Source organism: Xenorhabdus doucetiae, assembly GCF_000968195.1.
Classification (GTDB): Bacteria; Pseudomonadota; Gammaproteobacteria; order Enterobacterales; family Enterobacteriaceae; genus Xenorhabdus; species Xenorhabdus doucetiae.
In genome coordinates this window covers 2,998,077-3,054,284 of record NZ_FO704550.1, presented here as the reverse complement: position 1 = coordinate 3,054,284, position 56,208 = coordinate 2,998,077, and the positions used below count along the sequence as shown (strand labels likewise).

Here is a 56,208-nt window from a genome sequence, read left to right as displayed (position 1 = left end):
ACAAGGCGCGGTGCACAGTGTGGACGAAACCGGGGCAGCAATTGGGAACAGGGCATGATCCACGGCCAGTTAAACCGCAACCAGCTTAAGGAAATGCAGGACGCCTTAAGCCGTTTTGACCTGCCGCCGCAAAAACGGCAACGCTTGTTATGGCGCATGGCGAAATATGGACTGATTGATTCTGCGAAACGTCATATACGCAATCAACAATCACCGGACGGCGAAAGCTGGCCTGCCAGAAAAAGCCCGCGCCGCCAGAAGATGCTCAGGAATATGCCGAAACTTTTGCATATTCGGGAAATGCCGGAAATTGACGCTGTGCGCATTTATCTGCAAGGCGGGCATTACCGGAACGGCAAGCAGCCAGTGCCAGCGGGGGTTGTAGGCTATGCCCAGCAAAATGGGATGCGTTTTCAAATTACCCGGCAACAGGTGAAAAAAAACGTTGACCGTGAGCGGATGGCGACGATCAAGCAGGCAAAGAAACTGCGCACCGTAGGTTATAAAGTTAAAAAAGGTAAACGTTGGCGCAAACCTGCGATCAAGGAAATTACCGCCAATATGAAATTCATTCAGGCCGGAACCCTGATCCGCGTATTGGGCGGTGAAGAAACTAAAAGCAAATGGGAAATTACCATTCCTTCCCGTGCGTTCTTAGGCATGAACGAAGAAGAATTCAGCAAAGCGCTGGCGCGCCAGTTGCAAGGCATTGGATACGGCGCTTAGCGCCTGATAAGGGATTAGATTATGTGGCCACATGTTCAGGTTAACCAGGTTAACCAACTGCAAGGCGAAACCAAGGAAATAGAACGGGTCTTGCTGTTCTTAGGGGCAGGCAAGACCAACGTGGGCAAGACCATTGCCGTCAATACCCAGACCGACTTTGACGCCGTGCTGGGCACGGCACAAACCGCGCTGAAACGTCATGTACTGGCGGCAATGGCCAACGCCGGGCAAAACTGGTCGGGTTATGTGCATATCCTGCCCGAAGCGGCGGACGGGCTGGCTTTTGTCGAGGCGGTGACGGCGGCGCAACCCGTCGCCAGTGTTGAGGGCTATGTGCTGACCCTCGGTGCCAGTAAAGACATTATCAAGGCTGCCCAGACCCTGCGCGCCAATACGATTGCTAAATTTGGCCGTTGGCAGTGGGCAATTCTGGCCGTGGATGCGCCGCAGTCCAAGGAGGCGTGGGCGGATTACGTCACCCGCTTGGCCGAACTGCAAAAGGGCGAGGCCGTGGCATCAGTGCAACTGGTGCCGTGTCTGTGGGGCAATGAGGCGGGCGTACTGGCCGGGCGGTTGTGTAATCGTGCCGTCACCGTGGCCGACAGCCCGGCGCGGGTGCAGACAGGTGCCCTGATGGATTTGGGCAGGGCTGATTTTCCGCTGGATGGCACAGGCAAAACCATTGATTTAGCGACCCTGCAAGCACTGGAAAAACTGCGTTTCAGTGTACCGATGTGGTACCCCGATTATGACGGCATGTACTGGTCGGATGGCCGCACGCTGGATGTGGAAGGGGGCGACTACCAGAGCATCGAAAATTTGCGCATTGTCGATAAGGTCGCGCGGCGTGTGCGTTTGCAGGCGATTGCCAAAATTGCCGATCGCAGCCTGAACAGCACACCGGGCAGCATCGCCACGCATCAGGCTTACTTTGCCCGTACCTTGCGTGAGATGTCGCGCAGTAGCGAGATTAACGGCGTGACCTTTCCGGGCGAAGTGAAATCGCCGAAAGACGGCGACGTCGTGATCACATGGCGCAATAAAAACACGGTGGAAATTTATATCACGATCCGCACTTACGAATGCCCGAAAGGCATATCAGTCAGTCTGTTGCTGGACAGCCAACTGGAGAAAACCGCATGAGCCAGCGTATTTCAGGGCAGTCGATTGATTTTAATATGGACGGGGATCTGGTTCATGCCGAAAAGGTCAACCTGTCCATTACCGACAACACCGCCGCCGCGCAAACGCAGGGCGTGCCGGATGGTTATATCGCCGGGGATGTGGCCGCTGAGGGGGAAATTGAACTCAGTACCAAATACTTGGAGATTGTGACCGCCAAGGCGCGGGCGGCGGGATCATGGCGGGGCATTCAGCCCGTCGATTTGATGTGGTACGCCAAGGCAGGCAAGGAAGAGATCAAAGTGGAAGCCTACGGCTGCAAGCTGATCCTCAGTGACATTCTGGACGTTGACCCGAAAGGCGGCAGTGTCATGACCCATAAAGTCAAGTTTGTCGTCACATCACCCGACTTTGTGCGCATTAATGGCATCCCTTATCTGGAAGCGGAACTGACGCAAAGCCTGATAGGGTAAGGATGGGGTTCATGGAAGAACATGAAAAAACGTTTGTTACGCTGGTGCTATTGGGGGCACTGATTGCGTTGGGCAAAATGCTGACCGGCAACGAGCCGATCACCTTACGGCTGTTTATCGGCCGCATTATCTTGGGGTCGGCGGTGTCGGTGATGGCCGGGGCGTTGCTGATTTGGTGGCCGGGCATTAGCCCGGTAGCCGTGACAGGCATAGGCAGCGCCTTGGGGATTGCCGGATACCAGTTAATTGAAGTGTGGTTACGCAAGCGCGGCAGCGCGTTGCTGACAGGGAAGTTAAAAAAATGACGTTAAGTGAAAAACAACAGTTATTTGCGGTACTGGTTGCCCAATTGATCGAATGGGCAGACGAACGCGGCTATCGGGTAACATTGGGTGAAGCCTACCGTACCCCGGAACAGGCGGCGCTGAATGCCAAGAAAGGCACGGGCATTGCCAACAGTTTGCATACCCAGCGCTTGGCGCTTGACCTGAATCTGTTTATCCAGGGCAAGTACCAGACCCACAGTGACGCTTACCTTCCCCTGGGCGAATATTGGGAATCCCTTGGCGGCACATGGGGCGGGCGTTTCTCACGTCCCGATGGCAATCATTTCTCGCTGGCACATAACGGGGTGAAATGATGTTCAAGGCACTGCCGCTCTCTTTTTTGGTTGTGGCGCTGGCGTTCGGGGCGGGCTGGCAGGTCAATGATTATTACCGTGACAGCATCGAACTGGAAATCACACGGGCAGCGGCGGAAACGGGCGAACAAATCCGCCACGCCTTGCAAGCGGTTTCCAGTGCGTCCGCCCGCCAACTGGAAGAAAAACTAGAGGGGATCACCCATGCCGCCCCGCGAGAAATTCGTACTGAAGTGGTTAAGCCTGTTTTTACTGCTGTGTGCGTTAGCCCTGAGTTTGTCCGGCTGTACAACCAAACCGCCGACCAGATTGAGCGCACCTTATCAGGAAAACCTGCTGACACGGTGTCCGGCCAAATTACCGAAACTGGCCGGAACAACCGGAAATAATTTGGTTTATATCATCATGGAGTATTCCACCTTATATGGAACGTGTGCCGCCCGGCATAATCAATTAGTGGATGAAATTAATAAAAGAAAGGAAATTACAAAATGAAAGAAAATAAAATCATTACCTTAATTATCGGCGAAAAAGAAATAAACTTTGAACCGAATATTATTGCCTATAACAGCATGATTAATGATATGACGATGGATAATAAGATTGTTCCCATTGTCGCTTATTTACGTCGCATTGTGCAGCCTGCCTCAAAAGCGGCGCTGGATGAACTCCTGCAAATCCCCGGCGCAGCCATGCAGATTGTCGAGCGCGTGAATTCGGAATATGCGCCTAAATTGGAAATCGAAATAAAAAACTAAATGCGCGGGTCAGGGCGATTGATAATAGCTTATTCGAACAGGCATTAATATTACGCCGCCACTATTTACCGAATGAGCCGGATAATACCGAAAGTTTAGCCCGTGCTATTTGGCTGGATAACCGTTATTGGGAATATACGCGCGTGTCAACCGCCAATGGCATTGCGCTGGCATTTAAGGGTGAAGCATGAGTAACGAATTAGATTTTACCTTAAGTCTGATTGATAAAATCACCAAACCCCTTGCCAGTGTCAAAGCGTCGGTCGCGGGGTTTGCCGAGGCCTCACAGGATGCTTTCGGCAAGCTGGCCATCGGCGGGGCGGGGTTGGCCGCTTCGTTCTGGTCAATCAAGGGCTTTCTTGATCCGGCCATTGAAATGGAAGAAGCACTGCAAACCGCCTCCTTGCAGGGAATTGACAGCAATGTAATGGATAAGGTGGCGAAAGATGCCATGACCTTTAGTTCCCGCTATGGCAAATCGTCGATAGAGTTTGTGCAATCGGCGTCAGCCATCAGCAAGGCCATTGGCAGCCTGTCACAAAATGACCTGCCGCAGATGACCCATATCGTGAACACCACGGCCGCCGCCCTGAAAAGCAGTGCCGAGGATGCCAGCACGTATATGGGGCAGATGTTTGCCCAGTTCTCCAGCCATGCAAAAGACGTCGGGCACCTGCAATTTGCCGAAGAGTTGGCAGGCAAGGCGGTGTTGATGTCGAAAACCTTCGGCACTTCCATGACCGATATTGCCGATTTGATGGAGGGTGCCCGCGCAGCCGGGACAAACTTTGGTATCGGTATTGATGAACAGTTGGCGGTCTTGGGGGAATTGCAACGCTCGCTGGGTTCAGAATCCAGCGGGGCGTATGAGTCCTTTATCACCACGGCGGAAGCTGGCGGGAAGAAACTGGGGTTAAGTTTCGTTAATGCGTCGGGCAAATTGCTGTCCATGCCGGAAATGCTGGAGAAGCTACAGGCCAAATACGGCAAGAGCATTGAAGGGAACCTGAAAGCACAGGCAGAGATTGATGAAGCCTTTGGGGATTCCGCCGTGGTCATTAAACAGCTTTACGGCAATGTTGATGTGCTGCGCAAAAACATGACGGCACTCGGTGCCAATGACGGCATGAAGCGCACCCGCGAGATGGCCGAACGGATGGCGAACCCGTGGGAACGGCTGGAAGCGATTTGGCAGAATATCCGCATTGCCATTGGTTCAACCCTGCTGCCGGTGATTAAGCCGTTGGTCAATCAGATGGCGGATGCCAGTCAGACACTGGTGCGCTGGCTAAAACTGTTTCCTAATATCGCGCGTTGGGTCGGTTATATCTCGCTCGGTATCCTGAGCTTTGCCGCCGCAGGGGCGCTAGCCAATATCGTCATGGGGGTGTCCCGCTTTATCTGGCTGGGTTTAATTCCCTTGTGGAACACGGGGGCGTTTATGTTTTCCCTGTTGACGGGAAAAATGAACGTCATGTCAACAACCAGTACAAAATTAGCCAGCCTGTTAACGCGCCTGCGCGCCAGTCTGGTTATGACCCAGATAGCCTCTTGGGCAACGGCGGCCGGGTTTACGGCCATGGCATGGCCTGTGTTGGCGATCATTGCGGTGATTGCGGCGTTGGTGATTGCGGTCATTAAATTCTGGCAACCGATTAAGGCCTTTATTAAAGGGTTTATGCAGGGGTTCAGCGAGGCGGGCAGTTCGCTTGCCCCGTTGTCACCGGCTTTTGATGCCATAGGCGCGGCCATGGGGTTTGTCTGGGAGGGGGTTAAAAGCCTGTTCGGCTGGTTCGCCAAGTTACTGTCGCCGATCCAATACACTGATGAAGAGTTACAGGGAGTGACTGAGGCGGGCAGTTCGTTTGGCCGCATTGTGGCGGGTGCCATTGGCCTGATGATGATGCCGTTTAATCTGGTGATTCAGGTGATTGGCACGCTGATACAGGCGTTTCAACGTGCCGGGCAGTTGATTAGGCAGGGCTGGGATGCGCTGTGGAACTGGGTTGGCAGCTTTTCACTGGTGGATACTTTGTCCGGCATGGCGGACAGTGTCGGTGATCTGTTCAGTGGCTTATGGGACAGCATTAAAGCCTCATTCGGGGAAGCCTATAACTGGATTATCGAGAAGTTAAATTATATTCCGGGCATCAACATTGAAACCAAGGCCATTGAGGGCGCAGTTTCAACCCCTAAATCGGTTGTCCAGCCCTCCGTGGATAATCAGCAGGTGGCGGCGTCCATCATTACAGGCGGGCAACTGAAAGGCATCAACAAGGGCGGGCTGAGTCAGAACCTGAACAGTCATAAACAGACGTCAATTGATAACAGCCGCCGGATTGAAAACGTGACCGTCAAGGTCAACGGCAGCATCACACCGGAACAATTAACGGAATGGGAGCAGGTGGCTTATGGATGAGCCGAAATACATTGATTTATTGATAACCAAGGGCAACTTTACCCTGAACTCCGGGAATGAGCCGCGTTTTTGCCACAATCGCTTTTCTGTCGGTCAGGATTGTGTGCACGCCATTATGGAAAGTGGCCTTGCAACCGAACTGGTCGCAGAGCGCAGCCCGACCCTGCGCGCGGATATTCGCACCCAGATAGAAATTTTGGTTGAAGATGACGAAAGGATTATTCCGGGCACGGTCATCATTAACGAAGAGACGCCAACCCAGTTATGGATCACGGCGGAAACTTATGATTTTGGCCGCCTGAATGTGAGTGTGGGGCATGGAAACTAAACCGTCGATTGATTACGAAAAGGTACTGCGTGACAGCGGGATGCCGACCACGGAAGCCGATATCAGCGCCGCCTTTACCAAGGTTGTGGATGACGCCGGGTTAGTCACCAATACCTCGCGCATGTCCCCGTTCTGGCGGCTGGTCAACACCCTCGTGACGCGCCCGGTGTTGTGGCTGAAAGAGGCGTTAATCAACGTCACCCTGAAAAATATGTATCTGGCGACGGCATCGGGATCATGGCTGGATATGTTTGCATGGGGCGTCAACCTGAAACGCAAGCAGGCAACCGCCGCGCAGGGGGTGATCCGTTTCTACAAGGCGGCGGGAGCCTCGGCGGTGATGGTGCCTGCCGGAACGGTTGTCCAGACTGAGCGCATTAATGGCGAAATCTACCGGGTCAGCACCACGGAAAGCGTGGTGATAGCCGAAGGTGTCACCAGTGCCTTGCTGCCTGTGGCCGCAGAATTGGCAGGCGGTGCCTTTAACTTGGCATCCGGCTATTTCCGGCTCCTGCCTGTGGCAGTGTCCGGCATTGAGCGGGTACAAAATGAAGAAGGCTGGCTGTTAACGCCCGGCGCGGATGCCGAGTCCGATGATGATTTGCGTGACCGTTGCCGCAACCAATATAACCTGGTGGGAAACTACCACACCGATGCCGTTTATCGAGGCATGATAGCCAGCCGCGTGGGCTTGAGTATTGACCGCATCTTCTTTTTGCATGATGCGCCCCGTGGGGCAGGCACGGCCAATGCTTACCTGTTGCTGGATTCGGGCGTCATTAGCCAGCCGTTTATCAATGCGGTGAATGATTACATCAGCAATCAGGGGCATCACGGGCACGGGGATGATATGCAGTGCCTGCCGATGCCGGAAACCCATCATGTACTGACAGTAACGCTGTTTGTAGTGAATCTGGCGAACTACAGTCAGGAACAGATAGACACATTAAAAACCGATGCCGGCAACCTGATCCGCTGCGCCTTTCGGGAAAATACCGACTATCCGGTGAAGAAAACGTGGCCGTACTCGCGTTTTTCCTTTTCCAACTTGGGACGGGAGATCCATCGCGAGTTCAGCGAGGTGGAATCACTGACCTTTTCATTGGGTGACATTCTCAGTGAACTGAGTGTGCCGCGCCTGCAATCGCTCACGGTGGAGGTGAAAAATGGCTGAGTTCCGGGAACGTCTCGCCCGGCTGGCGTTGCCCTCATGGATGAACAAGGGCGAACCCGCCAAGTTATTGCAGGCGGCGCGGGTATTCTGGTTGGGCGTGTATGACTGGTTAAAGTGGCCGTTAGCCCAACTGGACGCCGAAACCTGTTCAGAGGCGCTGTTGTCGGTGCTGGCGTACCAGCGGGATATCCAGCGCTTTAACGGTGAACCGCTGCCGTTGTTTCGCAAGCGGGTGAAATACGCCTTTATCAATGCCAAAGACGCGGGCAGCGTGGCAGGTTTCATTGCCATCTTTGATCGGCTGGGCGTGGGCTATGTCGAATTGCTGGAGCGCCAGCCGGGCATTGACTGGGATGTGATTATCCTGCGCCTCAGCGACGGCCAGATAGCCGCCAATCCCGATTTGCTGATGAATATCATCCGCCAGTATGGCCGCACCTGCCGCCGCTACCGTTTTGAGGTGATCGCCAAAAATCAATTGCTGATGCGGGCAGGCAGCGTGGGGGCAGACTATTGCTGTTATGCCGCTGCCATGCCGACCCAGCCGTTATTGTTAAGAGTCGGCCATATCGCGGGCGTTGCCGTCTGTGACCATGCCAGCCTCAAGGAAAATACCGCACCGAATGTCACTTACGGTGCTTCATTATAAGGAAATAGAACATGTCCTCAGTGATTACCTTGGACTTTGAAAAATGGAAAGCGCAACAAGTCGCTGCCGGAAACGCAGTAATACTGGACGAGTTTATTTTTGCTAATGTGCCGGGTTTAGATCCGTCTCAGGATATTAGCCGCAGTGAGCAACTGCCTGCCGCGCAATATATCGTACACCGTCAGGCGGTGAATAAAACCGGGGCTTGCCAGTGAGAACGCCGTGGCTTACAGCGTCACATTGGGCACCGAAGTGGGTAACTTTGATTTTAACTGGATTGGCTTGCTGAATAAGGCGTCGGGCGTGATTGGCATGATCACCCATGCGCCAGCCCAGAAGAAAATCAAGACCGCCAACGGCTTGCAGGGCAACGTCTTAACCCGTCCTTTCTTGCTGGGGTTTGACGGCGCGGCCAAAGAGACGGCCATCACCACGACAGCCGAAACATGGCAGATTGATTTTACCGCGCGTTTGTCCGGTATGGATGAAATGCAGCGCCTGATCAATACCGACAGCTACGGCGAGGCGGCTTTTTTCGGCGATGGCTTTGCGGTGATCCGCAACGGTGATCAGTACACGGTGAAAAAAGGGTTGGCCTATGTCGGCGGGCTGCGCGGGGTATTGGAACATGACCAAACGTTAAACACGGTGCGCAATACCCGTGTGTATGCCGATTTTAGCTATCAGGGCAATCTGGTGAGCCAGTGGAAGACGGTTGTTAAAATTACCGTTGCGAATGACCTGAAAAATTATGTGGATGCGGCGGGGTATCCGCATTATGTGTTTGCGATTGCGAGTATTGATGGTAACGGGAATGTGATTGATTTGCGTCCTAAAGGCGCATTGAGTGATCGTGCTATTGCAGACCTCAATACCCGAAAAATTAACGGAAAATCGCTATCATCTGACGTCAATTTGAATGCGAATGATATAAATGCTGTTTCTGTGTTCGGAGGGGTGATCATTTCAGATAACAAAATAATCGAATTGAGAAACGCGACGCCGAACGCTGCAAACTATATTTATGGAACTGACGCCCGCGGAAATGCACGCTATCTGCTAGGTTGTGGTTCAGGAAAAAACACTGTGTCGTTAACTAATAACCAGACGCAAACTGATCTGGAGATCGGTGATAAACGCGCGTTTATCGACGGCGAGGAAATTGCAACGGTAAAAATAGTTAACGACAACGCTAACGGGCGAGTGCCAGTTACTCGGAAAATAAACGGAAAATCAATGCGATATGATGTTTTTTTGAATGCTGGCGATGTGAATGCGGTATCTGCATTTGGGGGTACAATTATTTCAGACAATAAAGTTATTGAATTGAGAAATGCGACGCCCGGTGCTGCAAACTACATTTATGGAACTGATGCCAGCGGAGACGCTCGTTATCTGTTGGGCTGCGGTGCCGAATCCAATCATGTGTCATTAACTAATGTGAAAACGAGTACACATTTAGAAGTGGGAAACGGGTCAGTATCGTTAAATGGGAAATTATTGGCTACCGTTGAAACCATCCCAACAGATATATTGGTTAAATCAACTACTGGACACTGGAAAAACGTTGACACAGGTATGATCTTACAGTGGGGGACAATCAATATGACGTATCCGGGGACGTATCCGATACAGTTCCCCGCAATGTTTCCAACGGAATGTGTCAATGTGCAGATGACAATATCAGATTCTGCCAATAATCCCAGTATAAACAATGTGCAGGCACGCGACCGCACCACAACGGGGTTTACTGCCATTACGGCGGAAAATGGTATCCAATGCAACTGGTTCGCAGTGGGGTATTAACATGAATTATATCTATAGTGCAAAAACTAACGCATTCTACCCGGTTGATTGGAAATCAGATTACATTAACGCAGGGTCATGGCCGGATGATGGGATAGTGGTTAATCAGGCTGTTTTCAACGAATTTGCAGGCAATGAGCCACCCATAGGGAAACTGCGCATTGCTGGTTATGGCGGATTACCTGCATGGGGAGATATTCCCCCGCCGACACGGAGGGAATTGCAGAGCCAGGCAGAACAGGAAAAAAGGCAATTGTTGCGCGTTGCTAATGAAAAAATTGGTATTTGTCAGGATGCAGTTGACTTGAATATCGCTACAGTTTCGGAAAAAGTTGTTTTAAACGAATGGCGACGCTATAGGGTATTACTCAACCGAGTGGATTGCTCGACCGCCCCTGATATCGATTGGCCGGAGCAACCCGAATAATGCACTGGCAACGTAAAACCCTGCAATTGTCCCCGGCGCTGTCGGGGCTGTCTGCCAGCATCGTGCCCGTACACCCGTTTATTTACGGTGTCGGGCAGCAGGCCGACAGTGGCAGCTACTTAAGCCCGGCCAACGCCATTCATTACCTGTCAAATAAGCTGACAGGCGCAGGTCACCTGAATGCCCTTGTGTTAATGGTCTGTGCCAAGACCCACGCTGAATTTATGCAGCACTTAACGCAATTTTCATCCGTGTTGCCGTTGCCGGTCTTTTCCCAAGTCACGCGCATGGCAAAAACCGCCGAACGCCTGAGCATCAGCAAAATGCAATTGCCGGGCAAACAGGGCGGCGGGTTGCCACTGCCACAACCATTGTCAACCGCAAGTAGCCGCTTGGCCGCCAATGCCCAACTGATTGAACAGGCCAAAGCACAGGCCAGCGCGGGCAGCAGCCTTGCCGGATTAAAAGCACAGTTAAGCGGATTTACCACGGCCAGACAAAACGCCTTGCAGCAAGTCAGTGATGCCCTGAGTGGCGCAATGGGCAACACCGCCCCCGTTTGGGCATTTAGCGGAACAGGCCACGGTGCGCTGTTGGCCGAGAAGCTGCGCAAGGAAATACCGGAACCGGACGCCGTGTATACACTGGCAACCCTGTTTGCCGGAGACAACATCAGCGCATTAGAAAGGATGCTATCGCATGAGCCAAATTATCACCCTCGCCCTTGACGGCGAGGCCATCCCCTTAAAAAGCCTGACCGTCACCCCTTCGGTGATGTTTCAGGATCAAGACCAAAGCGGGCAGTCATCCAGCACCGCTGTAGCGGAACAGGGCATTAAGCCGAAAGAACTGCGCATCACGGGGATTATTCCCTTTACCGAACAGAAAACCTTGTCGCGCCTGTTTGCGCTGGCCGAAGCCAAGGAAAACGGCAACCTGAAACGCTACCGGGTTGCCAACCTGACTGCGCAGGCCATTAATTTTCGCATCGGGACATTTACGGGCACGATTGACGCCAGCAAGGTAGACGGCAAGCAGGCATGGCAGGTGACCTTTACCTTAAGGGAACATTTATCGGTGTCGGAGAAACGCGATGCCCGTGCGGCGGGCAATATTCCGGCCAAAAAGCAGGCCGGGCAGGGCGGCAGTGCCGCCAAGGAAGAGCCGGAACAGTTAAGCTGGTTTGAACGAAAAGTGCTGAAACCAATCAATGACAAAATAGGCGCAGCCCATGAAACCGATTAACCGGCTTTATCTCTCCGGGGATGAAGTGCATCTGGTTGACGCCAATCTGATGCTGGAACTGTCAGCCTGTGGCCGGGGCTTTATCACGGCCGAGACAACCACGGATTACACCGGAAAACTTGTCCGGCTGGATGTGGGATACACCGATTTGGTGCTGCGCTGGTTTACGGGCTATGTGGAACGGTCGCAACCTGCCCAGAACGGCTATCAACGCCTGTTTGTACGTGAACTGGCCGGGGTGTTTGATCGTCCTTGGCCGTGCTCGTTTCAGCATCCGACCCTGCGCCAGATTGTGGACTACTTGCAGGAACACAGCGGGCTGACCTTTATCTTGCCGCAGGCACCCTATGCCGATAAACCGATCCCGCACTACACCCATAACGGCACGGGCTATCAGTTGCTGGCGAACTTGGGGCAGGTCTTCGCCATTGAAGATTATATCTGGCAACAACTGCCAGATGGTTCGGTGTATCTGGGCAGTTGGGCGCATTCGCTGTTTGCCGGGAAGCCCGTCGATATTCCCAATGAATTCAGCAAGAGCCAGTCCGCAGGCAATGCCATGACCCTCCCGATGATCCAATCGCTGCGCCCTGGTGTCGTGGTCAATCAGCAACGGCTGACCAAGGTCAACCTGAACAATGAAAACATGACCCTCACATGGCAGCCCAAAGGCCAACCGGAGAGTAAAACGCCCGCCCAGCGCCAGATTGATGCGGCTTACCCCGAATTATCGGCCGGGCTGCATTTGCCGAAATTCGCCCGTATTGAGGCGCACACCGAAAACACGGCCAGCGGCGATATTTCCGATCCCTTCCGGCCGCGCTATGCGGTTGATGTGCAATTGCTGGATGATAACGGTCAGGATGCTGCCGCCCCGGTTTATCAGGCTGTCCCGCTGCCGTTGCCAATGGCGGGCGGCGAATCGGGCATGTTCCAGTATCCGCCTATCGGCACAATGGTAGAAATTGCTTTTGAGGGCGGCCGCCCGGACAAGCCCTTTATCCGCCAGACCCTGAGCCAGGGCAACACCCTGCCCGATATCAAGCCGGGTGAACAGTTGCAGCAGCAGCGGGCGGAAGTGTCGCAAAGAGTGACGCAGGAGGGCAGTTGGATACGGCAAACTGACCAGACCATTAACGAGTCCTCCATGCACCGCATTGTCAAGGCCGACACGGAAACCCGCACCCTCGTGGCACGGGAAACCACGCTACAGGCCACGGACAAGACCACGGTGTTGGGCACATCGACCTTACTGGCGGGTGCAGTTCAGCAGATTGCAGACGGTGATTACTGCATGGCGACCTCGTCCAATCTGGTCACCAGTGTGGGAAAGGTCGCGGATATTGAAGTCGGCCAAAAGCTGATAGAAAAAATCGGCCTGATCCGCCAGAGCATCGCCGGAGCCAAGCAAGAGATTGTCGCGCCGGTGGTCTGGGTAGGCAGCCAGCAACTTAACGTGATGACCCTGATGTTAGATACGCTGGATGTGGTGAAAGAACTGGCCGAACTGACCGCCGCCCATACCCATCACAACACCGGCACCCCGGAGAACGCCAGCGCAATACGCAACACGGCGCATAAATCCGATGGGCTGAAACAGAAGTATTCGCCTGTGATTGGGTGAATATCGTCCCTTTGTATGAGATTTTTTACGCCATAGCATAGGTTGATATTTTATGCAGAGGGATTAGACTGATGATGTTAGTTGAGGAGTAGCGCGCTCTGACCGAGGCTACCAACCTTAGTCAGTACGAAACAAATAGCCCTTCTTAAGGGAAATACAAAAAAAGCCAACCTTATCCGTTGGTTTTTTTGTTTTATCTACTACAGAAATATTCGCCTGTGATTGGGTGAATAGCGCCCATTTGTATGAGAACATTGACGCTATACCATAGGTTGATATTTTATGCTATAGGTATTAGACTGAGAGTGTTAGTAGGTGACTGTCGCGCTAAAACCGAGGCAACCAACCTTGTCAATAGCGTAAAGTACCCCACCCAATTCAAGGGTAAAAAACGAAAAAGCCAACCTCACCAGTTGGTTTTTTTGTTTTTGCTGATCCATTGTTTTAATTGATTGAATCATCTGAAAATAGACCTATAATCTACGCTTGTTAGTTGGATAAGCGCAATGACCATTAACTAAAGTGTTTTATATTGAAAAGGATTTCAATACTTCGTAAGTCTTACGAGGTGTACAAAGCCCTGGCTGAATACCAGATGGTGCTGATTCGGTGCCTCGGTCAGAGCGCGACAGTCACCTACTAACAATGATGATAGCCAATCGGACAGGCAGCCTAAAGGCAATGGTTGGTTAAGTCGTGCTCCCTAGCTGGAGCAAACGGATGAAGAGGTTTATCGATACCGCTATCATCGTTCTCAAGGCGTTAGTTGCGCTTTTAGAATTGATCCGTACCTTTCTGAAATAGATAACGGAAACGTAGATAAGGCCACCGGGTTAACCGCCCGGTGGCCTTTAACATTTACGGCTCGCAGCTCTCTTCATCTCTATTCAATTTATTCTCTCTCACTAAACGCAACCAGACACACACAGCGCCATTATCAATTAAGTTGACTCCGTCCCGTGGTTAATTTGGATCGCGTCCCTGCGTCGCGCTCAGGCTGCACAATCCCCACGAAATAAAAGTAAACCCGACGTAAAACGGACTACACCGCACCCGCCTGCACGTTTTGGATCAAGAAATTATTTCAGTTTTAAAATCCTACAAGACGAACCGCCAGACCGCGCCAGCACTGGCGGTGTGGGAAACATTGCAAAATGAAACGGGTGAAAAGGTTTTCAGGAAATTACAGTTTTTGGATCTAGAACGGATCACGGGGAAAATATCAGTGCATTGATATTAAAGGGATAAATCTATTTTACGTGAGAATTAGGATCACGGGGAAAGGTTAAGGAGAATTTCGAAAGGCGGTAATGGTGCGGGTTGGTGGTCGTTGAGAAACTGAAATCAATCAACATTATTCCCCTGACCAAAAAAAATTTCTTGTGTGATTCTGATACGTGAAAAATAGCCCACCAAAAAACTGATATGGATGATGTTCTAAAATCTCTGTCGCCATTTTGCCGCCACTATCAAAGGAAAAGGGCTGCGTTTTCACGCAACCCCTTGATTTATTTGGTGGAGCTGGCGGGAGTTGAACCCGCGTCCGAAATTCCTACATCCTCGGTACTACATGCTTAGTCTGGTCTTTACATTCGCTTGCCAGCTGCGGACAGACACGCCACTAACAAACTAGCCTGATTGGATTTAACGCTTCAACCCCAGGCAAGGCATCCACGCGATCTCTTTTGGGTTTGACCTCTCTTGATCCCCGTCCTAAGAGCGGAGGCTAGGGAGAGAGGGCTCTGAGCAGGTTATTAAGCTGCCAGTGCGTAGTTTTCGTCGTTTGCGACTATTGTTTTGCGGCTTTTTACGAGGCCAACCGCCCCTCGGCATGCACCTTGGGTTTCGCGAATACCGTCGAATCCAGAATCAGCCCCAAGTGTGTTAACGGCAAGTATATCAGAATATTGGGAGATAATGCCAGTGATTAACGCCCAGAATTCTTCATAATTCGCGCTTTGTCTAATTTCCATTCACGTTCTTTAATATCTGAACGTTTATCGTGCGCCTTTTTACCTTTCGCAACGCCAATTTTGACTTTGCTCCAAGCATTTTTCCAATACATGGAAAGTGCGACGATGGTGTAGCCTTCTCGATTGACTCGACCATACAGTGAATCAAGTTCACGTTTGTTAAGTAATAGTTTGCGTGACCGCGTCGGATCACAAACTACATGGGAAGAAGCAACATTCAAGGGCGTAATTGTGGCACCAAAAAGATAAGCATCACCATCTTTGAGTAAAACATAACTCTCACTGATGTTAGCCTTGCCAGCGCGCAGTGATTTGACTTCCCAACCTTGTAGGGATAAGCCTGCTTCGAATTCTTCTTCAATGAAGTATTCGTGGCGGGCTCGCTTATTCATGGCAATTGTTGCCGAACCGGGTTTGTGTGCTTTTTTCTTTGTCATAATGCGTTGTATTATACTGTATGCGTTAGTGAAAGAAATCTCTTCTGCATGATATTTAGCGATAAGTGCACATTTATTATGCTAAATGTCAGCGGGTTTTTATTTAACCACATTTAAGTGATATTATTCAGCGCTGTTATGTTTTACAGGAAATGATATGCCACAGATTAGTCGCTCTGCGCTAGTGCCTTACAGCGTGGAACAAATGTATAAATTGGTCAACGATGTGACGTCCTATCCGGATTTTTTGCCTGGATGTGTGGGAAGTCGTGTAATAAGCAGTAGTAATAATGAAATGACGGCTTCCGTTGATGTCGCTAAGGCAGGGATCAGTAAGACGTTTGTAACACGCAATACGTTATTTGATAATAAGCGCATCAATATGCAGCTTGTTGATGGGCCTTTCCGCAAGTTGATGGGGGGGTGGCATTTTACTCCGTTAAGTGAGGATGCCTGTAAAGTTGAGCTGCATCTCGATTTTGAATTTACCAACAAGTTGATTGAATTGGCTTTTGGCAAAGTGTTTAAAGAGTTGGCTGGTAATATGGTTCAGGCGTTTACCCAACGTGCGCGTGAGGTTTACAATGTCTGAGATTAATATTGAAGTCGTTTATGCTCTGCCGGAACGGCAATATCTGCGTAATGTGAAAGTGCCGCAAGGCGCAACTGTTGAACAGGCGATTGTGGCATCTGGCCTTTTGACATTACGTCATGATATCGATTTGACCCAAAATAAAGTGGGCATTTATAGCCGCCCTGCCAAATTGACTGATACGCTGGAAGAGGGAGATCGTGTAGAGATTTATCGCCCTCTGATTGCTGATCCAAAAGAAATGCGCCGTAAGCGCGCGGAGCGCGCTAAAAATAATGCGCAATGATGCCTATTTATTCGCCAGGTTATCGACTGGCGAATAAATAAAACACACCTCACTGATTCTCTGGCAGTGACTTTTCATTCTTGATATCAGTTAGCTCACCTTTGTCATCAAAGGTCAGTGTCAGGGTTTCTTGCGTTGTTTTCCCATGACCGGGTTGTTGGCGGAAAACGTAATACCAGGTTTGGCTGCCAAATGGATCGGTCAGCATTGGTGTTCCCAAAGTGTAAGAAACTTGCTGCTGGGTCATTCCTTTATGGATTTTTGCTACCGCAGCCGGCGTAAGGTAGTTCCCTTGATTAATATCAGGACGATAAACAATTCGCTCAAACATGGAGCAACCCGCAGTCAGCATAACAAGTGATACAGTAGCGGCAGTCAACAATTTACAGCGCATAGTAATTACATTCCTTGAGGAGTCAGGCCGTCGATAATAATAAACATTGGAGAGATTGAAAACCTCTACGCATTTACCTATGACTGCAATTATACAAAAAAGTTGGATTAATTTATGCCGCCAACAGCTCTTTTGCGTTGGCCAGTGTATTTTTAGTTACCTCACTGCCCGCCAGAAGCCGCGCCAGCTCTTGGAGTCGTGCTTTTTTATCCAATAGTTGCATCTGGGTTTCTGTTTCTTCGCCATCGGTTTGCTTGCTAACATAAAAATGCTGATGTCCACATCCTGCAACTTGAGGTAAATGGGTAACACACATCACTTGGGTTGATTCCCCCAATTCACGTAGCAGACGACCAACAATTGCTGCTGTTGGGCCGCTGATACCCACATCCACTTCATCGAAAATGAGCGCAGGGGTTTCCATTTTCTTCGCTGTAATGACTTGGATCGCCAGTGCAATGCGGGAAAGTTCACCACCTGATGCGACTTTTGCCAGTGGCTGGTGAGGTTGGCCGGGGTTGGTTGTAACATTGAATTCGACTTTACTGGCTCCATCAATATTTAAATGCTCCGGTTCAAAGGTGACATCAATGGTAAAGCGGCCATGAGGCATAGAAAGTTGGTGCATACTGTTTGTGATCAGTTGGCTCAGTTCTGCGGCATATTTCTGACGAATATGGTGTAATTTTTCTGCCACTGCCAGGGCTTGCTGGTAGTGGAGGCTGACCAATTCACTCAGGTGGGCACAATCATTTTCCTGTTGGGATAACTGATATTGCTCTTCCAATAACTGTTGATGTAATGCAGGTAACTCTTCTGGTGAAACATGATGTTTACGAGCCATGTTGATTTGTTGGGAGATTTTCTGTTCCAGTTCGAATAAACGATTAGGGTCCAGTTCCAACTGGTCGCTGTAATGACGTAATTCATCACTGACTTCATTGATTTGGATAGCCGCTTCTTCCAACATGTTAAGCAGGCTACTGAGTTTGTGATCCATGCTGGCAAGCTCGGTCAGTTCACTTCGCGCATAGTTGAGGAGGCGGGTAATGTTCTGCTCATCGTTATCACTTAGAAGCTGAAGAATGTTTTGGCTGACGGACAGAAATTGCCCGCAGTTTGCCAGCCGTTTGTATTCGCTATCTTGCTCCTGATAATCACCGGATTGTGGTGACAGTTCATTCAGTTCTTTCAGGTGATATTCCAGTAATTGCTGGCGTGAACGACGCTCAAGGGCTTGTTGTTGGAATTGGGAGAGCGCCTGACAGCTTTGGCGCCATTGTTGGTAAGCCTGTTTCATTTCATATTGAAGTTCAAAATCGCCCGTGTAAATATCCAGTAAGCGCCTTTGATGACGATTCTCTAATAACAATTGATGAGCATGTTGCCCGTGGATTTGGATCAAATGTGAACCTAATTCACGTAATTGGGAAAGGGGTACAGCAGTACCATTGATAAAACCGCGAGAGCGCCCGTCAGCGGTGATGGTGCGACGCAGCAGGCACTCATTATCATCATCAAAACTGCCATCAAGCTGGTGCTCTACCAGCCATTTGCGGGCAGAAGGCGCATCAGCCAGTGAAAAGCGGGCACAAAGGTCGGTACGTGGAGCACTTGGGCGAACCATATTGGCTTCGCCACGATTGCCAAGACATAAACCCAGTGCATCAATCGCTATGGATTTACCGGCTCCGGTTTCACCCGTTATTGCCGTCATTCCTGAGCGAAAATCAATTTCAAGTTCGCGAACGATAGCAAAATTACTGATGGTCAGTTGAGTCAGCATCGTGCTCCTCCTTCCTTTTACTGTATATAAAAATATGTTCCTACACCGTAAGAACACATTCCTGTGCATAAAAACATGTCTGTGCTTTCGTACAGTATAAACTGGTTTTTTATACAGTAAAGTAGGGAAACTTGTTTTTAGAACATTTTTTTTGACCAACCCAGTTTTGTGCTCAATGTATTGAAGTAGTTGTAATCTTTTGGATGAATTAAGTGCAGATTATAGTCACTGCGTTTGATAATCACTTCTTCACCATCTTGGATTGGCAAGACGATCTGGCTGTCACAACTGACTTCGTAGTCACTGCTATTTTGGGCAAATTTCAGTCGAATGCTGCTTTCACTGCTGATAACGAGAGGGCGTGCCGAGAGGGTATGTGGAAACATTGGCACTAGCACGATGGCATTCAAGTTTGGGGTTAATATAGGCCCTCCCGCAGACAGTGAATAGGCCGTAGAGCCAGTCGGTGTGGCGATGATCAAACCGTCTGAACGTTGGGAAAAAGCGAAACGTTCATCAATATAAACTTCAAATTCAATCATATGGGCAACTTTGCCTGGATGTAATACGACTTCATTGAGCGCCGTGCTGCGTCGGGATTTATGTCCCGCTTTTGTTACTTGTGCTTCGAGCAGAAAGCGTTTTTCGTCCCGAAATTTGCCAGCCAAAACTTCGGATAGTTGCTGTAAAGCATTATCGGGGTCCAAATCCGTCAAGAAGCCTAGATTTCCGCGGTTGATGCCAATGACTTTGATGTCATAACGCGATAATACTCTGGCTGCTCCAAGCATATTGCCATCACCACCGACAACAATCACAAGATCAGCGATTTTGCCGATTTCTGTTAGTCCTCCAGTCTGGGCATTTTTTAAGTTAATGTCTTTCGCGACCTGCCTATCCACAATGACGCAATAACCTTTAGATACCAGCCAATGGTACAGCATTTCATGGGTAGCCAACGCTTCAGGGTGACGTGGCCGACCGACAATACCGATGCATTTGAATTCATTATTCATTGCTGTTATTTCCTTCAGCATATGGTTTTGCCCTCACAATATAATGTGCTCCCTTGAATCCCGCGTTTTGATCCCCATAATAAGCGAGAATGGCGAAGATAATACAAATACGCGGAGATATTCATGAGTAGTAAAGACCAAAAAGTACCTGATGAGCAAGTCGCAGAAAATACAGAAAATGTATTAGAGCAACAAATAAGTGCGGAACAGACAGAGGCACCAGAGACTGAAAACGTTGTTGATCCGCGTGTTGCTGAGTTGGAAGAACAACTGAAACAGGCTCAGATTAACGAACGTGATGCGATGTTACGTGCGCGTGCTGAAGTGGAAAACATTCGCCGCCGTACTGAATTGGATGTCGAAAAGGCACACAAATTTGCATTGGAAAAATTTGCCAATGAACTTCTGCCCGTTATCGACAATCTGGAACGTGCATTAGAGGCGGCTGATCGTACCAATGAAGCACTGTTGCCAATGGTTGAAGGTATTGAACTGACTCTGAAAGCGTTTATTGATGCAGTAGGTAAGTTTGGTGTTGAAGTGGTCGGTGACACCGATGTCCCTTTCAATCCAGAAGTGCATCAGGCGATGACCATGATGGAATCTGATCAGCATGAACCAAATCAAGTTATGTTGGTGATGCAAAAAGGCTATACCTTGAATGGCCGCTTATTGCGTCCTGCCATGGTTGCTGTTTCTAAATAACGTCACGCTATCCCGTGTGCAATGCCGCCATTTAAAAGGCGGCATTTTTGTCGGTAGAAATCGGTTATTGGGACAATTGAGGATTCCAATCTATTGGCGACAATCCTTGGATTTCCAGCAATCTGTTGGCCTGTGAAAAATGTTTACAGCCTAAAAAACCACGGTGGGCAGATAAAGGTGAAGGATGCGGCGCTTTTAATACATGATGGCGTTGAGTATCAATAAAACGGCCTTTTTTCTGGGCATGAGATCCCCAAAGCAGGAAAATAACCCCGCTGCGATGTTCATTGATGGCTGCAATCACTTTGTCAGTAAATGTTTCCCACCCCAAATTCGCATGGGAATGTGCGTTGCCACGTTCAACGGTCAGCACGGTATTGAGTAATAATACCCCCTGTTTTGCCCAACTGAGCAAACAACCGTGATTGGGGCGGGCAAATCCAGCAATATCCGATTCCAGTTCCTTGTACATATTAACGAGAGAAGGTGGAGCAGGAATACCCGGCTGTACAGAGAAAGCCAGACCGTGGGCTTGATTTGGCCCGTGGTAAGGGTCTTGCCCCAAAATCACCACTTTTACATCGGGCAATTCGGTATAGCGAAATGCGTTGAAGACATCTTGCTGAGGCGGATAAATGGTTTTTCCAGCCTGACGTTCATTGGCGACATAAGCCAATGTATCAACAAAATAAGGCTGTTTCTTTTCATTGCCGATGACATCGTGCCATGTAAGAGGTGCGGACATAGCCAATCCCTTTCTAGATGATTATCAAATGACTTAAGCTTACCGATTCCCTTGGGATAGGGAAACCCTTAGTTGATTTCAATCAAAGAACCTTTTTATCCGTACTGGTATACAAGAAATCAGGAATAATAACCAAGCTGATAATGTTGGAGGTATAAATGATTACTGGGATTCAAATTACCCAATCTGACAACGCTGCATTGATGAATTCTTTTTGGCTGTTGGATGATGAAAAAAATGAAGCGCGTTGTCTCTGTGCCAAAGCAGATTACGATGAAGGCCAGATTGTTGTCAAAGAGGAGTTGGGACAATTTGAATATCGCGAAATTCCGTTGGAATTTAAACCGACTGTGCGTGTAGAGGGCGGGCAACATCTGAATGTTAATGTCTTGCGGCGTGAAACGTTGGAAGATGCGGTAAAACACCCCGAAAAATACCCTCAGTTGACTATTCGCGTATCGGGTTATGCTGTACGCTTTAATTCACTGACGCCGGAACAGCAGCGTGATGTTATTGCGCGTACTTTTACAGAAAGCCTGTAATTTTTGTACCAAGAAAAGAGCTTAAAGGGAGAGTCAATACTCCCTTTTTTATAGGCATAAATCAGAAAAAACAATTCCATATTTTATTTATGGAAATTAATTTTGTTAATTAAAAATTAAATTTGTTTTAACATTGTTAAATATTCTGCCGATAGAGAGTTTGGGTTTTTTAAACCACATCAAACCTGAATAATCTGTAGGAGAATCTTATGACTTTATCCGTTAATACCGATTTTTTTAGCAACTTAGGGATCTATTCATTACAGGGAAATTCTCTGCAACCCCAATCTCAATCTCCAGCGCAGTCACCGCCAGACAAAAAAGTTGATCACAGTTCTTCCTCAGGCATTTCGCTTTCAGAAAACACTCAACAGGCTAATGCACTCTATCAATCGTTAATGAGTAATTTAAATGCCAGCGCGATGGCCGCTCCCGGATTGACAGCCAATGATATTGCCGGAAAACAATCCCAACTCACCGATTATTCCCTGACGTTGGTTACCCGTGATGTTTATCGACAACATAGTTTAGGGATTGGTGATTATGTGCGTTTGTCTAATGAGGAGTTATCAAAAGCAGGCATAGATCCGGGCACGCTGAATGATTATTCAAGCGGGTTTCAAGCCGGTGTATACCATAACAACGGGCTATATATTGTCTCTTTCACCGGATCGAATGAATTAAAGGATTTTATGGTTAGTGTTCGTCAGGGGCTGGGTTTTAATGAGAAGCAGTATAATCAAGCCGTGGAATTGGCGCATAAGGCATTAGAAACATTTGGTGAAAATGTCGTTTTCACCGGACATTCACTGGGGGGCGGATTAGCCACAGTGGCGGCATTGGCAACAGGGAAGCCAGCCGTTATTTATAATTCGGTGAGTGTTTCTGACGCAACATTGAAACACATGGGAATATCACCTGAAGTCGCTCGTGAATTGGCTGACAGTGGCTTGATACGCCATTATGCCGTCCAACATGATTGGTTGGGTAACTTGCAAAAAACATTGCAATTTCATCAACCGATGGGGCACACAATAGAGCTTAAGTATGAATATGAATTGGACAGTATATGGGATGTTATTATGCCTGATCGGTATGGCCTTCATGTCTTTAAAGCCCATTTTTTGGAAGCTGTCGTCGAATCTATGGCGCAGCATAAGCCTTGGTTGAATACCCAGCAAAGTGAACCGTCTTATGCTGTGTAATATTTAGCATTCAGACGGGGAGAACCGTCTGGCAGAACATGGGCGAAGCCATTGCATGACTTCGCCCATGTTCTAAATCCGCTTACGTTTTACGAATAATCGCTGCCAGAATTAATCGTTGCTGGATTCCGTTAATTCTGGTTTAGGATTGCCTGAAGGAGCACGGCGTTTACCGATATTTTTACTGTCGCGATGACGCACTTTCACGCGGCTTTTCTTCACATCTTCTGTTTTCTTCTTCTCTTTGCGTTTTGCCAGCACTTTTTTGGATGGCTTATAGCTCTTTTTCTCACTGGGTGCTTTGGTTTGTGGGCGAAGTTCATCAACAACCCGGATTTTCAACGGCTCGTTGAGATAACGGCTGATTTTACCCAAAAGAAGGTGATCGTGCGCTTCAATCAGCGCAATGGCGGTTCCCTTACGGCCTGCGCGGGCAGTACGGCCAATCCGGTGCAGGTAAACATCCGCAGTACGCGGTAAATCAAAGTTAAAGACGTGGCTGACGTTTTCGATATCCAGGCCACGGGAAGCAACATCAGTGGCGACCAGGACGTTAACTTTGCCATCATTCAAGCGCTTCACGGCATCTGTGCGCTTGGCTTGCACCATTTCACCCTCAAGGAAAGAAGCCTGAATGCCCGCCTGACTCAACTCATCGACAAGTTCACGCACACGCTCTCGTTTACGCACGAATACAATGGACTTCGTGACATCAGATTGCTGGAGAAGGTGGCACAGCAAGGCGGTTTTATGCGCCAACGAATCAGCACGATAATAAAATTGCTGAATTTTTTTGCGCTCGCGGCGAGAAGGTTCCGCATCTATCTCAACCGGATCAGTTAACAGGCGCTCGGCAAAATCACGGATGGATTCCCCTTCCAGCGTTGCGGAGAATAACAACGTTTGTTTGCGCCAGCGCGTTTCACCGGCAATCGTTTCGACATCATTGGCAAATCCCATATCCAGCATGCGATCAGCTTCATCAAGGATCAGCGTTTCTACTGCACGGCAGTCGAAATTTTCTTCTTTGATGTATTGCAGCAGACGCCCGGTCGTTGCGACAACAATATCCTGATTCCCACTGAATACTTCCGCGTGATTCATATAGGCAACACCCCCCGTTATGGTGGCAATGTCCAAATGGGTATGGGCCGCAAATTCTTTCGCTTGTTCTGCAACCTGCATGGCCAGTTCACGGGTTGGGGTCAAAATCAGGATACGTGGAGGCCCCGATTTTTTGCGAGGAAAATCCAGTAAATGCTGTAGTGCCGGAAGCAGGTAAGCGGCGGTTTTACCTGTACCTGTCGGCGCAGATCCTAATACATCGCGTCCGTCCATCGCCGCAGGAATGGCTGCTTCCTGAATGGCGGTCGGGCGTTCGTAGCCTTTTTCGTTCAGTGCTTCAAGCAGGGATTCATCAAGTTCGAATTCGGAAAAGTTTGTCGCAGTCATCATATACCTCTATTTGGGGCCGCCGATTATAAACAGGTTAAGCGCATTCTTCATCCTATAAAAGCATCCAATGAGTCGGTTGCTTTTATCCGCCGGCCATAAGATTTATGCTATGACAAATTCTAATTTCAGCAGATATGGGTCATGGCATCGATACAAAAAACCGCTTTTCGCCGCGGTGGTTTTACATTTAAACAGTTTTTTGTCGGACACGATAAATGTGCGATGAAAGTCGGGACGGATGGTGTGCTGTTAGGCGCCTGGGCGCCAGTATATAACAGGAAAAGATGTCTGGATATTGGCTGTGGTAGTGGTTTGATTGCGTTGATGATAGCTCAACGTACCAAAGCCAATACCCTTATTGATGCCGTGGAACTGGATGTTCTTGCTGCAATGCAGGCGGTTGATAATGTGCAGCAATCACCGTGGCCTTCCCGTATTACGGTATATCAGCAGGATATTTATGATTTCGTGCAGCAAAATGAGCAACAAAATAAGTTGCAGCGAATCAGCGCCCAATACGATTTGATTGTTAGCAATCCTCCCTATTTTGAGCCGGCTATTGCATGCCGAAACGAAGCACGCAATCAGGCTCGTTATACGGCGTCACTGACGCATCAGGGGCTCTTGGCGTGCGTACAGAAATTGATGGCGCCGACAGGGTTATTTTGTCTGGTACTGCCTTATGGCATTGGGGAACAATTTGAAAAAATGGCGTCAGATTTGGGATGGTTTACCCATTTTCGCGTCAATGTACGTGATCGGCCAGACAAGCCGTTACATCGCCTATTGCTGGGATTATCACTGCAAGAACAGGACATTCAAGTGAGTGAATTAACCCTTCGTTCCTCGGATGGCACTTATTCAAAGCAATTTCGTCAGTTAGTAACAGATTTTTATCTTTATTATTGATAATGTTAGCACTATTAAGATGATAAATTATATTTTCCGATATAATAGCGCCAAGACTTTCTTTTTCCCAGATTAAAATCGCGTGTCTTGTGAAATAGAGACTATGATATAGAAAAAGTGCAATACGAGAATAACAGGTGGTTGTAATAAAGATTACAGCTAAAGTTGAACTTCACAGTAAATTGATACTCAAAGTCATGCTTGTTCGGGAAATCAGAACATCATCTTGGTTTAATTTAAGTATAAATGTGGAGTTTTACCTCAGGAGAGTGAACCTCGGATGAGCGAGCAGTTAACGGATCAAATGCTGATTGAACGCGTCCAGAAGGGCGATCAAAAAGCATTTAATTTGCTGGTGATAAGATACCAGCACAAAGTAGCGAGCTTGATTGCTCGTTACGTACCTCAAGGCGACGTTCCTGATGTTGCCCAAGAGGTTTTCATTAAGACTTATCGGGCACTGTCTTCTTTCCGGGGTGATAGTGCTTTTTATACATGGCTGTACCGTATTGCCGTTAACACTGCGAAAAATTATTTGGTTGCTCAGGGGCGCCGTCCACCCTCCAATGACTTGGATGCGAACGACGCAGAAAATTACGATACTTCAAGTTCATTAAAAGAAATTTCGAACCCTGAGAACTTAATGTTGTCTGAAGAATTAAAGGAAGTGGTTTTCCGCACGATTGAATCGCTTCCGGAAGATTTGAGGATAGCGATTACGTTGAGGGAGTTGGATGGGTTGAGCTATGAAGAAATAGCCGACATCATGGAATGTCCTGTAGGCACGGTGCGTTCACGAATTTTCCGGGCAAGGGAAGCGATTGATAATAAAGTTCAACCACTGATCCAACAATAAACTGATCCAACAATACTGATCCAACAATATAGTGGGACAAAACAATATCTAAGGGTACTTTGGCATGCAAAGAGAAAAACTTTCCGCATTGATGGATGGAGAAGCTCTTGATAGTGAAGTCGTTCATTTGGTCTCTGAAGATGCGGTCATGCAGAAACAGTGGGAAAGATATCACCTTGTACGTGATGTGCTGCGTGGCGATGTGGGGGATGTATTGCACTTGGATATTGCGAGTCAAGTCGCTTTGGCACTTGAAAAAGAACCCGTTCATATCAATCCGGCAGCGGTTCTGGAATCTCAGCCAAAACCTGAAACATGGGCTAACCTGCCGTTTTGGAACAAAATCCGCACATGGAAGAGTCAAATTGCACAAGTTGGCGTTGCTGCCTGTGTATCGCTGGCCGTGATTATCGGTGTTCAGCAACATAATAGTGATAGCAGTGTTGAGACTGATAACCAGTTTGAGGCACCCGCCTTTAATACATTGCCAGTAATGGGAACCGCATCAACAGTGGGTTTAGCGACGCCGGCCGAAGAAGAAACTTTCGGTGGTGACCTGAGTATGCAAGTGCGGGAAAGCAACAAGCGAATTGATGCAATGTTGCAGCAATATGAACTCGCCCGCCGCATCCACGCTGAAAAAAATGAGGGTATCACCCAGACTAATCAGATTCCTGGAGCACAAGCACCACAACAGTCACAGCATCGGTGATGAAACGCATTTGGGTTGTCGTTTTTTTATTGGCAAGTAGCCTGATAAATCCTCTGAAAGCCTCAGCGCAACAAAGCAGCGCTGAGGCTTTGTTACAGGATATGAGTCAGGCGGTACAAACGCTAACTTATGAAGTTGGCTTTATCATTTTAGGGCAGCAATTTCTTATTCCCTTGCGTTACCGTCATGCCATTATTGATGGGCAGGCTATCGGCCAAATCATACAAATGGATGTTTCACGCAGGGAGATTGTCCAGCGCGGTGACCAAATCAGTTATTACGAACCAGGATTGGACTCATTTAGCATACGCGGTACACATATCGTTGATTATCTCCCGCCAATCATCTTTGCCGATTTTGCACAATTACAGAAATTTTATCGTTTTATTGATGCAGGCAGTACGCAGGTTGGCGATCACCCCGCGAATTTTGTGCGTATCATAGCGAAAGATGAATCTCGCTATAACTATAACCTTCTGATTGATGAGAAAAATCATCTCCCTCTGCTGATAGATCTTTTGGATAAAGACAATAAAACTGTCATTGAGCAATTCCGTGTCGTGTCATTAACTGTGAATGACGCGATTAAAACGGAGCTGAGTTCGATTACTGATTTGAAATTACCGCCCATGTTACTTGTTCCGTCTTCTGATAAGTTGAAGTTTAATTGGATGGTTGGAAAAATACCTGAGGGTTTCAAAGAGATATCCCGTAGCAGTCGTAAGTTATCAGAGACAGAATGGCTGGAATCCATTATGTATAGTGATGGATTGTTTAATTTTTCTGTCAATGTCGTGAACTCAGATAAAAAGGCTGTTGATGAACAACCATTTCGACAAGGCAGGAGAACGGTTTATACTTTGGCCAGAGGTAAAAACAGCATAACAGTCATTGGGGAGCTGCCTTTCGCCACCGCCGAGCGAATTGCAGCCAGCGTGACGTTTACGGGAGGAAACTGATGGTTAAAGAGTGGGCAACGGTTGTCCGTTGGCAAAAAGGCCGTGCATTATTGCGTTACGGATCATCGTTGGGCTGTGGTAGCTGTCAGGCCAAAACAGCTTGTGGTTCTTATTTACTGGAAAAAATAGGGCCGGAAAGCATCCATCAGTTGGAAGTTGAAATTTCTCAACCACTGCAACCGGGACAGAAGGTTGAAGTCGGTATTCCTGAAAGCAGCCTGTTACGTTCAGCCATGCTGGTTTATCTGACACCCTTGTTGGGGCTGTTTTTGGGTGCAGCTCTTTTCCAACTCTGGACAACTGACCAATTAGGGATCGGTTTAGGGGGAATTGGCGGTGGGTTCGCGGGTTTCTTCATTGCCCGCAAGATTGCTGCGTATTGGGATAAATTGCAAGCCTACCAGCCCGTTGTATTACAAATTGGTTTACCTCCTGATGCGATTAAGGTACTACCGCAAGAGTAATCTGTTTTACCCTACGCACTTCAACAATAATTTATTATTGAAAACGGCTTTCCCACTCGTTTGGTTTTCGCGGGTTTGGCATGTAGAATACGGCTCCTCAGGCCAGTGGCCGAACCAATAAACTGTCGCTTTATGTCCATCAATGTGTCCATAGGCGAATGATTCAGAAATATTAAGGCAAAAAAGATTTAATAATGAAGCAAATACGAAATTTCTCCATTATCGCCCACATTGACCACGGTAAATCCACGCTATCTGACCGGATTATTCAAATCTGTGGTGGTCTGTCTGATCGCGAAATGGCAGCACAAGTACTGGATTCAATGGATCTTGAGCGTGAACGTGGGATCACGATCAAAGCACAAAGTGTTACGCTTGATTACAAGGCAAATGACGGGCAAGTTTACCAATTAAACTTTATCGATACACCAGGGCATGTGGATTTCTCTTACGAAGTCTCCCGCTCACTGGCCGCCTGTGAAGGTGCCTTGCTGGTGGTTGATGCGGGTCAGGGGGTTGAAGCCCAGACATTGGCTAACTGTTATACCGCCATAGAAATGGATCTGGAAGTGGTTCCGGTTCTGAACAAAATCGACCTTCCGGCGGCTGAACCAGAGCGTGTTGCCGAAGAAATCGAAGATATTGTCGGTATTGATGCCGCCGACGCAGTGCGTTGTTCGGCAAAAACGGGTATCGGCGTACAGGATGTGATTGAACGTCTGGTAAAAGAAATCCCCGCGCCGGAAGGTGATCCTGATGCACCATTGCAGGCTCTGATTATTGACTCGTGGTTTGATAATTACCTGGGTGTGGTTTCACTGGTTCGTATCAAAAACGGTACGTTGCGTAAGGGTGATAAAGTTAAGGTAATGAGTACCGGACAGGTATACAACGCTGACCGTCTGGGGATCTTCACCCCGAAACGCGTTGATCGTGATGTATTGAATTGTGGTGAAGTGGGCTGGTTGGTCTGTGCCATCAAAGATATTCTGGGCGCGCCGGTTGGAGATACTTTGACAACTTCCCGCCAGCCTGCGGAAAAAGCACTGCCTGGTTTTAAAAAGGTTAAACCGCAGGTTTATGCCGGTCTGTTCCCGGTCAGTTCTGATGATTATGAAGCTTTCCGTGATGCGTTAGGCAAACTGAGCTTAAATGACGCTTCATTATTCTATGAACCAGAAAGTTCCACGGCATTGGGCTTCGGTTTCCGCTGTGGTTTCCTCGGCTTGCTGCATATGGAAATCATTCAGGAACGCTTGGAGCGTGAATACGATCTCGATTTGATCACAACGGCACCAACCGTTGTTTATGAAGTTGAGACAACCAGTGGTGATATTATCTACGTTGATAGTCCATCCAAGTTGCCGGCGTTAAACAATATCCATGAACTGCGTGAGCCGATTGCAGAATGTCACATGTTGCTGCCGAAAGAGTACCTTGGTAACGTCATTACACTCTGTGTAGAAAAACGCGGTGTGCAAACGAATATGGTCTATCACGGTAATCAGGTTGCACTGACCTATGAAATTCCGATGGCAGAAGTTGTGCTGGATTTCTTTGACCGCTTGAAATCAACTTCGCGTGGTTATGCTTCTCTGGATTATAACTTTACCCGCTTCCAGAATTCAGACATGGTTCGTGTGGATGTGTTGATTAATGGTGAGCGTGTGGATGCGCTGGCTTTGATTACCCACCGCGACAATTCGCAATACCGTGGGCGTGAGCTGGTGGAAAAGATGAAAGAACTTATTCCACGCCAGCAATTTGACATTGCGATTCAGGCTGCCATAGGTACTCACATTATTGCGCGCTCTACCGTTAAGCAGTTACGTAAAAACGTATTAGCGAAATGTTATGGCGGTGACGTCAGCCGTAAGAAAAAGCTGTTGCAGAAACAGAAAGAGGGTAAAAAACGCATGAAGCAGGTCGGAAACGTTGAACTGCCGCAGGAAGCCTTCTTAGCGATTCTGCATGTTGGCAAAGATAATTAACAAGGTCGTAAGGAGTTCAAATGGCTAACACTTTTGCCTTGATATTAACGTTAGCAACGTTAATCACCGGCATTCTTTGGTGCATAGAGCGATTTAAGTTCGCACCTGAACGTAAGAAACTTGCTCATATTCAGGAACAGGCGACCGGCGCAGAAGCTCAGGGCGCTTTGGCGAAAGAACTTAACAAACCTTCATGGGTTGAAACACTTGCCTCTGTCTTTCCCGTGTTAGCCATTGTGTTGGTTCTGCGTTCTTTTGTGTATGAACCTTTTCAGATCCCTTCGGGTTCAATGATGCCGACACTGCTGATCGGGGATTTCATTCTGGTTGAAAAATTTGCTTATGGTTTAAAAGATCCGATTACGCAAACCACCTTAATCAAGACGGGTGAGCCGAAGCGGGGGGATATTGCCGTTTTCAAATACCCGAAGAACCCAACTATCGATTTTGTCAAACGCATTATTGGCTTGCCTGGAGATAAGATCGTTTACGATTACGTCAACAAAGAGCTTCATGTTTACCCTGGCTGTGGTTGGAATACCCAATGCAAGGGCGATTTACCGGTGACTTATCGGAATGCGTTCCCAAGTGACTGGACGATAAAAGAAGATGTAACACCCGAAGGCGTTCGTATCAATGGCGTTTATCAGGTTCCTGTTGATGAACCCATAGGGCCATATTCTCTCCGCCAAGGCGAACGCGTTGAAAATTTAGGTGATGTGTCACACCATATTTTGACCATCCCTGTAATACAACGTTTCCCAGGTTTCTCCCAAGAAGGCTTGCCGGTTGGCACTTGGGTTGTTCCCAAAGGGCACTATTTTGCTATGGGTGATAACCGCGACAATAGTGATGATAGCCGTTCATGGGGATTTGTTCCGGAGAAAAATCTGGTAGGCCGTGCAACGGCTATCTGGATGAGCTTTGAAAAACAAGAAGGTGAATGGCCTACTGGCGTGCGTTTTAGTCGAATTGGTGGAATTCACTAATATTTATATATTAGCGCAGCATTAATTTATCTCACAGTGTAGAATATTCTTTCAAACGAGATGACTGGCTCCCTAACATGGTGAATGCTTTGGGAGCCAGTGCAAACGCAACAGTTTTGTAAGGCATACCACAAGTTGCCCCACAGGTCTGTTGCGTGTGCTTTTATTTGATGAATTCTAACTGAATTGGTAGCACATGAACGCCATAATAACGAACCGGTTACAACATAAGCTAGGATATACCTTTAAACAGCACGATTTGTTGCTTCAAGCGTTAACTCACCGCAGTGCCAGCAGTAAGCATAATGAACGTTTAGAATTTCTCGGCGACTCCATCCTGAGTTTTGTCATTGCCAATGCGCTGTACCAACGTTTCCCCCGTGTTGATGAAGGAGATATGAGCCGCATGCGGGCAACATTGGTGCGTGGGAATACACTGGCGGAACTGGCCAGAGAATTTGAATTGGGTGAATGCCTGCGTCTGGGGCCGGGTGAGTTAAAGAGTGGAGGGCATCGTCGCGAATCCATTTTAGCGGATAGCATTGAGGCTTTAATCGGCGCTATTTTTCTTGACAGCGATATTCAGACCATCGAAAAGATTATCCTGAATTGGTATGAAACCCGTTTGAATGAAATTAGTCCGGGTGATAAGCAAAAAGATCCTAAAACACGTTTACAGGAATATTTGCAAGGGCGTCATTTGCCGTTGCCTACCTATCTGGTGGTTCAGGTTCGTGGGGAAGCACACGATCAGGAATTTACCATTCACTGTCAGGTCAGTGGATTTGAACAGCCTGTCAGAGGAATCGGTTCCAGTCGCCGCAAGGCAGAGCAGGCGGCTGCCGAACAAGCATTAAAACAATTGGAGCTTGAATGAGCGAAGAAAAAAACTATTGCGGATTCGTGGCAATAGTCGGTCGGCCCAACGTCGGTAAATCAACGTTATTGAATCAGTTATTGGGTCAGAAAGTATCCATCACCTCCCGTAAACCTCAAACGACGCGGCATCGCATCATGGGGATTCATACGGAAGGGGCTTACCAAATCATCTATGTTGATACCCCAGGTCTTCATATTGAAGAAAAACGGGCGATCAACCGTCTGATGAACCGTGCGGCGAGCAGCTCTATTGGTGATGTCGAACTGGTTATTTTTGTTGTGGAAGGTACGCACTGGACACCCGATGATGAAATGGTGGTGAATAAATTGCGTCATTTACGTTGTCCTGTCTTACTGGCTATCAATAAAGTGGACAATGTGCTAGATAAAGCCCTTCTTCTGCCCCATATCGGTTTTCTCAGCCAACAGATGAATTTTATCGACGTTGTGCCGATGAGTGCAGAAAAAGGCATGAATGTTGATACCATTGCCAAAATAGCACGTAATCATATCCCACAGGCGGAACACCACTTCCCGGAAGATTATATTACTGATCGCTCACAGCGTTTTATGGCGTCAGAAATCATCCGTGAAAAACTCATGCGTTTTTTGGGTGAAGAACTGCCCTATTCCGTGACAGTGGAAATTGAACAATTTGTTACCAATGAGCGTGGCGGTTATACGATCCACGGTTTGATTCTGGTCGAGCGTGACGGTCAGAAGAAAATGGTGATTGGTAATAAAGGCAGCAAAATCAAAACGATTGGTATAGAAGCCCGTCAGGATATGGAAAAGCTGTTTGATATGAAAGTCCACCTGGAATTGTGGGTAAAAGTGAAATCAGGCTGGGCGGATGATGAACGGGCGCTACGTAGCCTCGGTTACATCGACGACTTATAAGGCTGATGTGTGGACGGCTGGCAGAGAGCCTTCGTGCTTCATGGGCGCCCTTACAGTGAAACCAGTTTATTGCTGGATTTTTTTACTGAAAACGAAGGGCGGGTACGTGTTCTGGCAAAAGGGGCACGCAGCCGTCGCTCTAATCTAAAAGGTTGCTTGCAACCTTTCACCCCGCTGCTCATTCGTTGGAGTGGGCGGGGGGAAATCAAGACATTAAGAGATGCAGAGCCTATCTCATTGGCTCTCCCCTTAACGGGAAGTGTGCTCTACAGCGGTTTATACGTGAATGAGCTGTTGTCCAGAGTCCTTGAGCAAGGCACGGCATATCCCGCACTTTTTTTTGATTACCTCCAGTGTTTACAATCCCTTGCGGCGAGTGAATATACACCAGAAAGTGCATTGCGTCGTTTTGAATTAGCATTACTTACCAATATGGGATACGGTGTCGATTATCTTCACTGTGCCGGCAGCGGTGAACCGGTAGCGGATACCATGACTTACCGTTATCGTGAAGAAAAAGGATTTATCGCCAGTTTGGTTGTGGATCACTTCAGTTTTACGGGTTATGAACTCAAGGCGTTGGCAACTGGCGAATTTCCTGATCCGGCAACATTGAAGGCGGCGAAGCGTTTTACCCGCATTGCCTTAAAACCGTATTTGGGCGGGAAACCGTTAAAAAGCCGTGAACTATTTCGTCAATTCGTGCGTAAAAAAACTGATCATCCCAACAAGAAAAATGAAAACTAAAGTAAGCCACTTTTTCATGGTAAATTCTTCATGATGAAGAGTGTAAACTTTATTGAATCTTATATTATTGCAGGAGCTAAAAATGGCTGAGGTATTGTTAGGTATCAACATTGATCACATTGCAACCTTACGTAATGCCCGTGGGACACAATATCCCGATCCCGTTCAGGCTGCATTTGTTGCAGAGCAGGCGGGTGCTGATGGTATAACGATTCACCTGCGTGAAGATCGCCGCCATATTACTGACCGGGATGTTCAATTATTGGACAAAACCATTCAAACCCGCATGAACCTCGAAATGGCGGTAACCGACGAAATGGTGGGGATTGCCTGTCAGATCAAACCAGCTTTCTGTTGCTTAGTTCCTGAAAAACGGCAAGAAGTCACAACCGAAGGCGGGTTGGATGTGTTTGGGCAGAAAGCGCACATCGCTGCGGCGGTTAAGACTTTATCAGCATCGGGCATTCAGGTGTCTCTGTTTATTGATGCGGATCACCAGCAAATTGATGCGGCTGCCGAAGTGGGTGCGCCCTTTATTGAGATCCACACTGGTGCGTATGCCGATGCAGAAGATGAGATACAGCAGGAAAAAGAGTTTTTGCGTATCAAAGAAGCGGCAACTTACGCGGCAGCTAAAGGTCTTAAGGTTAATGCCGGTCATGGTTTGACCTATCACAATGTACAACGCATTGCCGCCTTACCTGAAATTTATGAGTTGAATATCGGACATGCCATTATTGGCCGTGCGGTATTCAGTGGCTTATCTGCGGCGGTGGCCGATATGAAAACATTGTTGCGGGAAGCGCGCCGTTAATGGCCATTATTGGATTAGGCACAGATATTGTTGAAATATCCCGTATTGAAGCCATTGTCGGGCGTTCAGGCGAACGTCTGGCAAGGCGTATTTTAAGTGACGGAGAATGGCAGCAATATCAGCAGCATCACCAACCTGTCCGCTTTTTGGCAAAACGCTTCGCAGTTAAAGAAGCAGCAGCCAAAGCGCTTGGGACAGGTATCCGCAATGGACTGGCCTTTAATCAATTTGAAGTGATGAATGATCCACTGGGAAAACCGACATTGAAACTTCATGGTGAGGCTGACGTGCTGGCTAACAAACTGAATGTCACATCCATCCATGTCACACTGGCAGACGAGCGGCGTTATGCCTGTGCGACAGTAATATTGGAAAGTTAAATTCAGATCTTATCAGCATGATGCAGGAGCACAAACTTATCCCATAACTGCTCTTCGGTTTCCTGATGGTTAGGATCAAGGATAATGGTATTCGTGATCGGGCAGACAGATTGGCAAGTTGGCTTTTCGTAATGCCCGACGCACTCAGTACAGCGTTCAGGCTCAATTTCGTAGATCTCCGCGCCCATTGTGATGGCCTGATTCGGGCATTCGGGTTCACACATATCACAATTAATGCAGCGTTTGGTAATTAATAGTGCCATTTCAGTATCTATATACAATAATCTGCGGCAGATGTTAACACATTTGGGATTTTCATTCACAACGTTTTTCACTTTCAATTATAGAAGACGATCCCGTCTATTTATCATGGTATATACTTAAAGATATTTTAAATTCTTTAGAGTAAAAACATGATTGAATACATCGTAAAACATGGTAATGATATCGTGAAAGTCTTAGGGTCGATTGGTACGTTTATTGGTATTATCCTGTCGGTCTTAAAAAAACTTTATGCAGATGTATGCGTGCTGAGAGAAAGAAAAGCGATAAAATACATTAAGTATCTGAATGAATATAGTATTTATTTAAATGAACGGGATAAAGAGTATATCAAATATGAAATTGCTTCTGAGATCATGTTTGATATCACCAAAATAAAATCTGATAAGTTCAGGGATATATTTATCAGGTTGAAACAAAATGGATTGAGTTCGGAATATATAGATAACCTTAAAAAATTGAAAACATACACGGTATTAAATGCGGGCATCGTTCAAGTCAAAGTCAGTTCTTCTTATTATCTTACTTCTTGGTTTGAAAAACTATTTTCAATCTATTTTTTCACGTTGTCATTTGTCGTATTAATGGTTTTTTTATTAAAAGCGGATGCACTGAGTAATACAATCGGCAGTGCTTTAGATTTCTTTTTGGTTACCTTAAGTATGACGTTACTGATGGGAATAGGTATTTATCTATTAGTGTTAAGCCCGTCAAAATATCAAATTCAAAAATTAAATAAAGAATTAATTAAATATAATATTGATCATGTTGATTTGTAGACTAAATTTGTTGATTTTCCATTGTATCTAAACTTGAAGTCTGTTAGATAGTTGGCTTAATTCTAATCTGTTTCTGGAGCTATCCTAATGAACACAAGCTGTTTAACAGAAATTATATTACCTAATAATTATCACACCAGAGACTTTTTAGCTTTTCATCAAAGGGATGGTCTGGGGGTTGCTGAAATTGTGCAGCAGAACCAAATTAAAAAAGGCATTATCTGGCAGGAAAATCCCGCGCTGTTGACTATCACAATAGGAAAGAACAGGGCGAAAATACAGCTTGATATTGATGGTGATAATGTTTGTGCTTCGCCACATGAAGCATTATCGGCGCTGGCTTCCCATATGCTGGGTTTAAAACAACCGGTCGACATATTCGAATCCTGTTATCAAGATCATCCTGTTATTGGCGAGTTGGTCAGCAGACAAACCGGATTACGGATTTATCAATCCGCGACCCCTTTTGAAGCGCTCAGTTGGGCGATTATCGGGCAACAAATTAGTTTAAGTGCCGCCATTTCCATTCGGCGGCGTTTTATTCAAGCCGTGGGTATCCCGCACTCTTCTGGGTTATTGTGTCACCCGAATAATAAGCAGGTAAGGCAATGTTCGCAGCATGATCTGCGTCAGTGTGGTTTTTCTGTCGGGAAAGCCAATGCGTTATTGCAGGTTTGCCAACGTATTGATTCTGGTGAGTTGGTGCTGAATATTCCCGCGAGCGAAGATAAAGTGAAACTATTGACGGATAGCCTGCTGGCTATTAAAGGTATTGGCATGTGGACCGTGAATTATGCCTTGCTACGGGGGTTCAATTACCTGGATGGTTCGCTGCATGGCGATGTTGCCGTAAGGCGTAATCTCCAATATTTACTCAATCAGGAAGATAAAGTCAGCGCAGAACAGGCAGAAAAATGGCTGGCTGATTTTGCTCCTTGGAAGGCCTTGGTCGGCGCGCATTTATGGCGACAACAATCCCGTAGTGGATATTGATAAGTTTTTCTTTTTGCTAAGATGATATTTCCATTCATTGAGAGGTTTTGGTTATGTTATCTTTTTCCCCGTTTGACGATTTAGCCCAACAGCTTTTACCCCTGGCAATAGAAGGTGATGATGGTGCCCATGATATTGCCCACCTTTACCGGGTATGGCGGAATGCCAGACAAATTTGTCAAGCGGAATCTGGCAACTTGCGGTTAGTATTCGCCGCTGTACTACTGCATGATTGTGTCAATGTTGAAAAAAATGCCCCCAACCGCCATCTCGCCTCGCGCATGGCAGCAGAAAAAGCCGCCTTGATACTGCAAAATCTGGCATGGTGTGAGGAAGATATCAGTGCCGTCTGCCATGCCATTGAAGCGCATAGCTTTTCAGCGGACTTAACCCCCAGAACATTAGAAGCGAAAATCGTGCAAGATGCGGATCGGCTGGATTCTATTGGCATGGTTGGGGTTGGGCGTTGTTTTTACACCGGCGGCCGTATGGGGTCTTCCATGTATGACTTTCATGATCCGTTGGCGAAACAGCGTGAATATGATGATAAGGCTTATACGGTCGATCATTTTTATACCAAGCTATTTAAAATTGGATCAGGATTTCAAACAGCATCAGGCCAAAAAATGGCGCAAGAAAGGACAGCGCGTATGAAATGGTTTCTTGATGCGTTTCTTGATGAGATTCAGGTTGAATCCGCAGATTGCGATGATTGGGTATAATAGGCAGAATTTTCATAAGCAAGAGAATGGGCAGTGGCAGAAAGAGAGACCGTGACCGAAAATTTTAGTGATGAATATTGGATGCGCCGGGCAATCGCGTTGGCGATGCAGGCACAGGCAAAAGGTGAGATCCCAGTGGGGGCGGTATTGGTCGCCGATAATAAAGTGATTGCCGAAGGATTTAACCATCCCATCACTGACCATGATCCTACCGCCCATGCCGAAATCATTGCGTTACGGCGGGGCGGGAACCAATTGCAGAATTATCGTCTGTTGAATACGACACTGTATGTCACGTTAGAGCCTTGTGTCATGTGCGCAGGCGCCATGGTACACAGCCGGATACAACGGCTGGTCTATGGTGCCAGTGATATGAAGACGGGAGCCGCAGGTTCATTGATTGATATATTGCGCCATCCGGGCATGAATCACCAAATTGAAATCACAGGTGGTGTGCTGGCACAAGCGTGCTCCACAATGCTGAGTGCTTTTTTTAAACAACGCAGGGAGCAGCATAAGGCATCGAAAAAGTTGAAATCTCAACAACAAACCTAACTCAAGCCGTTTTTTCAGATTGCGTCGGCGTTTTATTCTCCGGCGCTTTGGCGTCAGTTTCTGCCGCATCAGTTGCCGCTTTTTCGGCTTCTGCTTTCTCGCGGTTGGCTTTTGCCTTGAGGTAGCCTTCCAGACTCAACGCGTAACGTCGAATATTTTCAACGTAACGATAGGCTTCATAGCCACGGGCATAACCGTAGGTTGTACTGGCGTAGTACCTTTTCTTGCTTAACAGGGGAAGGCGCGCTTTAACATCCAGCCAACTATCTGGATTCCCTTTTTGCGCCGCGGTTAACTTACGGGCATCAAGCAGGTGCCCATATCCCATGTTGTAGGCGGCGAGGGCAAACCAGATGCGTTCATCCGCAGGAATGGTGTCTGGCAAACGCGCCATCAGGTAGTGCAAATAAGCCATCCCACCTTTTACGCTCTCTTCTGGGTCCAGCCTGTCATGAATGCCGGCCCATTCGGCTGTCGGGTGAGTGAGCATCATAAGGCCACGCACGCCGGTGGGGGAAGTGGCTTGTGGGTCCCAGTGTGATTCCTGCCATGCAATGGCTGCCACTAAATGCCAATCGAGCGAACCCGCATATTTTTCAAAAATGGGCTGATAGGTTGGCAAGAGTTTGTTGATAGCGCGAATAAATGAAAGGGTATCGAAATAATCGAAAGAACCGACATGGCTGAAATACTTTTCCTGTAGCCGCGATAGGGTGCCGTTTTCCGTCAACATACTGAAAAAATCGAGCATGGCGGAGGAGAGACTATAATCGTCATTGCGCTTTAAATACCAGGTCAGGGGACTCTCTTCACTGACATCAAAAGCAATCGCCAAATTGGGATGAATACGCTGTTGCAGGGCTAAGCTGATGGAGTCGCTGATGGTATAGTCGATTTTCCCTTCAGCGAGTTGTTCGAGCAATTGTTGGGTATTTTCGCGTGACGTTTCTTCCCAGGTTAACTCAGGATAAGACTTCGTTTTCCACCTTTTCAGTTCGCTGGCATGAGCCGATCCTGCCGTGACGATCAATTTGCCTTGTAAATCGCCAAACGAACGCGGGCGTGTCGCTCCCTTGCGATAAACCAGTTGTTGTATGACTGAAGCATAGGCAGGGCCAGTGCGTGTCTGAGCCAGCCTGTCTTTATTGTAGATAAGCCCGGCAGCCAAGAAATCCGCTTTATCGTTTTCCAGATCGTCAAAAAGCTGGTTCAGGTTGGGACGAAACTTAATGACCAGTTTTACACCCAGATAATCAGCAAATCGCTTGGCTAGTTCATAGTCGAATCCTGTGGGTTCATTTTTGCTGTTAAAAGAGATGAGAGGAGAGCTGATGGTACTCACCCGTAGCTCTCCCCGTGCCAGAATTTTATTTATCTGCTCCTGCTGTTTATTGGGCCAATTGATATTGAGGCCAATGATGGCGGCAGAGAGGAGCGCGATAATGACGATAACAAAATAATTTATCTTAATATTATTCAAACAGTTATCTCTTTCCAGAACGATCGGCGTTCGTATGAAATGCAAGATAATAGCATGGTTAAATTTCCAGTAATCGAGAATTTTGCGTAACAAAGTGGGGATGTGCAACCCTATTAAATCAATTTTGGCATTTTATTACGCGTATTGTTGGCTTGATAAATAACCACGCAAACGGTTTCGTCAAAGGAAACATTGCTCTATAATGCGTGCAGTTTCCCCTGAGGCATCAGTCAGGCTTTGCGTCTAAGATGAGAGAACCTATTATTATGGAAATTCTGCGTGGCTCACCCGCTTTATCGGCATTTCGTATCACTAAGCTCCTGTCCCAGTGTCAAGATCATCATCTCCCGGTTACCGACATTTATGCAGAATATGTCCATTTTGCAGAAGTGAGTACCCCAATCACGGAAGATGAGCGAGAGAAATTAAATCAGCTATTAAAATATGGACCCTCTCTGGCCGAATTGGAGCCTAAAGGACAACTTATATTAGTCACACCTCGTCCGGGTACGATATCCCCCTGGTCGTCGAAAGCGACAGACATTGCCCACAATTGTGGGTTGAACCAGATTGTCCGTCTGGAAAGGGGCATTGCCTATTATATTCAGGGGACGGAAATGGATGCGGAGCAATGGCAAACGTTGTCGGTGTTATTGCATGACCGCATGATGGAAAGTGTGTTCACTCAGTTTGAACAAGCCGAAGTGCTATTTTCTCACCAGCAACCTGCGCCGCTGAAACAGATTGATGTCTTGCAATCGGGACGGGCAGCACTGGAATCGGCCAATATTGAATTGGGATTGGCGCTGGCAGCGGATGAAATTGATTATCTGATGAATGCCTTTCAGACGCTGGGGCGCAATCCCACGGATGTGGAGCTGTATATGTTTGCTCAGGCCAATTCTGAGCATTGTCGCCACAAGATTTTCAATGCAGATTGGGTTATTGATGGTCAGGATCAACCCAAGTCTTTGTTCAAGATGATCAAAAACACCTTTGAACAGACGCCGGATTATGTGCTCTCGGCTTATAAAGATAACGCGGCGGTGATGGAAGGCTCTCATGTTGGCCGCTTTTTTCCTGATGCCAAGACCGGCGCTTATGACTATCACCAAGAGCCAGCCCATATCTTGATGAAAGTGGAAACGCATAACCACCCAACCGCGATTTCGCCTTGGCCGGGGGCAGCGACTGGCTCAGGCGGTGAAATTCGTGATGAAGGCGCAACCGGGCGGGGCGCCAAGCCCAAAGCCGGGCTGGTCGGTTTTTCGGTTTCAAACTTGAGAATTCCTGGGTTTGAACAACCGTGGGAAGAAGATTTCGGCAAGCCGGATCGCATCGTCAGTGCCCTGGATATCATGCTGGAAGGCCCATTGGGTGGCGCGGCGTTCAATAATGAATTTGGGCGTCCGGCCTTGCTGGGGTATTTCAGAACCTATGAGGAAAAAGTCAGTTCCCATAACGGCACAGAACTGCGTGGTTATCACAAACCTATCATGCTGGCCGGCGGGATCGGGAATATCCGTGCAGAGCATGTGCAGAAAGGGGATATTCCGGTCGGCGCAAAATTAATTGTGTTGGGCGGGCCGAGCATGAATATCGGTTTGGGTGGTGGCGCGGCCTCTTCGATGACATCGGGGCAGTCTGATGCTGATTTGGATTTTGCTTCTGTACAGCGTGACAATGCCGAGATGGAGCGCCGTTGTCAGGAAGTTATCGATAGTTGCTGGCAATTGGGCGATAACAATCCCATCTTATTTATCCATGACGTCGGGGCGGGTGGCTTATCAAATGCCATGCCTGAACTCGTCAGTGATGGCGGCCGGGGTGGGCGTTTTGAGTTACGCCATATTCTTAACGATGAACCCGGCATGAGCCCCTTGCAGTTATGGTGTAATGAATCCCAAGAACGCTATGTGTTGGCCGTCGCGCCAGAGCAGTTGGCGTTGTTTGAAGAAATGTGTCGTCGTGAACGAGCCCCGTATGCGGTGATTGGGGAAGCTACACAAGAGCGGCATTTGCTGCTGAATGACAATCATTTTGCTAACCAGCCGATTGATATGCCGCTGGATGTCTTGCTCGGTAAGACGCCAAAGATGCTGAAAAATGTTCAGACCTTGCAAGCCAAGGGGCAACATTTAGATCGCAAGGGTATCGATCTTGCGGAAGCGGTAAAACGTGTCCTGCATTTGCCGGCCGTCGCTGAAAAAACCTTCCTGATTACGATTGGCGATCGTTCCATCACCGGCATGGTTGCCCGTGATCAGATGGTTGGCCCCTGGCAAATTCCGGTCGCAGATTGTGCGGTGACGACCGCCAGTTTGGACAGCTATTATGGCGAAGCCATGTCCATCGGCGAGCGAACCCCGGTTGCCCTGTTGGATTTTGCGGCATCGGCGCGTATGGCGGTGGGGGAAGCACTGACCAACATCGCGGCCGCCTATGTACAGGATCTGAAACGGGTGAAATTATCGGCTAACTGGATGTCAGCCTCCGGCCATGCGGGTGAAGATGCGGGCTTGTATGCTGCGGTCAAAGCCGTGGGTGAGGAGTTGTGCCCGGCATTGGGGTTGACCATTCCGGTCGGCAAAGACTCAATGTCAATGAAAACCCGCTGGAGCCAAGACGGGGAAGACCGTGAAATGACTTCACCCCTTTCATTGGTGATCAGTGCGTTTGCGCGGGTAGAAGATGTGCGCGCTACCGTGACACCCGAATTATCGACGCAAGATGACAATGCGCTGCTGCTGATTGATCTGGGCAGGGGGCAAAATGCGTTGGGTGGTACGGCATTGGCGCAAGTTTATCGTCAACTGGGGGATAAAACGGCCGATGTCCGCAGTGCCGGGCAATTGGCGGGTTTCTTTAATGCGATTCAGCATTTGATTTCAGAACAAAAATTGCTGGCTTACCATGACCGTTCGGATGGTGGGCTGCTGGTGACACTGGCTGAAATGGCTTTTGCCGGCCATTGCGGACTGCATGCCGATATCAGTGCCTTTGATGAAGATATCCTGGCTGCGTTATTTAATGAAGAATTGGGTGCCGTCATTCAAATCCGTGAAACTGACAGGGAGCAAATTGAAAACCTGTTGGCCGATTATGGCTTGCGTGAATGTGTACACTATCTGGGTAAAGCCCGGACAGGCGATGATTTCGTGATTTCCAGCGGCAAGATGGACGTTTACCGCCAGAATCGCAGCACATTGCGCTTATGGTGGGCAGAAACCACGTGGCAGATGCAGCGCTTGCGCGATAACCCGGCGTGTGCAGATCAAGAACATCAGGCAAAACAGGATGTGAATGATCCGGGTTTGAATGTGAAATTAACGTTCGACCCCACCGAAGATATCGCCGCCGGCTATATTTCACAATATATATCAAAACAAGTGCGCCCGCGCGTGGCGGTACTGCGTGAACAGGGCGTTAACTCGCATGTTGAGATGGCGGCGGCCTTCCACCGGGCGGGCTTTGAGGCCGTGGATGTGCATATGAGCGACTTATTGGCCGGGCGGGTCACCTTAGAGCAATTTCAGACCTTGGTGGCTTGTGGTGGTTTCTCATACGGGGATGTGCTGGGTGCGGGTGAAGGCTGGGCGAAATCCATTCTGTTTAATGTGCGGGTACGTGATGATTTTGCCAGTTTCTTCGCAAGGCCGGATACGTTGGCACTAGGCGTATGTAACGGCTGCCAGATGATGTCTAACCTGCATGAGTTGATCCCCGGTACAGAACACTGGCCGCGTTTTGTCCGTAACCGTTCAGAACGCTATGAAGCTCGCTTTAGCTTAGTGGAAGTGACAGATAGCCCTTCACTGTTCCTGCAAGGGATGGCGGGTTCTCGCTTGCCGATCGCCGTGGCACACGGTGAAGGGCAGGTGGAGTTCAGGAACAACCGCAGCTTGGCGGAATTGGAAAAGCATCAGCAAGTCGCATTGCGTTTTGTGGATAATTACGGTGCCGTGACCGAAAACTATCCGGCCAACCCCAATGGTTCCGTGAACGGCATTACTGCGGTGACCAATCTTGACGGAAGAGTCACGGTAATGATGCCGCATCCTGAAAGGGTATTCCGTACCGTCAGCAATTCCTGGCATCCTAAAGAGTGGGGAGAAGACAGCCCGTGGATGCGTATTTTCCGCAATGCGCGTAAACAGTTAGGTTAATTCTCCTCGCTACTTTCTCTGGTTATTTATTCTGCTTGCAAAAGGCCCTGAAAATTTATCGGGGCCTTTTTATTTGACGCCAAATCGCTGTGGTTGATCATTTTCTAGGGCAGTGTCTCTATATTGCGACAATGGTGCTTTACAGTGTCTCAATATGGAGACGCTTAATTTATTGATATTATTTGAAAAATATTTTTTGATAGTGAAGTGTCATAAATAGGCGACACTCATGCTTACCAAACGGGAAGAAATAGCGATAAAAAAGGGCAATAAAGAGATGATTTTATTTATTTGTATTTAAATCAATAAATTAAAAATTAATTTTAAAGTTGGCATGTAATATGCTTAATACAGGGCAGTTGCTCATTCAACTTTTTATGTCGGCCCGCAATAAGGTGGAAACATGCCACATAAGCCCAGAATGATGCCAAAGTAAGGTGCCTACCGTCCAACTTAATGATACTCGCCTTCGGGCCTTATCAAACACCGGGCGACACGTGGAGTGAGGCACCGCCTACATGCTTCATGGCATGCAGGGTCCTCACTGGCGGGATAGTAAAAAAGTTACTATCCCGCCGTCATTATTACAGGTTACTCCTGTCCATCGTGTCTATGTACGCATCCGCATCGCTTTCACTTACCCATTGCTTTCCATTATCCTCTGCCTTGTGGCGAGCAGTATCGTGGCGAGTAGCATCAATGTCATTACGGGTTATAAGATGATTTCTTTGAAAAAATGGCGTCTGTTCCCGCGCTCATTGCGCCAGTTAGTGGTCATGGCTTTCTGGCTGGTGTTATTGCCACTGCTGGTTTTGGCTTATCAGGCTTATCAAAGCCTTGATCAGCTCAGTACCCAAGCGGCTGAGATTAACCGTTCAACGCTGGCGGATGCCCGCCGTAGCGAAGCGATGATAGGTGTCGCCCTTGAGATGGAACGGAGTTACCGTCAATATTGTGTATTAGGGGATGTCCGGCTGGAAAAACTTTATCAACGTCAATACCGGCAATACATGAATATGCTCGGTAATCAGATGGCGATGCTGGCTAATGCGGAATATACCAAGAAATTTAACGAATTGCTGTCAGGTCTGGCCAAAATTTCTTGCAGTAACGGCATACCCGAACCCGCCTCCTCTAAATTACTTGAAGAATTCTCCAGAGCGAATAATCTTTTGGTACAGGAAACCCGTAATATTATTTTCAGTCGTGGGGAGCAACTGCAAAAGGATATCGCGGATAAAGGCCAGTTTTTTGGTTGGCAAAGCCTTATTTTATTCTTGTTAAGTGCCTTTTTGATCGCGTTGTTTACACGCATGATCATTGGGCCGGTAAAAGGCATTGAGCGGATGATCAATCGGCTCGGAGAAGGGCAATCATTGGAAAATCAGATTGACACTTTTAAGGGGCCGAGGGAGTTGCGATCGCTGGCCCAACGCATTATTTGGTTGAGTGAGCGTTTATCCTGGCTTGAGTCTCAGCGTCATGAGTTTTTACGCCATATCTCCCATGAACTGAAAACCCCTTTGGCCAGTATGCGTGAAGGGACGGAGCTGTTAGCTGACGAAGTGGCCGGGCCTTTAACAGCAGATCAAAAAGAAGTTGTCACTATTTTGGACAGCAGTAGTAAGCATTTACAGCAACTTATTGAGCAATTGCTTGAATATAACCGCAAATTAGCCGATGGCCCTGCCGAACATCAGATTGTCTCTTTGAAAGAGGTGGTGGAGGGGGTCGTATTATCTCATCAACTGCCGGCGCGGATAAAAAATATTTATACAGAAGTTCAACTGGATATGGATTATTGTTGGGCGGAGCCTGGCTTATTGACGCGGGTGATTGATAATCTCTACTCCAATGCAGTGCACTATGGCGCTGAATCCGGTAACATTTGGATTTCTAGTCGGCAAGTGGGGAAAACTCTCCAGATTGACATTGCCAATACCGGCACACCTATCCCTGAGTTAGAAAAGAGCATGATTTTCGAGCCATTTTACCAAGGAAAACTGCAACGAAAAGGCGCAGTGAAAGGAAGTGGCCTTGGCTTGAGCATCGCGCAGGATTGCATTAAACAGATGCAGGGAGAGCTTTGCCTGATAGAATCCGAATTTGCTGACGTATGTTTTCGAATTGAACTGCCATTAACCGCAGAGAATGACTAAATAATATGTATAACAGGTTTACTTACCGCTTTATAACGGGGACGGAACAGCAAAATATTGTGACTAAGCCAATGAAAAAAACGGCTGTTATGCAGTCTATTCGGGCACGTGCTTCGACGCTACGTTTCCGTGCCATGTTGCTACTGTTTGTTCCCTATTTGTTGGCAGGATGCGCTAAAACGGGTGGATCCGACAACTTGGCAACCATCGCGCAGTCTATCCTGCCAGAACAGCGTGTTACGGATTATCGCGTCAGAGACTGTGACTCAATCTGGGACATCGCGAAACCCACCGCGATGGAAAACGGGCTATATTGGTTGAGGTTCATCGATTGTACCGATCGATTGCCTGCGGCAAAAGCCCGTGAGATGGCAAAACGTTTTACCCCAGAGGCGCCGGCTGACTGGCATCAAGTGCTGAAACAGAGCATTTTGCTTGGCCGGGCAACGTCGGTATTGGCTGAACGCATTAATATCGTGGAAAACTTTAATCGCTACAGTGCACAGTTTCCTGTTGCTTTGCGGCCATTGCTCCAGTTGTGGCGTGAACAGCAATATCTGAAAATTAATCTTGTTGAAGAAAGAGTTAAATTCCAGCGCCTTCAGTTTGATAGTGATAACAAAATTGATAGCCTGAAAGAAATACGGGCACGTCTGGAATATGAACTTCGCTCAATGTCGCGCAAACTCGAAAATCTGACCGATATTGAACGCCAACTTTCCTCCCGTAAACAAGAGCAAAGTGTTGTGACGCCATCCAATACCGACAGTTCATCGAATAATACGCCATCGAATAATAAAGCCGATCCGAGCAACAAATCCGCCGCAGACACGGAGACTAAAGCGGAAGCCCATTCCTCAGAAGAAAAAGGAGCCGAATAATAATGACAGCGCGTAATTCCGCCCATCTCCTTTTAGTTGATGATGATCCCGGCTTGCTGAAATTATTGGGAATGCGTTTGACCAGTGAAGGGTTTCGCGTCACGACCGCAGAGAGTGGTCATGAAGCGTTACGCTTGCTGGCGAGAGAAAAAGCCGATTTGGTGATCAGTGATTTACGCATGGATGAAATGGATGGCATGGCACTGTTTGCGGAGATCCAGAAACAACATCCCGGTATGCCTGTCATTATTCTGACTGCGCATGGCTCAATTCCTGATGCCGTGGCCGCCACGCAGCAAGGCGTGTTTAGCTTCCTGACCAAACCCGTTGATCGTGACGCACTGTATAAGGCTATTGATGATGCGTTGGAACTGTCAACGCCAGCCATTGATGGGCAATGGAGCGAGAAGATCGTCACTCGCAGTCCCCTGATGCTGCGTTTATTGGAACAGGCAAAGATGGTGGCTCAATCCGATGTGAGCGTTCTGATTAACGGGCAAAGCGGCACCGGTAAAGAGGTACTGGCTCAGGCTATCCATCGGGCAAGCCCCAGAGTGAAAAAGCCTTTTATTGCCATTAACTGTGGCGCCTTACCGGAACAATTGCTTGAATCTGAATTATTTGGTCATGCCAAAGGCGCATTCACTGGTGCCGTCAGCAGCCGGGAAGGGCTATTTTTAGCGGCGCAGGGAGGAACACTGTTCCTTGATGAGATCGGTGATATGCCGATGGCGTTGCAAGTTAAGCTATTGAGAGTGTTACAGGAACGCAAAATCCGCCCATTGGGGAGTAACCGGGATATCGATATTGATGTCCGGATCATTTCTGCCACGCACCGCGATCTACCCAAGGCCATGCAGCGTAATGAGTTTCGCGAAGATCTCTACTATCGGCTGAACGTGGTTAACCTGAAAATTCCTGCCCTGAACGAACGCGCAGAAGATATTCCCCTGTTGGCTAATCACCTGTTACGTGAATCGGCCAAGCGCCACAAACCTTTTGTGCGCAGCTTTTCCACCACCGCCATGAAATGCCTGATGGCAGCAAGTTGGCCGGGCAATGTGCGTCAATTGGTCAATGTTATCGAACAATGTGTGGCGCTGACGATGGCGCCGGTCATTAGTGATGCGTTGGTGACTCAGGCACTGGAAGGCGAAAATACCGCCTTGCCGACATTTGTCGAAGCCCGTGGGCAGTTTGAACTGAATTACCTGCGTAAATTGTTGCAAATCACCAAAGGTAATGTGACCCATGCGGCTCGCATGGCAGGGCGTAACCGGACAGAATTTTATAAGTTGCTGGCACGCCACGAATTAGATGCCAATGATTTCAAGGAATAACTTTTCTGCTATTCCAGATATTCTTACACTGCATGACTGTTATTGAATAGAAATGATATACCCGCCGTATTCAAGATAAAAAATACAGGGTATCGCGATGAACTGCTTTACTGCTGAATCTCAGTAAGGCAGGTAGATGATTTATGGCCTAGGAGAGCCGCATTTTATGAGCCGTACTCTTAATATCGCTCTTGCCCAGTTAAATTGGCTGGTGGGAGACATTGAAGGCAACAGCGAACGCATGTTGCAGACAGTTCAGGAACAGCAAGCAAAAGGTGCTGATCTGGTTATGTTTTCTGAGCTGGCGCTGTCTGGCTATTTTCCTGAAGACTTGTTGTTCCGCCCTGATTTGCATCAGCGTTGCTGCGAACAATTAACCCGCTTGCAAGCAGCCAGTTCGCAGGTGGGTATTTTAGTCGGGCATCCGTGGCAACAGGATGGCAAACTCTATAACGCGCTTTCCCTGTTTTGGCGAGGGGAAGTTGTGGCACGTTATTTCAAACAGTTACTGCCAAATTACGGTGTCTTTGATGAAGAGCGTTATTTTAAAGCGGGTCATCAAAGCTGTGTGATACCGTTCAAGGGTTATCAGCTTGGTTTACTGATTTGTGAAGACTTGTGGTTTGACGCCCCGATTGATGCCCTGAAACAGGCGGGTGCAGAAATCATCTTGTCGATTAACGCTTCTCCTTATAATCGTGAAAAACCCAATATTCGCAGTACATTAATTAAGTCCCACTGCCAGCGTACCCGGCTGCCCATTATCTATCTGAATCAGGTCGGCGGGCAGGATCAACTTATCTTTGACGGCTGCTCTAAGGTCTTTGATGCTAATGGTGACATCACTCACCGTATGGCCGCGTTTGAGGAGCAGGTTGAGCAGTGCCGTTTCAATGAGATGAATATTGAATTAATGGCGGATCCTATTCCTCAATTGCCACCGCTGGCGCAAATCTATAAAGCCTTGGTGCTTTCTGTACGTGATTATGTGCAGAAAAACGGCTTTAACGGTGCATTGCTGGGATTGTCTGGCGGCATTGACTCCGGGTTGACCTTGGCGATTGCCGTGGATGCGTTGGGGAAAGATCACGTGCAGGCGGTCATGATGCCATTCCGTTATACCTCAGAAATGAGCATTCATGATGCGAGGGAACAAGCCGAATTGCTGGGCGTTGAATTTGACGTGGTTTCCATCGAACCGATGTTTGATGCGTTTATGGCACAGCTTGAGCCGATGTTCGCGGGGACGGCAAAAGATACGACAGAAGAGAACTTACAGGCACGTTGTCGCGCGGTGATTTTGATGGCGATGTCTAACAAGCGTCGTCGTCTGGTATTGACGACCAGCAACAAAAGTGAATCCGCCGTCGGCTACTCAACCCTGTATGGCGATATGGCAGGCGGCTTTAATGCGTTGAAAGATGTGCCTAAAACGATGGTCTTTGCCTTAGCTAACTATCGGAATACCGTCTCGCCGGCGATCCCCCAGCGGGTAATTGATCGTCCGCCATCCGCGGAATTAGCCCCCGATCAACTGGATCAGGACAGCCTGCCGCCGTATGACATGCTGGATGCGATCCTCGAAGGGTATGTTGAAAAGGATAAATCCGTGGCGGATCTGGTCGCGGAAGGTTTTGATGAAACCATTGTGCGCAAGGTGATCCGGCTGGTTGATATCAATGAATATAAACGTCGTCAGGCACCGATTGGTCCCCGTATTACGCAGCGTGATTTTGGCAAAGACAGGCGCTACCCGATTACTTCTGGTTTCGGGCGTAAAAACTGGTAATAACAGGAAAACTTCATGAAAAAGATTGATGCAATTATCAAACCTTTCAAGCTGGACGATGTGCGTGAAGCGCTGGCTGAAGTGGGTATCACCGGTATGACCGTGACAGAAGTAAAAGGGTTTGGTCGTCAGAAAGGGCATACTGAGCTGTATCGCGGTGCAGAATATATGGTGGATTTTCTGCCCAAGGTCAAAATAGAAATTGTCGTACCGGATGATATTGTTGATACCTGCGTCGAGACCATCATGCAGGTTGCACAAACCGGCAAAATTGGCGATGGCAAAATTTTTGTTTTCGATGTTGCCCGTGTTGTGCGTATCCGCACGGGTGAACAGGACGAAGAAGCGATTTAATCAAGCCACTGAAATCCCCTGAAAAAAGTGATAACGGCCATGTCGTCAACCGTTATCACTTATTCTTGTTTACCACGTCCCTTGTGTATTTATTCCGCCGTATTACATGACTTTATGTTTATGCGGGCCAAAACACTCATAATGGAGATGTTGTTCATCAATGCCCATTGCCAGCAACTGCTTGGCGATATGCTGCATAAAAGCCACAGGCCCGCAGAAATAGAATTGCATTCCCTCTGTCGTGATAGCGTCTTTCACGAGCGAGAGATCCATAAGCCCGGTGTGTTGGTAGTGCAGGCCTTTCTGATCAATCTCTCTGGGTTCGCGATACCAGACTTGTGAATGCAGATTAGGCATGGATTGGGAAATTTCATTCACCTGATTGGCGAAAGCGTGATGACCGCCATGTTCTGCGGCGTGGAACCAGTTTACCGCTCCGGCATGATGTTGATTATGCAGGTATTGCAACATACTCATCATGGGGGTCAAACCTACGCCCGCCGAAACCAGTGTCACCGGCGTATCAGATTGCACATCAAGGAAAAAATCACCGCGTGGCGCTGCCAGCATCACGATATCCCCTTCTTGAACCTTATCGTGCATGTGATTTGACACCTTGCCCTGCGGTTCACGTTTAATGGCAATTTGATAACAGGTTCCGTTTGGTGCGGCAGTCAGCGAATACTGGCGAATTTCACGGTTTTCAAAGCTGGGATCTTCGATATAGACTGCTAAATATTGCCCCGGCTTGTAATCCATGACCTTGCCACCATCAACCGGCACAAACTCAAAGCGGGTAATGACATCACTTTGTGGCTGTTTCCGGCTGACACGAAACGGCCGCAGATCACGCCAGCCGCCCTCCAGAGACTCACCGTTTTGATAAATTTCCTCTTCCCGATTGATAAAGACATTCGCCAATACGTTATAGGCTTCTCCCCAGGCACTGAGCACTTCGTCACCGGGATGAAACATTTCATCAAGGGTTGCCAGAAGGTGCGTACCGACAATCTGATAATGCTCCGGTTGAATGTTGAGGCTGGTGTGTTTATGGGCGATTTTTTCTACGGCAGGCAACAGCGCTGGCAGGTTATCGATATTGGCGGCATAAGCACAAAGGGCATTGAACAGCGCTTCACGCTGATCACCATTGATCTGGTGGCTCATATTAAAAATATCTTTTAATTCAGGATGATGTTTGAACATACGTTCGTAAAAATGCGCCGTGAGCTTGGGGCCTGTAGAAACAATGAGTGGAATGGTCGATTTGATGGTGGCGATAACCTGACTGTCTAGCATGGGGATCTCCTGAATTTTTCTCATGTGATGCTGAAATCTATAAATTGCATTTTAAATACAACTTATAGGATTTGGGAATATGCTGATTTGAGAAAAGAGGATTACGCTGATTTAAATCAAAAAATTAGAATTTAAAACAGGGTAAACCTTGGGCAAGATCACAAATACCAATAATAAAACGGTAATTATTGGGCAATAGCAGGTTATTGGGCTGCTAATGGCGATTATCGCATAATGCAAACGTTTGCGTAATTTGTTTTGTCAAGACTATCTCATTTGATAAAAAGAGTTTACACTGTGTGGCATTCTGGCCCTCAGGGGTATTTTTTTCGAGATGTAGCTGAGTCAGGAGAACCCAATGTTAAAGCGTGAAATGAATATTGCGAATTACGATCCCGAACTGTGGCAAGCGATGGAACAGGAGGTTTGTCGCCAAGAAGAACACATTGAATTGATTGCTTCTGAAAACTACACCAGCCCAAGGGTTATGCAGGCTCAAGGCTCTCAGCTCACTAATAAGTATGCGGAAGGCTATCCGGGTAAACGTTACTACGGTGGTTGTGAGTATGTCGATATCGTTGAGCAACTTGCGATTGACCGTGCAAAAGAGTTGTTTGGCGCTGATTATGCTAACGTCCAGCCGCACTCTGGTTCTCAGGCAAATGCGGCGGTGTACATGACACTGCTGAAACCCGGCGATACGGTGTTAGGGATGAATCTGGCGCATGGCGGCCACCTGACTCACGGCTCTCCTGTTAACTTCTCCGGTAAACTTTATAACATCGTGCCTTATGGTATTGATGAAGCAGGCAAAATCGATTACGACGATATCCGCGCCCAAGCACAAAAACATCAGCCTAAAATGATCATCGGTGGCTTCTCGGCGTATTCCGGGATCGTTGATTGGGCGAAGATGCGTGAAATTGCCGATGAAATCGGTGCTTACCTGTTTGTTGACATGGCCCATGTCGCGGGTCTGGTTGCCGCAGGTGTCTATCCAAACCCCGTTCCTCATGCCCATGTGGTAACAACTACAACGCACAAAACTTTGGCAGGTCCTCGTGGTGGCTTGATTCTGGCGAAGGGTGGCGATGAAGAGTTTTACAAGAAACTGAACTCCTCGGTTTTTCCCGGTTCTCAGGGCGGCCCATTGATGCACGTGATTGCCGGTAAGGCAGTGGCATTGAAAGAAGCGATGGAGCCTGAGTTCAAAGCCTACCAACATCAAGTTGCCAAGAACGCGAAAGCGATGGTCGACGTCTTCCTGCAACGGGGTTACAAAGTGGTCTCCGGCGAAACTGAAAACCATTTGTTCTTGCTGGATCTGGTGGATAAAAACATCACTGGTAAAGAGGCGGATGCAGCATTGGGACGTGCCAATATCACGGTTAACAAAAACAGCGTACCGAACGATCCGCGCAGCCCGTTCGTCACTTCCGGTATCCGTATCGGCACGCCTGCCATTACCCGTCGCGGTTTCAAGGAAGCAGAAACCTGTGAACTGGCCGGCTGGATGTGTGACGTGCTGGATAACATCAATGATGAAGCGACCATTGAAAGCGTTAAGCAAAAAGTATTGAATATCTGCGCAAAATATCCGGTTTACGCGTAATTTAAAATCAATAATGTAATTTAATCATAAGCCCGACTCATAACGTTAGTTTTGAGCGGGTTTTTTTGCATTTAAAAATGGGGGCATTTGGATGGTTGTTCCATCAACATTTTGGCTGGGGTTGAGCTATTTCACCTATTTTTTCTCTTATGGCATATTTTTGCCCTTTTGGTCTGTCTGGTTAAAAGGTGAAGGCATTGAAGCCTCCATGATAGGGATATTGTTAGGTGTCGGCATGGTCGCCCGCTTTATCGGCAGTTTGGTTATTTCTCCTACCATAAAAGATCCGGCCAAGTTAATCAGTGCGTTGCGTTTTCTCTCCTTGTTAGCCCTGCTTTTTGCCGTTTGCTTTGTCTTCGGCAGCCATTGGGCATGGCTTTTCTTTGTCATGGTTGGCTTCAACTTATTTTTTGCCCCCTTAGTCCCTTTATCAGATGCGTTGGCCGGCACATGGCAAAAACAGTTTACCTTTGATTATGGCAAGGTCAGGGTCTGGGGATCGATTGCGTTTATTATCAGTTCTTCGTTGACCGGCATATTGATGTCGGCCAATGGCATAAATTTCTCACTCAGTCCGCTGAATATTGGCTGGAATATCTCATTTGACCGTTTAAATGCGTGGATCGGTCACCATTTGTTTGGCACTCATCAGATTATTCTGGCGTTTTTGGTTTTCAGTGTTGCCGCCATGCTGTTGGGCATGATGCTGAAACCTTCCGTCATGCCGGCAGGTAAAATTAAGGCTACAAATACACATGCGGTTTCTTTTAAGGCACTGTTATCCGAAAAATCTGTGTGGCAGTTTTTAGTCTGCGTGACTTTACTGCAAGCTGCCCATGCGGGGTACTACAGTTTTGGCTCTATTTACTGGGAGCAGGCGGGTTATTCCTCATCAACCATTGGTTATCTCTGGTCGTTGGGCGTGGTGGCGGAAGTGGTGATCTTTACTTTCAGTAAGCAACTGTTCCGCCGTTGGAGTGCACGTAATTTGCTGTTGTTGTCAGGGATTTGTGGTGTGGTTCGTTGGGGATTGATGGGAACATCGACCGAATTGTCGGTGTTGATTCTTATCCAAATCCTGCATTGCGGCACGTTTACGGTTTGCCATTTGGCAGCGATGCGTTTTATTGGTGCCAGAAAAGAAAACGAAATCATCCGCTTGCAGGCCACTTACTCGGGCTTGGCAATGGGGGGCGGTATTGCTGTCATGAGTATCATTGCGGGTTTCATGTATGAGCATATCGGCAGTGGCATATTTTGGGTGATGGCGCTGATTGTGTTGCCTGCCCTGTTCCTGCGACCCAAAGTTGAAGCGCATGGTTGAAACCAGAAATCTCAGGTAAAAAGCATAAGAAAAAAGGGCACCCAATGGGTGCCCTGAAAATAACATTGCTCTATGATATTTATTAATAATTAACGTTTCAGTGCTTCAGTTAATTCTTCACGCATTTCAGACAGAATATCTTTAACAATACGTGGGCTGCCCGCAACGATATTGCCGGAGCTGATATAGTTATGGCCGCCAACGAAATCGGTGACAATGCAACCTGATTCACGTACCAGCAATTCGCCGCCCATGAAATCCCATGGTTTCAGGCCAATTTCGAAGAAGCCATCGACACGGCCGGCAGCCACATAGGCCATATCCAGTGCCGCTGAACCCGTGCGGCGGAAGTCTGCACAGCGATCAAATAATTTACCCAGTACATTCATGTAAGGGATAGCGTGTTGCTTGGCTTTGAATGGGAAACCGGTCGCCAGGATCGTGCCATCCAGATCACGGGCATTCGTACCGCGCAGACGATAACCATTCAATTGAGCGCCTTGACCACGGGTTGCGGTGAACAGCTCATTACGCATCGGATCGTAAACCACAGCCACTTCAGTGCGGCCTTTAATGCGCACGGCAATGGAAACAGCAAAATGGGGGAGACGTTTAATAAAGTTGGTGGTGCCATCCAGCGGATCGATAACCCATTGGAAATCGTATTCTTCTCCTAAGTGCTCACCGCTTTCTTCGGTAATAATCGTATGCTTAGGATAAGATTTACGGATGATGTCAATGATCAGCTTTTCCGCTTCACGATCAACATTGGTCACGAAATCGTTACTGCCTTTTTGGCTTGCTTCAACAGCATCAGGAGTTTCATAGCTTTTGGCAATGTAGTTGCCGGCTTTACGCGCAGCGCGTATAGCGATGTTTAGCATCGGATGCATGGGGTATCTTCCACCGGGATTTTAAAGAACGGGAACAAATCGGCGCGCAGTATAGCAGTAGTTCGTCAAAATGACTAATGCTGTGTTAAGATATTCGGCTCTTATACTGAATTTAAAAGCCGCCATGTTAGAGAATATCCGCATTATTCTGGTAGAAACCTCCCATACAGGTAACATGGGATCAACCGCCAGGGCCATGAAAACAATGGGATTAACCAATCTGTATCTGGTCAATCCCCTCGTCCAACCTGATTCTCACGCTATCGCACTTTCTGCCGGTGCCAGTGATGTCATCGGCAATGCAACGATGGTGAATTCGTTGGATGAGGCACTGGTGGGGTGTGAGTTGGTTATTGGAACCAGTGCCCGCTCCCGAACCCTCTCTTGGCCAATGGTTGAACCGCGTGAGTGTGGTGAACGTTGCGTCAACGCAGCCAGTCACTCACCGGTGGC

62 protein-coding genes and 1 other RNA gene (2 of these 63 running past the window's edge) are annotated in these 56,208 nt (G+C 47.9%); 51 read left to right on the top strand and 12 right to left on the bottom strand.

The window, feature by feature from the left end:
- The 19 genes from XDD1_RS13200 to XDD1_RS13115 form a co-directional block, all read left to right on the top strand.
- Positions 1-58: the 3' portion of a phage tail protein gene (locus tag XDD1_RS13200; protein WP_045971849.1), read on the top strand. Its footprint begins 440 nt before the window's first position; the window shows 58 of its 498 coding nt (coding positions 441-498); the start codon falls outside the window, past its left edge; the stop codon is at positions 56-58.
- On the top strand, positions 55-726 hold the full coding sequence (locus XDD1_RS13195; protein ID WP_045971846.1) for a phage virion morphogenesis protein: 672 nt from the start codon (positions 55-57) through the stop codon (positions 724-726). Before XDD1_RS13200 ends, XDD1_RS13195 begins: the two co-directional genes overlap by 4 nt.
- 18 nt (positions 727-744) lie before the next feature.
- A complete protein-coding gene (locus XDD1_RS13190; protein ID WP_197541034.1) occupies positions 745-1,869 on the top strand; it encodes a DUF2586 domain-containing protein in 1,125 nt (374 codons plus the stop codon).
- Positions 1,866-2,321 (top strand): DUF2597 family protein, encoded by a 456-nt coding sequence (locus tag XDD1_RS13185; protein ID WP_045971842.1) that lies wholly within the window; start codon positions 1,866-1,868, stop codon positions 2,319-2,321. The genes XDD1_RS13190 and XDD1_RS13185 overlap by 4 nt, the downstream gene beginning before the upstream one ends.
- Before the next feature lie 11 nt (positions 2,322-2,332).
- A complete protein-coding gene (locus XDD1_RS13180; protein WP_038268946.1) occupies positions 2,333-2,626 on the top strand; it encodes a phage holin family protein in 294 nt (97 codons plus the stop codon).
- The gene (locus tag XDD1_RS13175; RefSeq protein ID WP_045971839.1) at positions 2,623-2,961 is read left to right on the top strand and encodes a M15 family metallopeptidase; all 339 of its coding nucleotides are present in this window, start codon (positions 2,623-2,625) and stop codon (positions 2,959-2,961) included. Before XDD1_RS13180 ends, XDD1_RS13175 begins: the two co-directional genes overlap by 4 nt.
- Positions 2,961-3,350 (top strand): hypothetical protein, encoded by a 390-nt coding sequence (locus tag XDD1_RS13170; RefSeq protein WP_045971837.1) that lies wholly within the window; start codon positions 2,961-2,963, stop codon positions 3,348-3,350. The genes XDD1_RS13175 and XDD1_RS13170 overlap by 1 nt, the downstream gene beginning before the upstream one ends.
- 102 nt (positions 3,351-3,452) lie before the next feature.
- Entirely contained in the window at positions 3,453-3,719 is a 267-nt protein-coding gene (locus tag XDD1_RS13160; RefSeq protein ID WP_045971834.1) for a putative phage tail assembly chaperone, read from the top strand.
- A complete protein-coding gene (locus XDD1_RS20410) occupies positions 3,695-3,910 on the top strand; it encodes a DUF6890 family protein (RefSeq protein WP_408068295.1) in 216 nt (71 codons plus the stop codon). Before XDD1_RS13160 ends, XDD1_RS20410 begins: the two co-directional genes overlap by 25 nt.
- Positions 3,907-6,138 carry a phage tail tape measure protein gene (locus XDD1_RS13155; RefSeq protein WP_045971833.1) on the top strand — a complete coding sequence of 744 codons (2,232 nt, stop codon included), beginning with the start codon at positions 3,907-3,909 and terminating at the stop codon, positions 6,136-6,138. The genes XDD1_RS20410 and XDD1_RS13155 overlap by 4 nt, the downstream gene beginning before the upstream one ends.
- Positions 6,131-6,466 carry a DUF2590 family protein gene (locus XDD1_RS13150; RefSeq protein ID WP_045971832.1) on the top strand — a complete coding sequence of 112 codons (336 nt, stop codon included), beginning with the start codon at positions 6,131-6,133 and terminating at the stop codon, positions 6,464-6,466. Before XDD1_RS13155 ends, XDD1_RS13150 begins: the two co-directional genes overlap by 8 nt.
- On the top strand, positions 6,456-7,640 hold the full coding sequence (locus XDD1_RS13145; protein ID WP_045971831.1) for a baseplate J/gp47 family protein: 1,185 nt from the start codon (positions 6,456-6,458) through the stop codon (positions 7,638-7,640). The genes XDD1_RS13150 and XDD1_RS13145 overlap by 11 nt, the downstream gene beginning before the upstream one ends.
- A complete protein-coding gene (locus XDD1_RS13140) occupies positions 7,633-8,289 on the top strand; it encodes a phage tail protein (protein ID WP_045971830.1) in 657 nt (218 codons plus the stop codon). The genes XDD1_RS13145 and XDD1_RS13140 overlap by 8 nt, the downstream gene beginning before the upstream one ends.
- An 11-nt stretch (positions 8,290-8,300) precedes the next feature.
- Positions 8,301-8,504 carry a phage tail-collar fiber domain-containing protein gene (locus XDD1_RS20240; RefSeq protein ID WP_052705710.1) on the top strand — a complete coding sequence of 68 codons (204 nt, stop codon included), beginning with the start codon at positions 8,301-8,303 and terminating at the stop codon, positions 8,502-8,504.
- A 7-nt stretch (positions 8,505-8,511) separates the two neighbouring features.
- The gene (locus XDD1_RS20020; RefSeq protein ID WP_052705709.1) at positions 8,512-10,095 is read left to right on the top strand and encodes a gp53-like domain-containing protein; all 1,584 of its coding nucleotides are present in this window, start codon (positions 8,512-8,514) and stop codon (positions 10,093-10,095) included.
- Between the two features lies 1 nt (position 10,096).
- Positions 10,097-10,522 (top strand): tail fiber assembly protein, encoded by a 426-nt coding sequence (locus XDD1_RS13130; protein WP_045971829.1) that lies wholly within the window; start codon positions 10,097-10,099, stop codon positions 10,520-10,522.
- Positions 10,522-11,250: a hypothetical protein gene (locus XDD1_RS13125; RefSeq protein ID WP_045971827.1), complete on the top strand. Its 729-nt coding sequence runs from the start codon at positions 10,522-10,524 to the stop codon at positions 11,248-11,250. The genes XDD1_RS13130 and XDD1_RS13125 overlap by 1 nt, the downstream gene beginning before the upstream one ends.
- Entirely contained in the window at positions 11,222-11,767 is a 546-nt protein-coding gene (locus XDD1_RS13120) for a baseplate complex protein (RefSeq protein WP_045971826.1), read from the top strand. The genes XDD1_RS13125 and XDD1_RS13120 overlap by 29 nt, the downstream gene beginning before the upstream one ends.
- Entirely contained in the window at positions 11,754-13,391 is a 1,638-nt protein-coding gene (locus XDD1_RS13115) for a hypothetical protein (RefSeq protein WP_045971824.1), read from the top strand. Before XDD1_RS13120 ends, XDD1_RS13115 begins: the two co-directional genes overlap by 14 nt.
- A 308-nt stretch (positions 13,392-13,699) precedes the next feature.
- Here XDD1_RS13115 and XDD1_RS20235 read toward each other — a convergent pair whose 3' ends face one another.
- Positions 13,700-13,831, bottom strand: a complete 132-nt coding sequence (locus XDD1_RS20235; RefSeq protein WP_269450520.1) for a hypothetical protein — start codon at positions 13,829-13,831, stop codon at positions 13,700-13,702.
- A gap of 280 nt (positions 13,832-14,111) precedes the next feature.
- Between XDD1_RS20235 and dinQ the strand changes: the two genes are divergently transcribed.
- Both dinQ and XDD1_RS19670 read left to right on the top strand, forming a co-directional pair.
- Positions 14,112-14,195 carry a damage-inducible type I toxin DinQ gene (gene dinQ / locus XDD1_RS20405; protein ID WP_350223157.1) on the top strand — a complete coding sequence of 28 codons (84 nt, stop codon included), beginning with the start codon at positions 14,112-14,114 and terminating at the stop codon, positions 14,193-14,195.
- Positions 14,196-14,457: 262 nt separating this feature from the next.
- Complete coding sequence (locus XDD1_RS19670; RefSeq protein WP_167541633.1) at positions 14,458-14,625, top strand: hypothetical protein; 168 nt, start codon at positions 14,458-14,460, stop codon at positions 14,623-14,625.
- A gap of 279 nt (positions 14,626-14,904) precedes the next feature.
- On the opposite strand, the gene ssrA is transcribed toward XDD1_RS19670, so the two are convergent.
- Positions 14,905-15,268, bottom strand: a transfer-messenger RNA (tmRNA) gene (gene ssrA / locus XDD1_RS18645).
- 50 nt (positions 15,269-15,318) lie between these two features.
- Positions 15,319-15,801: an SsrA-binding protein SmpB gene (smpB, locus tag XDD1_RS13110; protein ID WP_045971822.1), complete on the bottom strand. Its 483-nt coding sequence runs from the start codon at positions 15,799-15,801 to the stop codon at positions 15,319-15,321.
- A 157-nt stretch (positions 15,802-15,958) separates the two neighbouring features.
- On the opposite strand from smpB, the gene XDD1_RS13105 reads away from it, so the two are divergent.
- Positions 15,959-16,393, top strand: coding sequence for a type II toxin-antitoxin system RatA family toxin (locus tag XDD1_RS13105; RefSeq protein WP_045971820.1), 435 nt, complete (start codon positions 15,959-15,961; stop codon positions 16,391-16,393).
- Complete coding sequence (locus XDD1_RS13100; protein WP_045971818.1) at positions 16,386-16,679, top strand: RnfH family protein; 294 nt, start codon at positions 16,386-16,388, stop codon at positions 16,677-16,679. The genes XDD1_RS13105 and XDD1_RS13100 overlap by 8 nt, the downstream gene beginning before the upstream one ends.
- A gap of 49 nt (positions 16,680-16,728) precedes the next feature.
- Here the strand turns inward: XDD1_RS13100 and bamE are convergent, their stop codons facing one another.
- The 3 genes from bamE to nadK all read right to left on the bottom strand — a co-directional run bounded on the left by bamE (position 16,729) and on the right by nadK (position 19,875).
- A complete protein-coding gene (gene bamE, locus XDD1_RS13095; protein WP_045971816.1) occupies positions 16,729-17,073 on the bottom strand; it encodes an outer membrane protein assembly factor BamE in 345 nt (114 codons plus the stop codon).
- 112 nt (positions 17,074-17,185) lie between these two features.
- Positions 17,186-18,859, bottom strand: a complete 1,674-nt coding sequence (recN, locus tag XDD1_RS13090) for a DNA repair protein RecN (RefSeq protein WP_045971814.1) — start codon at positions 18,857-18,859, stop codon at positions 17,186-17,188.
- Between the two features lie 137 nt (positions 18,860-18,996).
- Positions 18,997-19,875 (bottom strand): NAD(+) kinase, encoded by an 879-nt coding sequence (nadK, locus tag XDD1_RS13085; RefSeq protein WP_148885996.1) that lies wholly within the window; start codon positions 19,873-19,875, stop codon positions 18,997-18,999.
- Positions 19,876-19,998: 123 nt separating this feature from the next.
- On the opposite strand from nadK, the gene grpE reads away from it, so the two are divergent.
- On the top strand, positions 19,999-20,580 hold the full coding sequence (gene grpE, locus XDD1_RS13080; protein ID WP_045971809.1) for a nucleotide exchange factor GrpE: 582 nt from the start codon (positions 19,999-20,001) through the stop codon (positions 20,578-20,580).
- Between the two features lie 64 nt (positions 20,581-20,644).
- On the opposite strand, the gene ung is transcribed toward grpE, so the two are convergent.
- A complete protein-coding gene (ung, locus tag XDD1_RS13075; RefSeq protein ID WP_045971807.1) occupies positions 20,645-21,325 on the bottom strand; it encodes a uracil-DNA glycosylase in 681 nt (226 codons plus the stop codon).
- A 158-nt stretch (positions 21,326-21,483) separates the two neighbouring features.
- On the opposite strand from ung, the gene grcA reads away from it, so the two are divergent.
- Positions 21,484-21,867 (top strand): autonomous glycyl radical cofactor GrcA, encoded by a 384-nt coding sequence (gene grcA / locus XDD1_RS13070; protein WP_045971805.1) that lies wholly within the window; start codon positions 21,484-21,486, stop codon positions 21,865-21,867.
- 209 nt (positions 21,868-22,076) lie between these two features.
- Positions 22,077-23,072 (top strand): phospholipase, encoded by a 996-nt coding sequence (locus XDD1_RS13065; RefSeq protein ID WP_045971803.1) that lies wholly within the window; start codon positions 22,077-22,079, stop codon positions 23,070-23,072.
- Positions 23,073-23,183: 111 nt separating this feature from the next.
- On the opposite strand, the gene srmB is transcribed toward XDD1_RS13065, so the two are convergent.
- Entirely contained in the window at positions 23,184-24,524 is a 1,341-nt protein-coding gene (gene srmB / locus XDD1_RS13060) for an ATP-dependent RNA helicase SrmB (RefSeq protein WP_045971801.1), read from the bottom strand.
- 144 nt (positions 24,525-24,668) lie between these two features.
- On the opposite strand from srmB, the gene trmN reads away from it, so the two are divergent.
- The 12 genes from trmN (at position 24,669) to acpS (ending at position 35,127) form a co-directional block, all read left to right on the top strand.
- The gene (gene trmN, locus XDD1_RS13055; RefSeq protein WP_045971799.1) at positions 24,669-25,436 is read left to right on the top strand and encodes a tRNA(1)(Val) (adenine(37)-N(6))-methyltransferase TrmN; all 768 of its coding nucleotides are present in this window, start codon (positions 24,669-24,671) and stop codon (positions 25,434-25,436) included.
- Between the two features lie 280 nt (positions 25,437-25,716).
- Positions 25,717-26,292: an RNA polymerase sigma factor RpoE gene (gene rpoE, locus XDD1_RS13050; protein WP_045971797.1), complete on the top strand. Its 576-nt coding sequence runs from the start codon at positions 25,717-25,719 to the stop codon at positions 26,290-26,292.
- 64 nt (positions 26,293-26,356) lie between these two features.
- Positions 26,357-27,004, top strand: coding sequence for an anti-sigma-E factor RseA (gene rseA / locus XDD1_RS13045; protein WP_045971795.1), 648 nt, complete (start codon positions 26,357-26,359; stop codon positions 27,002-27,004).
- On the top strand, positions 27,004-27,963 hold the full coding sequence (rseB, locus tag XDD1_RS13040) for a sigma-E factor regulatory protein RseB (protein ID WP_045971793.1): 960 nt from the start codon (positions 27,004-27,006) through the stop codon (positions 27,961-27,963). Before rseA ends, rseB begins: the two co-directional genes overlap by 1 nt.
- Complete coding sequence (gene rseC / locus XDD1_RS13035; protein WP_045971791.1) at positions 27,963-28,427, top strand: SoxR-reducing system protein RseC; 465 nt, start codon at positions 27,963-27,965, stop codon at positions 28,425-28,427. The genes rseB and rseC overlap by 1 nt, the downstream gene beginning before the upstream one ends.
- A 194-nt stretch (positions 28,428-28,621) precedes the next feature.
- Positions 28,622-30,418 (top strand): translation elongation factor 4, encoded by a 1,797-nt coding sequence (lepA, locus tag XDD1_RS13030; protein ID WP_045971789.1) that lies wholly within the window; start codon positions 28,622-28,624, stop codon positions 30,416-30,418.
- Between the two features lie 20 nt (positions 30,419-30,438).
- Complete coding sequence (gene lepB, locus XDD1_RS13025; RefSeq protein WP_045971787.1) at positions 30,439-31,407, top strand: signal peptidase I; 969 nt, start codon at positions 30,439-30,441, stop codon at positions 31,405-31,407.
- Between the two features lie 196 nt (positions 31,408-31,603).
- Complete coding sequence (rnc, locus tag XDD1_RS13020) at positions 31,604-32,284, top strand: ribonuclease III (RefSeq protein WP_045971785.1); 681 nt, start codon at positions 31,604-31,606, stop codon at positions 32,282-32,284.
- On the top strand, positions 32,281-33,186 hold the full coding sequence (gene era, locus XDD1_RS13015) for a GTPase Era (RefSeq protein WP_045971783.1): 906 nt from the start codon (positions 32,281-32,283) through the stop codon (positions 33,184-33,186). The genes rnc and era overlap by 4 nt, the downstream gene beginning before the upstream one ends.
- Before the next feature lie 9 nt (positions 33,187-33,195).
- On the top strand, positions 33,196-33,933 hold the full coding sequence (gene recO, locus XDD1_RS13010) for a DNA repair protein RecO (RefSeq protein ID WP_045971781.1): 738 nt from the start codon (positions 33,196-33,198) through the stop codon (positions 33,931-33,933).
- A gap of 82 nt (positions 33,934-34,015) precedes the next feature.
- Positions 34,016-34,747, top strand: coding sequence for a pyridoxine 5'-phosphate synthase (gene pdxJ, locus XDD1_RS13005; RefSeq protein ID WP_045971779.1), 732 nt, complete (start codon positions 34,016-34,018; stop codon positions 34,745-34,747).
- A complete protein-coding gene (acpS, locus tag XDD1_RS13000; RefSeq protein ID WP_045971777.1) occupies positions 34,747-35,127 on the top strand; it encodes a holo-ACP synthase in 381 nt (126 codons plus the stop codon). Before pdxJ ends, acpS begins: the two co-directional genes overlap by 1 nt.
- A 2-nt stretch (positions 35,128-35,129) precedes the next feature.
- On the opposite strand, the gene XDD1_RS12995 is transcribed toward acpS, so the two are convergent.
- Positions 35,130-35,390, bottom strand: a complete 261-nt coding sequence (locus XDD1_RS12995; protein ID WP_045973590.1) for a YfhL family 4Fe-4S dicluster ferredoxin — start codon at positions 35,388-35,390, stop codon at positions 35,130-35,132.
- 150 nt (positions 35,391-35,540) lie between these two features.
- On the opposite strand from XDD1_RS12995, the gene XDD1_RS12990 reads away from it, so the two are divergent.
- The 4 genes from XDD1_RS12990 (at position 35,541) to tadA (ending at position 38,458) form a co-directional block, all read left to right on the top strand.
- Positions 35,541-36,188: a hypothetical protein gene (locus XDD1_RS12990; protein WP_045971775.1), complete on the top strand. Its 648-nt coding sequence runs from the start codon at positions 35,541-35,543 to the stop codon at positions 36,186-36,188.
- Positions 36,189-36,275: 87 nt separating this feature from the next.
- Positions 36,276-37,181 carry a DNA-3-methyladenine glycosylase family protein gene (locus XDD1_RS12985; protein WP_045971773.1) on the top strand — a complete coding sequence of 302 codons (906 nt, stop codon included), beginning with the start codon at positions 36,276-36,278 and terminating at the stop codon, positions 37,179-37,181.
- 53 nt (positions 37,182-37,234) lie between these two features.
- A complete protein-coding gene (locus tag XDD1_RS12980) occupies positions 37,235-37,903 on the top strand; it encodes an HD domain-containing protein (protein ID WP_045971771.1) in 669 nt (222 codons plus the stop codon).
- Between the two features lie 81 nt (positions 37,904-37,984).
- Positions 37,985-38,458 (top strand): tRNA adenosine(34) deaminase TadA, encoded by a 474-nt coding sequence (tadA, locus tag XDD1_RS12975; RefSeq protein ID WP_231854517.1) that lies wholly within the window; start codon positions 37,985-37,987, stop codon positions 38,456-38,458.
- A gap of 1 nt (position 38,459) precedes the next feature.
- On the opposite strand, the gene mltF is transcribed toward tadA, so the two are convergent.
- Positions 38,460-39,938 (bottom strand): membrane-bound lytic murein transglycosylase MltF, encoded by a 1,479-nt coding sequence (mltF, locus tag XDD1_RS12970; protein WP_045971768.1) that lies wholly within the window; start codon positions 39,936-39,938, stop codon positions 38,460-38,462.
- Between the two features lie 266 nt (positions 39,939-40,204).
- On the opposite strand from mltF, the gene purL reads away from it, so the two are divergent.
- The 6 genes from purL to glnB all read left to right on the top strand — a co-directional run bounded on the left by purL (position 40,205) and on the right by glnB (position 50,627).
- Positions 40,205-44,104, top strand: a complete 3,900-nt coding sequence (purL, locus tag XDD1_RS12965) for a phosphoribosylformylglycinamidine synthase (RefSeq protein ID WP_045971766.1) — start codon at positions 40,205-40,207, stop codon at positions 44,102-44,104.
- 719 nt (positions 44,105-44,823) lie between these two features.
- A complete protein-coding gene (locus tag XDD1_RS12960) occupies positions 44,824-46,263 on the top strand; it encodes a sensor histidine kinase (protein ID WP_045973588.1) in 1,440 nt (479 codons plus the stop codon).
- Between the two features lie 5 nt (positions 46,264-46,268).
- Positions 46,269-47,144, top strand: a complete 876-nt coding sequence (qseG, locus tag XDD1_RS12955) for a two-component system QseEF-associated lipoprotein QseG (RefSeq protein ID WP_052705708.1) — start codon at positions 46,269-46,271, stop codon at positions 47,142-47,144.
- 2 nt (positions 47,145-47,146) lie between these two features.
- A complete protein-coding gene (gene glrR / locus XDD1_RS12950) occupies positions 47,147-48,484 on the top strand; it encodes a two-component system response regulator GlrR (RefSeq protein ID WP_045971764.1) in 1,338 nt (445 codons plus the stop codon).
- A 166-nt stretch (positions 48,485-48,650) separates the two neighbouring features.
- Entirely contained in the window at positions 48,651-50,273 is a 1,623-nt protein-coding gene (locus tag XDD1_RS12945) for an NAD+ synthase (RefSeq protein ID WP_045973586.1), read from the top strand.
- A 15-nt stretch (positions 50,274-50,288) separates the two neighbouring features.
- Complete coding sequence (glnB, locus tag XDD1_RS12940; RefSeq protein ID WP_045971762.1) at positions 50,289-50,627, top strand: nitrogen regulatory protein P-II; 339 nt, start codon at positions 50,289-50,291, stop codon at positions 50,625-50,627.
- Between the two features lie 102 nt (positions 50,628-50,729).
- On the opposite strand, the gene hmpA is transcribed toward glnB, so the two are convergent.
- Entirely contained in the window at positions 50,730-51,926 is a 1,197-nt protein-coding gene (gene hmpA / locus XDD1_RS12935) for an NO-inducible flavohemoprotein (RefSeq protein WP_045971760.1), read from the bottom strand.
- 358 nt (positions 51,927-52,284) lie between these two features.
- Between hmpA and glyA the strand changes: the two genes are divergently transcribed.
- Positions 52,285-53,538 (top strand): serine hydroxymethyltransferase, encoded by a 1,254-nt coding sequence (glyA, locus tag XDD1_RS12930; RefSeq protein WP_045971759.1) that lies wholly within the window; start codon positions 52,285-52,287, stop codon positions 53,536-53,538.
- Between the two features lie 91 nt (positions 53,539-53,629).
- Positions 53,630-54,862 carry a 3-phenylpropionate MFS transporter gene (locus XDD1_RS12925; RefSeq protein ID WP_045971757.1) on the top strand — a complete coding sequence of 411 codons (1,233 nt, stop codon included), beginning with the start codon at positions 53,630-53,632 and terminating at the stop codon, positions 54,860-54,862.
- Between the two features lie 89 nt (positions 54,863-54,951).
- Here XDD1_RS12925 and suhB read toward each other — a convergent pair whose 3' ends face one another.
- Positions 54,952-55,755, bottom strand: a complete 804-nt coding sequence (suhB, locus tag XDD1_RS12920) for an inositol-1-monophosphatase (RefSeq protein WP_045971755.1) — start codon at positions 55,753-55,755, stop codon at positions 54,952-54,954.
- 124 nt (positions 55,756-55,879) lie between these two features.
- Here suhB and trmJ point away from each other — a divergent pair, with 124 nt between their 5' ends.
- Positions 55,880-56,208: the start of a tRNA (cytosine(32)/uridine(32)-2'-O)-methyltransferase TrmJ gene (trmJ, locus tag XDD1_RS12915; RefSeq protein WP_045971753.1), read on the top strand. 403 nt of this gene lie beyond the right edge of the window; only the first 329 of its 732 coding nucleotides appear in the window; the start codon lies at positions 55,880-55,882; its stop codon lies beyond the right edge, outside the window.

Bases quoted from the DNA above. Each gene is read 5' to 3' on its own strand.
- XDD1_RS13195 (WP_045971846.1), top strand. From the start codon at position 55: ATGATCCACGGCCAGTTAAACCGCAACCAGCTTAAGGAAATGCAGGAC.
- XDD1_RS13185 (WP_045971842.1), top strand. From the start codon at position 1,866: ATGAGCCAGCGTATTTCAGGGCAGTCGATTGATTTTAATATGGACGGG.
- XDD1_RS13180 (WP_038268946.1), top strand. From the start codon at position 2,333: ATGGAAGAACATGAAAAAACGTTTGTTACGCTGGTGCTATTGGGGGCA.
- XDD1_RS13175 (WP_045971839.1), top strand. From the start codon at position 2,623: ATGACGTTAAGTGAAAAACAACAGTTATTTGCGGTACTGGTTGCCCAA.
- XDD1_RS13170 (WP_045971837.1), top strand. From the start codon at position 2,961: ATGTTCAAGGCACTGCCGCTCTCTTTTTTGGTTGTGGCGCTGGCGTTC.
- XDD1_RS13160 (WP_045971834.1), top strand. From the start codon at position 3,453: ATGAAAGAAAATAAAATCATTACCTTAATTATCGGCGAAAAAGAAATA.
- XDD1_RS13155 (WP_045971833.1), top strand. From the start codon at position 3,907: ATGAGTAACGAATTAGATTTTACCTTAAGTCTGATTGATAAAATCACC.
- XDD1_RS13150 (WP_045971832.1), top strand. From the start codon at position 6,131: ATGGATGAGCCGAAATACATTGATTTATTGATAACCAAGGGCAACTTT.
- XDD1_RS13145 (WP_045971831.1), top strand. From the start codon at position 6,456: ATGGAAACTAAACCGTCGATTGATTACGAAAAGGTACTGCGTGACAGC.
- XDD1_RS13140 (WP_045971830.1), top strand. From the start codon at position 7,633: ATGGCTGAGTTCCGGGAACGTCTCGCCCGGCTGGCGTTGCCCTCATGG.
- XDD1_RS20240 (WP_052705710.1), top strand. From the start codon at position 8,301: ATGTCCTCAGTGATTACCTTGGACTTTGAAAAATGGAAAGCGCAACAA.
- XDD1_RS13130 (WP_045971829.1), top strand. From the start codon at position 10,097: ATGAATTATATCTATAGTGCAAAAACTAACGCATTCTACCCGGTTGAT.
- XDD1_RS13125 (WP_045971827.1), top strand. From the start codon at position 10,522: ATGCACTGGCAACGTAAAACCCTGCAATTGTCCCCGGCGCTGTCGGGG.
- XDD1_RS13120 (WP_045971826.1), top strand. From the start codon at position 11,222: ATGAGCCAAATTATCACCCTCGCCCTTGACGGCGAGGCCATCCCCTTA.
- XDD1_RS13115 (WP_045971824.1), top strand. From the start codon at position 11,754: ATGAAACCGATTAACCGGCTTTATCTCTCCGGGGATGAAGTGCATCTG.
- XDD1_RS20235 (WP_269450520.1), bottom strand. From the start codon at position 13,831: ATGGATCAGCAAAAACAAAAAAACCAACTGGTGAGGTTGGCTTTTTCG.
- dinQ (WP_350223157.1), top strand. From the start codon at position 14,112: ATGAAGAGGTTTATCGATACCGCTATCATCGTTCTCAAGGCGTTAGTT.
- smpB (WP_045971822.1), bottom strand. From the start codon at position 15,801: ATGACAAAGAAAAAAGCACACAAACCCGGTTCGGCAACAATTGCCATG.
- XDD1_RS13105 (WP_045971820.1), top strand. From the start codon at position 15,959: ATGCCACAGATTAGTCGCTCTGCGCTAGTGCCTTACAGCGTGGAACAA.
- XDD1_RS13100 (WP_045971818.1), top strand. From the start codon at position 16,386: ATGTCTGAGATTAATATTGAAGTCGTTTATGCTCTGCCGGAACGGCAA.
- bamE (WP_045971816.1), bottom strand. From the start codon at position 17,073: ATGCGCTGTAAATTGTTGACTGCCGCTACTGTATCACTTGTTATGCTG.
- recN (WP_045971814.1), bottom strand. From the start codon at position 18,859: ATGCTGACTCAACTGACCATCAGTAATTTTGCTATCGTTCGCGAACTT.
- nadK (WP_148885996.1), bottom strand. From the start codon at position 19,875: ATGAATAATGAATTCAAATGCATCGGTATTGTCGGTCGGCCACGTCAC.
- grpE (WP_045971809.1), top strand. From the start codon at position 19,999: ATGAGTAGTAAAGACCAAAAAGTACCTGATGAGCAAGTCGCAGAAAAT.
- ung (WP_045971807.1), bottom strand. From the start codon at position 21,325: ATGTCCGCACCTCTTACATGGCACGATGTCATCGGCAATGAAAAGAAA.
- grcA (WP_045971805.1), top strand. From the start codon at position 21,484: ATGATTACTGGGATTCAAATTACCCAATCTGACAACGCTGCATTGATG.
- XDD1_RS13065 (WP_045971803.1), top strand. From the start codon at position 22,077: ATGACTTTATCCGTTAATACCGATTTTTTTAGCAACTTAGGGATCTAT.
- srmB (WP_045971801.1), bottom strand. From the start codon at position 24,524: ATGACTGCGACAAACTTTTCCGAATTCGAACTTGATGAATCCCTGCTT.
- trmN (WP_045971799.1), top strand. From the start codon at position 24,669: ATGGCATCGATACAAAAAACCGCTTTTCGCCGCGGTGGTTTTACATTT.
- rpoE (WP_045971797.1), top strand. From the start codon at position 25,717: ATGAGCGAGCAGTTAACGGATCAAATGCTGATTGAACGCGTCCAGAAG.
- rseA (WP_045971795.1), top strand. From the start codon at position 26,357: ATGCAAAGAGAAAAACTTTCCGCATTGATGGATGGAGAAGCTCTTGAT.
- rseB (WP_045971793.1), top strand. From the start codon at position 27,004: ATGAAACGCATTTGGGTTGTCGTTTTTTTATTGGCAAGTAGCCTGATA.
- rseC (WP_045971791.1), top strand. From the start codon at position 27,963: ATGGTTAAAGAGTGGGCAACGGTTGTCCGTTGGCAAAAAGGCCGTGCA.
- lepA (WP_045971789.1), top strand. From the start codon at position 28,622: ATGAAGCAAATACGAAATTTCTCCATTATCGCCCACATTGACCACGGT.
- lepB (WP_045971787.1), top strand. From the start codon at position 30,439: ATGGCTAACACTTTTGCCTTGATATTAACGTTAGCAACGTTAATCACC.
- rnc (WP_045971785.1), top strand. From the start codon at position 31,604: ATGAACGCCATAATAACGAACCGGTTACAACATAAGCTAGGATATACC.
- era (WP_045971783.1), top strand. From the start codon at position 32,281: ATGAGCGAAGAAAAAAACTATTGCGGATTCGTGGCAATAGTCGGTCGG.
- pdxJ (WP_045971779.1), top strand. From the start codon at position 34,016: ATGGCTGAGGTATTGTTAGGTATCAACATTGATCACATTGCAACCTTA.
- acpS (WP_045971777.1), top strand. From the start codon at position 34,747: ATGGCCATTATTGGATTAGGCACAGATATTGTTGAAATATCCCGTATT.
- XDD1_RS12995 (WP_045973590.1), bottom strand. From the start codon at position 35,390: ATGGCACTATTAATTACCAAACGCTGCATTAATTGTGATATGTGTGAA.
- XDD1_RS12990 (WP_045971775.1), top strand. From the start codon at position 35,541: ATGATTGAATACATCGTAAAACATGGTAATGATATCGTGAAAGTCTTA.
- XDD1_RS12985 (WP_045971773.1), top strand. From the start codon at position 36,276: ATGAACACAAGCTGTTTAACAGAAATTATATTACCTAATAATTATCAC.
- XDD1_RS12980 (WP_045971771.1), top strand. From the start codon at position 37,235: ATGTTATCTTTTTCCCCGTTTGACGATTTAGCCCAACAGCTTTTACCC.
- tadA (WP_231854517.1), top strand. From the start codon at position 37,985: ATGCGCCGGGCAATCGCGTTGGCGATGCAGGCACAGGCAAAAGGTGAG.
- purL (WP_045971766.1), top strand. From the start codon at position 40,205: ATGGAAATTCTGCGTGGCTCACCCGCTTTATCGGCATTTCGTATCACT.
- XDD1_RS12960 (WP_045973588.1), top strand. From the start codon at position 44,824: ATGATTTCTTTGAAAAAATGGCGTCTGTTCCCGCGCTCATTGCGCCAG.
- qseG (WP_052705708.1), top strand. From the start codon at position 46,269: ATGTATAACAGGTTTACTTACCGCTTTATAACGGGGACGGAACAGCAA.
- glrR (WP_045971764.1), top strand. From the start codon at position 47,147: ATGACAGCGCGTAATTCCGCCCATCTCCTTTTAGTTGATGATGATCCC.
- XDD1_RS12945 (WP_045973586.1), top strand. From the start codon at position 48,651: ATGAGCCGTACTCTTAATATCGCTCTTGCCCAGTTAAATTGGCTGGTG.
- glnB (WP_045971762.1), top strand. From the start codon at position 50,289: ATGAAAAAGATTGATGCAATTATCAAACCTTTCAAGCTGGACGATGTG.
- hmpA (WP_045971760.1), bottom strand. From the start codon at position 51,926: ATGCTAGACAGTCAGGTTATCGCCACCATCAAATCGACCATTCCACTC.
- glyA (WP_045971759.1), top strand. From the start codon at position 52,285: ATGTTAAAGCGTGAAATGAATATTGCGAATTACGATCCCGAACTGTGG.
- XDD1_RS12925 (WP_045971757.1), top strand. From the start codon at position 53,630: ATGGTTGTTCCATCAACATTTTGGCTGGGGTTGAGCTATTTCACCTAT.
- suhB (WP_045971755.1), bottom strand. From the start codon at position 55,755: ATGCATCCGATGCTAAACATCGCTATACGCGCTGCGCGTAAAGCCGGC.